This is a genomic window from Aeromonas sp. sif0611, from assembly GCF_019218845.1.
In the GTDB taxonomy this organism is placed as follows: Bacteria; Pseudomonadota; Gammaproteobacteria; order Enterobacterales; family Aeromonadaceae; genus Aeromonas; species Aeromonas media.
The window spans coordinates 228,019-284,535 of record NZ_JAHUWU010000004.1 but is presented as its reverse complement, the minus strand read 5'-3'; the positions used below and the strand labels follow the sequence as shown (position 1 = coordinate 284,535).

The 56,517-nt window shown below is 62.4% G+C and carries 55 protein-coding genes, 1 tRNA gene and 1 other RNA gene (1 of these 57 only partly in view); 27 read left to right on the top strand and 30 right to left on the bottom strand.

Features of this window, described 5'->3' with window-relative positions:
• Both KW824_RS12435 and KW824_RS12430 read right to left on the bottom strand, forming a co-directional pair.
• A protein-coding gene (locus KW824_RS12435) for a U32 family peptidase (protein WP_218409937.1) crosses the window boundary here: on the bottom strand, positions 1-493 show its 5' portion. 380 nt of this gene lie to the left of the window's left edge; 493 of the gene's 873 nt are visible here — the first part of the coding sequence; its start codon is at positions 491-493; its stop codon lies off the left edge, out of view.
• Positions 494-505: 12 nt separating this feature from the next.
• A complete protein-coding gene (locus tag KW824_RS12430; protein WP_218409936.1) occupies positions 506-1,501 on the bottom strand; it encodes a peptidase U32 family protein in 996 nt (331 codons plus the stop codon).
• Positions 1,502-1,691: 190 nt separating this feature from the next.
• Here KW824_RS12430 and KW824_RS12425 point away from each other — a divergent pair, with 190 nt between their 5' ends.
• Positions 1,692-2,207, top strand: a complete 516-nt coding sequence (locus tag KW824_RS12425) for an SCP2 sterol-binding domain-containing protein (RefSeq protein ID WP_218409935.1) — start codon at positions 1,692-1,694, stop codon at positions 2,205-2,207.
• Here KW824_RS12425 and KW824_RS12420 read toward each other — a convergent pair.
• Entirely contained in the window at positions 2,172-2,588 is a 417-nt protein-coding gene (locus tag KW824_RS12420) for a hypothetical protein (RefSeq protein WP_218409934.1), read from the bottom strand. The two genes, KW824_RS12425 and KW824_RS12420, sit on opposite strands and share 36 nt — an antisense overlap.
• Before the next feature lie 184 nt (positions 2,589-2,772).
• Between KW824_RS12420 and trmJ the strand changes: the two genes are divergently transcribed.
• From trmJ to KW824_RS12320, 20 genes are all read left to right on the top strand, one after another.
• Complete coding sequence (gene trmJ, locus KW824_RS12415; protein ID WP_161507094.1) at positions 2,773-3,507, top strand: tRNA (cytosine(32)/uridine(32)-2'-O)-methyltransferase TrmJ; 735 nt, start codon at positions 2,773-2,775, stop codon at positions 3,505-3,507.
• 93 nt (positions 3,508-3,600) lie between these two features.
• Complete coding sequence (gene iscR, locus KW824_RS12410) at positions 3,601-4,104, top strand: Fe-S cluster assembly transcriptional regulator IscR (RefSeq protein ID WP_025327241.1); 504 nt, start codon at positions 3,601-3,603, stop codon at positions 4,102-4,104.
• A gap of 52 nt (positions 4,105-4,156) precedes the next feature.
• On the top strand, positions 4,157-5,371 hold the full coding sequence (locus KW824_RS12405; protein ID WP_218409933.1) for an IscS subfamily cysteine desulfurase: 1,215 nt from the start codon (positions 4,157-4,159) through the stop codon (positions 5,369-5,371).
• A 54-nt stretch (positions 5,372-5,425) separates the two neighbouring features.
• The gene (iscU, locus tag KW824_RS12400; RefSeq protein WP_005299770.1) at positions 5,426-5,809 is read left to right on the top strand and encodes a Fe-S cluster assembly scaffold IscU; all 384 of its coding nucleotides are present in this window, start codon (positions 5,426-5,428) and stop codon (positions 5,807-5,809) included.
• 15 nt (positions 5,810-5,824) lie between these two features.
• Positions 5,825-6,148, top strand: a complete 324-nt coding sequence (gene iscA / locus KW824_RS12395; RefSeq protein ID WP_005324290.1) for an iron-sulfur cluster assembly protein IscA — start codon at positions 5,825-5,827, stop codon at positions 6,146-6,148.
• 86 nt (positions 6,149-6,234) lie between these two features.
• A complete protein-coding gene (gene hscB / locus KW824_RS12390; protein WP_043131709.1) occupies positions 6,235-6,753 on the top strand; it encodes a co-chaperone HscB in 519 nt (172 codons plus the stop codon).
• Positions 6,754-6,781: 28 nt separating this feature from the next.
• The gene (hscA, locus tag KW824_RS12385) at positions 6,782-8,638 is read left to right on the top strand and encodes a Fe-S protein assembly chaperone HscA (RefSeq protein ID WP_218409932.1); all 1,857 of its coding nucleotides are present in this window, start codon (positions 6,782-6,784) and stop codon (positions 8,636-8,638) included.
• A 1-nt stretch (position 8,639) separates the two neighbouring features.
• The gene (gene fdx, locus KW824_RS12380; RefSeq protein ID WP_005324284.1) at positions 8,640-8,978 is read left to right on the top strand and encodes an ISC system 2Fe-2S type ferredoxin; all 339 of its coding nucleotides are present in this window, start codon (positions 8,640-8,642) and stop codon (positions 8,976-8,978) included.
• Positions 8,979-9,137: 159 nt separating this feature from the next.
• Complete coding sequence (pepB, locus tag KW824_RS12375) at positions 9,138-10,442, top strand: aminopeptidase PepB (protein ID WP_218409931.1); 1,305 nt, start codon at positions 9,138-9,140, stop codon at positions 10,440-10,442.
• Between the two features lie 100 nt (positions 10,443-10,542).
• On the top strand, positions 10,543-11,835 hold the full coding sequence (gene pepB, locus KW824_RS12370; RefSeq protein ID WP_218409930.1) for an aminopeptidase PepB: 1,293 nt from the start codon (positions 10,543-10,545) through the stop codon (positions 11,833-11,835).
• 270 nt (positions 11,836-12,105) lie between these two features.
• Positions 12,106-12,534 (top strand): nucleoside-diphosphate kinase, encoded by a 429-nt coding sequence (gene ndk / locus KW824_RS12365; RefSeq protein ID WP_005324280.1) that lies wholly within the window; start codon positions 12,106-12,108, stop codon positions 12,532-12,534.
• A gap of 168 nt (positions 12,535-12,702) precedes the next feature.
• Positions 12,703-13,806, top strand: coding sequence for a bifunctional tRNA (adenosine(37)-C2)-methyltransferase TrmG/ribosomal RNA large subunit methyltransferase RlmN (locus KW824_RS12360; protein ID WP_041205947.1), 1,104 nt, complete (start codon positions 12,703-12,705; stop codon positions 13,804-13,806).
• 12 nt (positions 13,807-13,818) lie between these two features.
• Complete coding sequence (tapF, locus tag KW824_RS12355) at positions 13,819-14,610, top strand: PilW family type IVa pilus biogenesis/stability lipoprotein TapF (RefSeq protein WP_081805703.1); 792 nt, start codon at positions 13,819-13,821, stop codon at positions 14,608-14,610.
• Positions 14,600-15,529 (top strand): RodZ domain-containing protein, encoded by a 930-nt coding sequence (locus KW824_RS12350; RefSeq protein WP_161507099.1) that lies wholly within the window; start codon positions 14,600-14,602, stop codon positions 15,527-15,529. Before tapF ends, KW824_RS12350 begins: the two co-directional genes overlap by 11 nt.
• A gap of 10 nt (positions 15,530-15,539) precedes the next feature.
• A complete protein-coding gene (gene ispG / locus KW824_RS12345; RefSeq protein WP_042650459.1) occupies positions 15,540-16,655 on the top strand; it encodes a flavodoxin-dependent (E)-4-hydroxy-3-methylbut-2-enyl-diphosphate synthase in 1,116 nt (371 codons plus the stop codon).
• Between the two features lie 139 nt (positions 16,656-16,794).
• Complete coding sequence (hisS, locus tag KW824_RS12340) at positions 16,795-18,072, top strand: histidine--tRNA ligase (RefSeq protein WP_043131699.1); 1,278 nt, start codon at positions 16,795-16,797, stop codon at positions 18,070-18,072.
• A 3-nt stretch (positions 18,073-18,075) separates the two neighbouring features.
• Entirely contained in the window at positions 18,076-18,726 is a 651-nt protein-coding gene (locus KW824_RS12335) for a tetratricopeptide repeat protein (protein WP_161507100.1), read from the top strand.
• Complete coding sequence (gene bamB, locus KW824_RS12330) at positions 18,719-19,903, top strand: outer membrane protein assembly factor BamB (protein WP_041205940.1); 1,185 nt, start codon at positions 18,719-18,721, stop codon at positions 19,901-19,903. The genes KW824_RS12335 and bamB overlap by 8 nt, the downstream gene beginning before the upstream one ends.
• Positions 19,904-19,977: 74 nt before the next feature.
• Complete coding sequence (gene der / locus KW824_RS12325) at positions 19,978-21,474, top strand: ribosome biogenesis GTPase Der (RefSeq protein ID WP_041205938.1); 1,497 nt, start codon at positions 19,978-19,980, stop codon at positions 21,472-21,474.
• A gap of 86 nt (positions 21,475-21,560) precedes the next feature.
• Positions 21,561-21,791 carry a zinc ribbon domain-containing protein gene (locus KW824_RS12320; RefSeq protein WP_042650463.1) on the top strand — a complete coding sequence of 77 codons (231 nt, stop codon included), beginning with the start codon at positions 21,561-21,563 and terminating at the stop codon, positions 21,789-21,791.
• A gap of 342 nt (positions 21,792-22,133) precedes the next feature.
• Here KW824_RS12320 and mltF read toward each other — a convergent pair whose 3' ends face one another.
• On the bottom strand, positions 22,134-23,627 hold the full coding sequence (mltF, locus tag KW824_RS12315; RefSeq protein ID WP_161507101.1) for a membrane-bound lytic murein transglycosylase MltF: 1,494 nt from the start codon (positions 23,625-23,627) through the stop codon (positions 22,134-22,136).
• A gap of 149 nt (positions 23,628-23,776) precedes the next feature.
• Here mltF and purL point away from each other — a divergent pair, with 149 nt between their 5' ends.
• Entirely contained in the window at positions 23,777-27,670 is a 3,894-nt protein-coding gene (purL, locus tag KW824_RS12310) for a phosphoribosylformylglycinamidine synthase (protein ID WP_218409929.1), read from the top strand.
• Between the two features lie 259 nt (positions 27,671-27,929).
• Here the strand turns inward: purL and nuoN are convergent, their stop codons facing one another.
• The 21 genes from nuoN to mepA all read right to left on the bottom strand — a co-directional run bounded on the left by nuoN (position 27,930) and on the right by mepA (position 48,394).
• Complete coding sequence (nuoN, locus tag KW824_RS12305) at positions 27,930-29,393, bottom strand: NADH-quinone oxidoreductase subunit NuoN (protein WP_171273708.1); 1,464 nt, start codon at positions 29,391-29,393, stop codon at positions 27,930-27,932.
• 49 nt (positions 29,394-29,442) lie between these two features.
• Positions 29,443-30,960, bottom strand: coding sequence for an NADH-quinone oxidoreductase subunit M (gene nuoM, locus KW824_RS12300; protein WP_041205928.1), 1,518 nt, complete (start codon positions 30,958-30,960; stop codon positions 29,443-29,445).
• Positions 30,961-31,028: 68 nt separating this feature from the next.
• Entirely contained in the window at positions 31,029-32,876 is a 1,848-nt protein-coding gene (gene nuoL, locus KW824_RS12295) for an NADH-quinone oxidoreductase subunit L (protein WP_218409928.1), read from the bottom strand.
• A complete protein-coding gene (gene nuoK / locus KW824_RS12290) occupies positions 32,873-33,181 on the bottom strand; it encodes an NADH-quinone oxidoreductase subunit NuoK (RefSeq protein ID WP_005314891.1) in 309 nt (102 codons plus the stop codon). Before nuoK ends, nuoL begins: the two co-directional genes overlap by 4 nt.
• A 79-nt stretch (positions 33,182-33,260) precedes the next feature.
• The gene (gene nuoJ / locus KW824_RS12285) at positions 33,261-33,812 is read right to left on the bottom strand and encodes an NADH-quinone oxidoreductase subunit J (RefSeq protein ID WP_218409927.1); all 552 of its coding nucleotides are present in this window, start codon (positions 33,810-33,812) and stop codon (positions 33,261-33,263) included.
• 9 nt (positions 33,813-33,821) lie between these two features.
• Entirely contained in the window at positions 33,822-34,364 is a 543-nt protein-coding gene (gene nuoI / locus KW824_RS12280; RefSeq protein ID WP_025327221.1) for an NADH-quinone oxidoreductase subunit NuoI, read from the bottom strand.
• 7 nt (positions 34,365-34,371) lie between these two features.
• Entirely contained in the window at positions 34,372-35,340 is a 969-nt protein-coding gene (gene nuoH / locus KW824_RS12275; protein WP_025327220.1) for an NADH-quinone oxidoreductase subunit NuoH, read from the bottom strand.
• On the bottom strand, positions 35,337-38,066 hold the full coding sequence (gene nuoG / locus KW824_RS12270; protein ID WP_218409926.1) for an NADH-quinone oxidoreductase subunit NuoG: 2,730 nt from the start codon (positions 38,064-38,066) through the stop codon (positions 35,337-35,339). Before nuoG ends, nuoH begins: the two co-directional genes overlap by 4 nt.
• Before the next feature lie 58 nt (positions 38,067-38,124).
• Positions 38,125-39,510, bottom strand: coding sequence for an NADH-quinone oxidoreductase subunit NuoF (nuoF, locus tag KW824_RS12265; protein WP_218409925.1), 1,386 nt, complete (start codon positions 39,508-39,510; stop codon positions 38,125-38,127).
• Positions 39,507-40,046 carry an NADH-quinone oxidoreductase subunit NuoE gene (gene nuoE / locus KW824_RS12260; protein ID WP_042650471.1) on the bottom strand — a complete coding sequence of 180 codons (540 nt, stop codon included), beginning with the start codon at positions 40,044-40,046 and terminating at the stop codon, positions 39,507-39,509. Before nuoE ends, nuoF begins: the two co-directional genes overlap by 4 nt.
• Positions 40,047-40,118: 72 nt before the next feature.
• Positions 40,119-41,924, bottom strand: coding sequence for an NADH-quinone oxidoreductase subunit C/D (gene nuoC, locus KW824_RS12255; RefSeq protein ID WP_042650472.1), 1,806 nt, complete (start codon positions 41,922-41,924; stop codon positions 40,119-40,121).
• A gap of 2 nt (positions 41,925-41,926) precedes the next feature.
• Entirely contained in the window at positions 41,927-42,601 is a 675-nt protein-coding gene (locus KW824_RS12250) for an NADH-quinone oxidoreductase subunit B family protein (protein WP_005324228.1), read from the bottom strand.
• Between the two features lie 29 nt (positions 42,602-42,630).
• Positions 42,631-43,035: an NADH-quinone oxidoreductase subunit A gene (locus tag KW824_RS12245; RefSeq protein ID WP_025327214.1), complete on the bottom strand. Its 405-nt coding sequence runs from the start codon at positions 43,033-43,035 to the stop codon at positions 42,631-42,633.
• 258 nt (positions 43,036-43,293) lie between these two features.
• Complete coding sequence (locus tag KW824_RS12240; RefSeq protein ID WP_218410003.1) at positions 43,294-44,172, bottom strand: flagellar motor protein MotB; 879 nt, start codon at positions 44,170-44,172, stop codon at positions 43,294-43,296.
• Entirely contained in the window at positions 44,147-44,905 is a 759-nt protein-coding gene (locus KW824_RS12235; protein ID WP_041205919.1) for a flagellar motor protein, read from the bottom strand. Before KW824_RS12235 ends, KW824_RS12240 begins: the two co-directional genes overlap by 26 nt.
• A gap of 277 nt (positions 44,906-45,182) precedes the next feature.
• Positions 45,183-45,311: non-coding RNA, RtT sRNA (locus KW824_RS12230), on the bottom strand.
• Positions 45,312-45,366: 55 nt separating this feature from the next.
• Positions 45,367-45,454 (bottom strand) — tRNA-Ser (locus KW824_RS12225).
• Between the two features lie 177 nt (positions 45,455-45,631).
• On the bottom strand, positions 45,632-46,249 hold the full coding sequence (locus tag KW824_RS12220) for a TPM domain-containing protein (protein ID WP_041205604.1): 618 nt from the start codon (positions 46,247-46,249) through the stop codon (positions 45,632-45,634).
• 22 nt (positions 46,250-46,271) lie between these two features.
• A complete protein-coding gene (locus KW824_RS12215) occupies positions 46,272-47,006 on the bottom strand; it encodes a YgcG family protein (RefSeq protein WP_218409924.1) in 735 nt (244 codons plus the stop codon).
• The gene (locus KW824_RS12210; RefSeq protein ID WP_218409923.1) at positions 47,003-47,608 is read right to left on the bottom strand and encodes a LemA family protein; all 606 of its coding nucleotides are present in this window, start codon (positions 47,606-47,608) and stop codon (positions 47,003-47,005) included. The genes KW824_RS12215 and KW824_RS12210 overlap by 4 nt, the downstream gene beginning before the upstream one ends.
• A gap of 42 nt (positions 47,609-47,650) precedes the next feature.
• The gene (gene mepA, locus KW824_RS12205; protein WP_218409922.1) at positions 47,651-48,394 is read right to left on the bottom strand and encodes a penicillin-insensitive murein endopeptidase; all 744 of its coding nucleotides are present in this window, start codon (positions 48,392-48,394) and stop codon (positions 47,651-47,653) included.
• Positions 48,395-48,558: 164 nt separating this feature from the next.
• Here mepA and KW824_RS12200 point away from each other — a divergent pair, with 164 nt between their 5' ends.
• Together KW824_RS12200 and KW824_RS12195 are read left to right on the top strand one after the other, a co-directional pair.
• On the top strand, positions 48,559-49,101 hold the full coding sequence (locus KW824_RS12200; protein WP_042650280.1) for a hypothetical protein: 543 nt from the start codon (positions 48,559-48,561) through the stop codon (positions 49,099-49,101).
• Positions 49,102-49,312: 211 nt separating this feature from the next.
• Positions 49,313-49,591 (top strand): RNA-binding protein, encoded by a 279-nt coding sequence (locus KW824_RS12195; RefSeq protein ID WP_081805676.1) that lies wholly within the window; start codon positions 49,313-49,315, stop codon positions 49,589-49,591.
• A gap of 76 nt (positions 49,592-49,667) precedes the next feature.
• Here the strand turns inward: KW824_RS12195 and KW824_RS12190 are convergent, their stop codons facing one another.
• Complete coding sequence (locus KW824_RS12190) at positions 49,668-50,567, bottom strand: aldo/keto reductase family oxidoreductase (RefSeq protein WP_218409921.1); 900 nt, start codon at positions 50,565-50,567, stop codon at positions 49,668-49,670.
• Between the two features lie 170 nt (positions 50,568-50,737).
• Here KW824_RS12190 and KW824_RS12185 point away from each other — a divergent pair, with 170 nt between their 5' ends.
• From KW824_RS12185 to ltaE, 3 genes are all read left to right on the top strand, one after another.
• Complete coding sequence (locus tag KW824_RS12185) at positions 50,738-51,145, top strand: XRE family transcriptional regulator (RefSeq protein WP_111913373.1); 408 nt, start codon at positions 50,738-50,740, stop codon at positions 51,143-51,145.
• A 72-nt stretch (positions 51,146-51,217) separates the two neighbouring features.
• The gene (locus tag KW824_RS12180; protein ID WP_005327776.1) at positions 51,218-51,925 is read left to right on the top strand and encodes a hypothetical protein; all 708 of its coding nucleotides are present in this window, start codon (positions 51,218-51,220) and stop codon (positions 51,923-51,925) included.
• 86 nt (positions 51,926-52,011) lie between these two features.
• Complete coding sequence (ltaE, locus tag KW824_RS12175; RefSeq protein WP_218409920.1) at positions 52,012-53,028, top strand: low-specificity L-threonine aldolase; 1,017 nt, start codon at positions 52,012-52,014, stop codon at positions 53,026-53,028.
• Positions 53,029-53,094: 66 nt separating this feature from the next.
• Here ltaE and KW824_RS12170 read toward each other — a convergent pair whose 3' ends face one another.
• From KW824_RS12170 to KW824_RS12155, 4 genes are all read right to left on the bottom strand, one after another.
• A complete protein-coding gene (locus tag KW824_RS12170; RefSeq protein WP_042650276.1) occupies positions 53,095-53,526 on the bottom strand; it encodes a PAS domain-containing protein in 432 nt (143 codons plus the stop codon).
• Between the two features lie 106 nt (positions 53,527-53,632).
• The gene (locus tag KW824_RS12165) at positions 53,633-54,649 is read right to left on the bottom strand and encodes a response regulator (RefSeq protein ID WP_218409919.1); all 1,017 of its coding nucleotides are present in this window, start codon (positions 54,647-54,649) and stop codon (positions 53,633-53,635) included.
• A 46-nt stretch (positions 54,650-54,695) separates the two neighbouring features.
• Positions 54,696-55,640, bottom strand: coding sequence for a LysR family transcriptional regulator (locus tag KW824_RS12160; RefSeq protein WP_218409918.1), 945 nt, complete (start codon positions 55,638-55,640; stop codon positions 54,696-54,698).
• Between the two features lie 77 nt (positions 55,641-55,717).
• A complete protein-coding gene (locus tag KW824_RS12155; protein WP_041206904.1) occupies positions 55,718-56,419 on the bottom strand; it encodes a DUF2982 domain-containing protein in 702 nt (233 codons plus the stop codon).
• Positions 56,420-56,517 lie beyond the last annotated feature (98 nt).

Below are 56,517 nucleotides of genomic sequence, written 5' to 3'. Positions count from 1 at the left end.
ACACCTCCACCTCGAACTGCTGGCGGAGCGGGCCAAGATCCTCATTGAGTTGCACCAGCCAGTCTCGGGAGAGCTCTACCGGCATCACCCAGCGCTGCATCCCCTGTTTGAGCAGCATGCGCAGCACGTCTGCGTTGTAGGCATTGATGGCCGGGCCACACACGAAGGGCAGCCCCGCCTCACAGGCGAGCTGGACGGTGCCGAGATCGTTGGCCTCGACCATGAGATCGCCGTTGTCCACCAGCCGCTTCACTTCCTTGAGCTCCGACGGCGCCGAGATCAGCGCCAGAGTGGAGAGTACGGTCTGTTTACCCGTGCTCGCCACCTGGCGGGCCAGGGCAATCCAGTCATCTACTTTCAGTTCACGGCGTTTGCTGCACACCGTCTCACCCAGATAGATGATGTCTGCCTGGCTCTGCGCCGCCGCCTCATAAAAGGCCCGGGTGTCGGCCTTGGGCCAGTAGAAGAGCAGGGGCCCGAGAGAGAATTGCATGATGTGCTCCTTTTATTGCCACTGGCGATGATAGGCGCCGAGGGTGGTCTGACTTCCCTCGGAGACGCGGGCGAGCTGGGTATCCCACTCAGCTTTGACCTGATAGGCGTCGGGGTTGGCTTGATAGGCATCGATGGCGGCGCGCCAGACTCGGGTCACCTGCTCGACATAGGCAGGGCTGCGTTGGCGGCCCTCGATCTTGACCGACTGGATCCCGGTCTGGAACAGCTCGGGCAAGAGGCCAAGCGTGTTGAGACTGGTGGGCTCCTCCAGGGCGTGATAGGTCTGGCCGTCCACCTCGAAACGCCCCTTGCACAGGGTCGGGTAACCGGCGTTTTCCCCCGGGCCGTAGCGATCGATCAGCACCTCGTTGAGACGGGATTCGAGACCGCGGGGGGTCTCTTCCCAGCGCACGAACTTGGCGGGGGAGCAGGCGCCCACGGTATTGGGGCTTTCACCCGTCATGTAGGAGGAGAGATAGCAGCGCCCCTCCGCCATGATGCAGAGGCTGCCGAAGGCGAACACCTCGAGGCCGACATCGGTCTCGCGGGCCAGCTGCCTGACCTGGTGCATGGAGAGCACCCGTGGCAGCACCACCCGGCCGACGTTGAAGTGCTGCTGGTAGAAGCGGATGGCGGCGGCGTTGGTGGCGCTGGCCTGCACCGAGACATGGAGCTCCATGTCGGGATGATGGCGGCTGGCGTAATCCAGCACGGCGAGATCGGCGATGATCAGGGCATCGGCACCGAGCGCCACTCCCCTGTCCACGGCCTGCTTCCATCTGGCATCGGAGCCCGGGTGGGCGAAGGTGTTGATGGCGATGTGCAGCTTGCGGCCGTGCCGGTGCACATAGTCCACCGCCTTCTCCAGTTTGCTGTCCGTGAAGTTGAGCCCGGCGAAGTGGCGGGCGTTGGTGTCATCCTTGAAGCCGATATAGACGGCATCGGCCCCGTTATCCACGGCTGTCTTCAGTGCCGGCAGGCTACCTGCCGGGCAGAGTAATTCCATCGGGTACGCTCCGAGAGGGCAAAAATGCAAAAAGTGGCCCGATTGTATGCAGGCTTGACCCCCCGCTTTTTGACCTGAGGCAGCTTTGTGTGGCTTTACCCTTCTAGAGGTAAGTGGGCACAAGTTTGATTTTCAACAGGATCCTGATAATTGCACTGTGTTTGAATGCGCAAAAAACTGGGAGTTTATCGTGTTTCAACAACTGCAACGCCGCCTGGTCGAACAGGCTCCTCGTCTCTTGCGCCGTCCGCTCAAGCTGGTGCCCTTCACCCTGCAGCAAAACCTGATGGAAGCCTTGTTGGCACAGGCGTTCAAGGAGGCCATCCAGGACGGGGATTTCGCCTTCCTGGCCGGCAAGTGGCTCAAAGTTGAGGTGTCGGATCTCGAGCTCTGCTGGTTCGTCAGCGAGCGAGAGGGAAAACTGGTGGTGGCCCGTGACTGCGAGCGAGCCGATGTCTGCTTCAGCGGCAGCAGCCAGGATCTCATCCTGATTGCCGGTCGCAAGGAGGATCCGGACTCCCTCTTCTTCCAGCGCAGGCTGAAGATAGAAGGGGATACCGAGCTGGGCCTCGAGGTGAAGAACCTGATGGACAGCCTGGATTTCGATGGGCTGCCCGGGCTGATGAAATATCCCCTGATGGATCTGGCCACCCTGATAGCGCGGGTGCGATCAGCGCAGGATCCGCTGCCCGCGTCTATGGCCTGAGCCGCGTCTCAACTGCAGGGCCAGTCCCCGGGCATGATGGCGGTGACGCCGCCGGGCCCACAGGCAGCGACCAGCCCAGAGACAGGGGAGCAGGGCGAGCAGGGCCGTAGTGTCAGGCAGGCGCAGCAGCACCAGCCCGAGCGCCAGCCACAGGAAAGGCAGGGCCTCATAGTACCACTCCGGTTGCAGCCAGCGTTTGGCGGGATAGATGACCAGATCGGTGCGCCTGTAGTTGGAGCGCATCATCCAGAGGAGAGCACCCACCACAAACAGCAGGATCGCCGCGAGCCAGAGCAGCGGTGAGTGGGCAAAGAACCACAACACGGCGGAGAGCAGCAGGTAAAGCAACGGCAATTGTTCATAGATCCAGAGGGGAAGCATGAGAGGAGTGCTCCGGGTAATGCCGCTTGACCCTCTAAGGTTAGCTCTCCCTTTTCCCGCCTTCAGGCCGGTTGGTTATACAAGCGGTGTTTTTTGTTCTGAAATGCAGGGTCAGAAGCGGTGCCAAAATAGCGATTCGTTATGTTACTATTACGCGCCATTTTTGACTGAAGATTGACTGGGCATGTTGGATCAGATTCGTATCGTTTTGGTAAACACCTCTCACACCGGCAACATGGGCTCTGCGGCGAGAGCCATGAAGACCATGGGGCTGACTCAGCTGGTGTTGGTTGATCCGCAAGCCTTGCCCGATGACGATGCCATCGCCCTGGCGGCGGGAGCCAGCGATGTGCTGGTCAACGCCCGCATCGTGCCGACGCTCGATGAGGCCATCGCCGATTGTGGCTTGGTCATCGGCACCAGTGCCCGCTCTCGGACCCTGAGCTGGCCCATGCTGGATCCCCGCGAAGCGGGTGAGAAGCTGGTGACGGAGGGGGTGACGCATCCGGTCGCTCTGGTGTTTGGTCGTGAACGCACCGGCCTCACCAACGATGAGCTCCAAAAGTGTCACTACCATGTGGCCATCCCGGCCAACCCCGAATACAGCTCCCTCAATCTGGCCATGGCGGTGCAGACCCTCTGCTACGAGGTGCGGATGCGCTGGCTGGAGACTCAGGGAACTGCCACGGTGGAATCGGATGCGGAGCGGGTGGATTATCCCAGTGCCCAGCAGTTGGAAGGCTTCTATCTGCATCTGGAGCAGACCCTGCAGAAGACAGGCTTCATTGCCGATGATCACCCCGGTCATGTCATGAGCAAGCTGCGCCGTCTGTTCAACCGCGCCCGGCCGGAAGTAGTTGAATTGAATATCCTGCGAGGCATTCTCACCTCGGTGCAGAAGGTCCGGCCGCAGGATTAATCCCGACTGATTTACTCAAGCATATACTTGACTGTTTTAGTCGGGTATGTGACCATGTGCCCATATTGATTTGTTCGCAAGACGGTAAGGCATATGAGACTGACCTCAAAAGGACGTTACGCAGTGACAGCCATGCTCGACGTGGCGTTGCATGCAGAGCAGGGGCCCGTTCCTCTTGCTGATATTTCAGAGCGCCAGGGCATCTCCTTGTCCTATCTGGAACAACTGTTTGCCCGTCTGCGCAAGCATGGGCTGGTGAGCAGCGTGCGCGGCCCGGGCGGTGGTTATCGCCTCGGCCTGGCCCCTGGCGAGATCTCGGTAGGTCAGGTGATCACCGCGGTCGATGAATCGGTCGATGCGACCAAGTGCCTCGGCAAGGGTGGCTGCCACGGTGGTACCCAGTGTCTGACCCACTCCCTGTGGCGTGACTTGAGTGAGCGCATTTCCAGTTTCCTGGGGGACATCACCCTGGCGGAGCTGGTCGGTCAGGCCGATGTGCGCCGCATCGCCGGCAAGCAAGATGAACAAATGAAGACCGTGTTGTCCCTGGTTGACCGGGCCGAACGCGGTGATGTGAGCTTGAAAGTCCAACTATAAACGTGCTTTCCACGACGAGTCGCTGTGTGACCCCGTCGTAACGGAGAAAAACATGAAACTGCCTATTTACCTTGATTATTCGGCAACCTGTCCGGTGGACCCGCGTGTCGCAGAAAAAATGATGCAGTGCCTCACCATGGACGGCCTGTTTGGCAATCCTGCCTCCCGCTCTCACCGTTTCGGCTGGCAGGCCGAAGAGGCGGTGGACCTGGCCCGTAATCAAGTGGCAGAGCTGATTGGTGCAGATCCTCGCGAGATCGTCTTCACCTCCGGCGCGACCGAATCCAACAACCTGGCCATCAAGGGCATAGCCCACTTCTATGCTGGCAAGGGCAAGCACATCATCACCTCCAAGACTGAACACAAGGCGGTGCTCGACACTTGCCGCCAGCTGGAGCGTGAAGGCTATGAGGTGACCTACCTCGAACCAATGCCAAACGGCCTGTTCACCCTGGAGCAGATCGAAGGTGCCCTGCGCGATGACACCATCCTGGTCAGCATCATGCACGTCAACAACGAGATCGGCGTGGTGCAAGACATCAAAGCCATCGGCGAGCTGTGCCGCTCCCGCAAGATCCTGCTGCACGTGGACGCGGTCCAGAGCGTGGGCAAGATCCCGGTGGACGTGGAAGCGCTGAAAGTGGACTTGCTCTCCATGTCCGCCCACAAGGTATACGGCCCCAAGGGGATCGGTGCCCTGTACGTGCGTCGCAAGCCCCGCGTACGTCTGGAAGCCCAGATGCACGGTGGCGGTCATGAGCGCGGCATGCGCTCAGGCACCCTGCCGACTCACCAGATCGTCGGCATGGGTGAGGCTTTCCGCATCGCCAAGGAAGAGATGGCGAGCGAGAGCCAGCACATCATGGCCCTGCGCCAGCGTCTGTGGAATGGCATCAAGAACATCGAAGAAGTCTATATCAACGGCGATCTGGACCAACGTGTCCCGGGTAACCTGAACGTCAGCTTCGCCTATGTGGAAGGGGAATCCCTCATCATGGCGCTGAAGGATCTGGCTGTCTCTTCCGGTTCGGCCTGTACTTCGGCCAGCCTGGAGCCTTCCTACGTGCTGCGCGCCCTGGGCCTGAACGACGAGCTGGCACACAGCTCCATCCGCTTCAGCATCGGTCGCTTCACCACAGAGGAAGAAATCGACTACGCAATCAAGCTCATCTGCGACTCCATCGGTCGTCTGCGCGAGATGTCCCCCCTGTGGGAGATGTTCAAGGACGGCGTCGATCTGAACACGGTCGAATGGGCACATCACTGATCCTTGCCAACGTGGCAAGCATTTGGTGAACAACGGAATTAGCAGGAGTTAGATATGGCTTACAGTGAAAAAGTAATCGACCACTACGAGAATCCCCGCAACGTCGGTGGTTTTGACAAGAACGACCCCAGCATCGCGACCGGCATGGTTGGCGCACCGGCCTGTGGCGACGTGATGAAGCTGCAATTGAAGATCAGCGACGACGGCATCATCGAAGACGCCAAGTTCAAGACCTATGGCTGTGGCTCCGCCATCGCCTCCAGCTCCCTGGTGACCGAATGGGTCAAGGGCAAGACCCTGGACGAAGCCGCCGGCATCAAGAACACCGACATCGCCGAAGAGCTGGCCCTGCCGCCGGTGAAGATCCACTGCTCCATTCTGGCGGAGGATGCCATCAAGGCCGCCATCGCCGATTACAAGCAGAAGAAAGGTCTTTAAGGTCCGGAGAGCAGTATGGCCATTACCATGACAGATGCCGCAGCGGCAAGGGTTTCCTCTTTCATAACCAACCGGGGCAAGGGCATAGGCCTGCGCCTCGGCGTTAAGACCACCGGCTGTTCTGGCCTTGCCTATGTGCTCGAGTTTGTGGATGAGCTGGCCGCTGAGGATCAGGTGTTCGAGCAGAACGGTGTCAAGATCATCGTCGATGCCAAGAGCCTGATCCATCTGGATGGCACCGAGCTGGACTTCGTCAAGGAGGGCCTCAACGAGGGCTTCCAGTTCAACAACCCGAACGCCAAGGGCGAGTGCGGTTGTGGCGAGAGCTTCAGCGTCTAATCGATGAAGCCGGCAGCCTGCTGCCGGCTTTGCCGTTCAAGATGGATGGTGAGCAAGGCACTAGCCTTCGAGTCTGAGGACACAGAATGAATCATTTCGAGCTGTTCGGGCTGGCAGAGGGCTTCGAGCTCGATACCCGCCAGCTGGCAGACACCTACCGCCAGTTGCAAACCCGGTTTCACCCCGATCGTTTTGCCACCGCCCCCGAGCGGGAGCAGTTGGCCGCGGTGCAGCGTGCCGCCCAGATCAACGATGCCTTCACTACCCTCAAGTCCCCCCTGCGCAGAGCAGAATACCTGCTCTCCCTGCGCGGTACCGACATTCGAGGCGAGCAACAGACCCTGCAAGACACCTCTTTCCTGATGCAACAGCTGGAGTGGCGCGAGCGCCTGGCCGAGTTGAAAGGAGAAGCGGATCCTGAGGGGGCCATCGAAGATTTTCGTCGCGAGATCAGGCATGATCACCAGTCTCTGATGCAACGGCTGACCGATGCCCTCACCGCGGGTGAAGATCTGGCGGCGGCCGATTGCGTGCGCAAACTCAAGTTTGTCGACAAGCTCCTCGAGGAGCTGGAACGATTCGAAGACTCGCTGTTCGAGTCTTGACCCTCTAACGCTGGAATTGTGATTACCCATGGCATTACTGCAAATCGCCGAGCCCGGCCAGAGCGCCGCGCCTCATCAGCACAAACGTGCCGTAGGCATCGATCTCGGCACCACCAACTCCCTGGTTGCCGCCGTACGCAGCGGCCAGGCCGATACCCTGAGTGACGAACAGGGGCGCGATCTGCTGCCCTCTGTGGTGCACTATCAAGCTGGTCAGGCCGACGCCATCAGGGTGGGCTTTGACGCCAAGCGCGAAGCCGCCCTCGATCCCCACAACACCATCGTCTCGGTCAAACGGATGATGGGCAAGGCGCTGGCCGACATGGATACCCGTCAGCAGCCTTACGAGTTCGTGGTCGCCGACAACGGCATGCCCCAGATCCAGACCCGCCAGGGGCTGGTCAATCCGGTGCAGGTCTCGGCGGAGATCCTCAAAAAACTGGCCGAGCGCGGCGCCGCCTCCCTCGGCGGTGATCTCGACGGCGTGGTCATCACAGTGCCCGCCTATTTTGATGACGCCCAACGCCAGGGCACCAAGGATGCGGCCCGTCTGGCTGGTCTGCACGTGCTGCGCCTGCTCAACGAGCCCACCGCCGCCGCCATCGCCTACGGCCTCGACTCCGGTCAGGAAGGGGTGATTGCCGTCTATGACCTCGGTGGCGGTACCTTCGACATCTCCATCCTGCGTCTGCATCGCGGGGTGTTCGAGGTGATGGCTACCGGCGGCGACTCGGCGCTGGGTGGCGATGATTTCGATCATCTGCTGGCAGACTGGATCAAGGCGCAGGCCGGTTTGAGTGGCCAGCTCGATGCCCGCACCCAGCGGGAGTTGCTGGACGTGGCGGCGGCGGTCAAGCACGACCTGACGGATGCAGACCGCGTTGCCTGCTCCTTTGCCGGCTGGCAGGGGGAGGTTAGCCGCAGCCAGTTCGACGAGCTCATCCTGCCGCTGGTCAAGCGCACCCTGCTGGCCTGTCGCCGCGCCCTGCGCGATGCGGGGCTCGAGCAGGTGGAGGTGCTGGAAGTGGTGATGGTGGGCGGCTCCACCCGGGTGCCGCTGGTACGCGAGCTGGTGGGGGAATTCTTCCAGCGTACGCCGCTGACCAGCATAGATCCGGACAAGGTGGTGGCCATCGGGGCTGCCATCCAGGCCGACATCCTGGTGGGCAACAAGCCCGATGCCGAGATGCTGCTGCTGGACGTGATCCCGCTCTCTCTGGGTCTTGAGACCATGGGGGGGCTTGCCGAGAAGGTGATCCCGCGCAACACCACCATACCGGTGGCCCGTGCCCAGGAGTTCACCACCTTCAAGGATGGCCAGACTGCCATGGCCATTCACGTGGTGCAGGGAGAACGCGAGCTGGTGGCGGATTGTCGCTCCCTGGCCCGCTTCACCCTGACCGGTATTCCGCCCATGGCGGCCGGTGCCGCCCACATTCGCGTCACCTTCCAGGTGGATGCGGACGGACTGCTGTCGGTCAGCGCCATGGAAAAATCCTCCGGCGTGCAGGCGGAGATCCAGGTCAAGCCCTCCTATGGCTTGGCGGAAGAGGACATCCTCAGCATGCTGAGCGCCTCCATCGCCAATGCCCAGCAGGACATGGATGCCCGCATGCTGGCGGAGCAGCAGGTCGAAGCCGATCGAGTGGTGGAGAGCCTCAATGCGGCGCTGGCCGCCGATGGCGAGGCGCTGCTCAATGCCGCTGAGCGTCGCGATATCGATGCCGCGATCACTCATCTGCTGGCCATGCGTGCCACAGGCACAACCAATCAAATCAAAGATGCCATCGAGGCGGCGGATGCCGTCAGTGGCGAGTTTGCGGCCCGTCGCATGGATGCGTCCATTCGCAAGGTGCTGACCGGCCAAAACGTCAACAAGGTGTAATATGCCCAAACTGATCATTCTGCCTCACCCCGAACTCTGTCCGGACGGCGCAGCCCTCGAGGGCGCGACCGGTGAGACCATACTGGACATCGCCCTGCGCAACGGCATCGAGATCGAGCATGCCTGCGAGAAGTCTTGTGCCTGTACCACCTGCCACTGCGTGGTGCGGGAGGGGTTTGACTCCCTCGAGCCGAGCGATGAGCTGGAAGACGACATGCTGGACAAGGCATGGGGACTGGAGCCGGAATCCCGCCTGAGTTGCCAGGCCCGTCTGGCGGATGAGGATCTGGTGGTGGAGCTGCCCAAGTACACCATCAACCTCGCCTCCGAGCGTCACTGATTGACCCGCTAATTACACATGAGTGAATTGCGCGTGCAGCATCTCATGGTGCAGTAATGATATGGTGAAGGCCGTACCCCTCGGGGGAACGGCCTTTTTTGTCTCCGTTACCCCGCGTTGTTAATGAATCGTGCCAAGAAGAAAAGGAAGCAAGAGAAAATGGCTGACATGATGAAGGTACTGTTATCCGCCCAGGCTGCTGCCGCCCACTGGGGTGAAGGCGCCCTGCTCAGTTTCAACGGTGAGGAGACCCTGATCCACCTGGGTTCCACCGTCTTGCAGCAGGATATCCTGCGCACCGTTCAGCGTGCGGCTCGTCGACTCGAATCGAGCGGCATCAAGCGGGTGAGCCTGGTCGGTGAGGGTTGGGATCTGGAGCGCCGTTACGCCTTCGCCCAGGGCTTCTATGCCGCCAAGGGGCAGCGTGAACTGGACTTCGGCGAGCAGAGCGCAGCGGATGCCCTCGAGCTGGAGGCGCTGGTCAAGGCTACCCGCTGGGTGCGCGAGGTGACCAACGGTTGCCCGGAAGAGATCTACCCCATGAGCCTGGCGGAGTCCGCCCTGCTGCTGATCCGCGGCCTGGGTGGCGATCAGGTCACCGCCCGCATCACCGCAGGCGAAGCTCTGCGCGAGGCCGGCCATATCGGGATCTGGTCGGTGGGCCGCGGCAGCGAGCGCGAGCCCGTGCTGCTGGAGCTGGACTACAACCCGACCGGGGATCGCAACGCCCCCGTGGTGGCGGCTCTGGTGGGCAAGGGCATCACCTTCGACTCCGGTGGCTACTCCATGAAGTCCTCTGACAACATGCTGCCGATGAAGTCCGACATGGGTGGAGCCGCCATGGTGACCGGCGCCCTGGCGCTCGCCATCAGCCGCGGTCTGGACAAGCGGGTGAAGCTCATTCTCTGCTGCGCCGAGAACCTGGTCTCCGGCCACGCCTTCAAGCTCGGTGACATCCTCACCTACAAGAACGGCATCTCGGTGGAGATCCAGAACACTGACGCCGAAGGGCGCCTGGTGCTGGCCGATGGCCTGCTGGCAGCCTCCGACAGCGGCGCTGCCCACATTCTCGATGCCGCCACCTTGACCGGCGCCGCCAAGACCGCGCTGGGCCGCGACTACAACGCCGTGTTTGCCTTAGACGATCGGGAGCAACAGCGCGCCCTGGCCGCCGCGAAAGCCGAGCAGGAGAAGGCCTGGCCGCTGCCGCTGGAATCCTGGCATGCGGGTCAGCTCACCTCTGCCTTCGCCGAACTGGGTAACGTGGCCTCCGCCGAAGGCACCGCCGGAGCCAGCACGGCCGCCGCGTTTCTGTCGCGCTTCGTGCGTGACGAGGGCAAGGGTTGGGTGCATATGGATCTCGCCGCCTCCTATCAAAAGTCCGGCAACGAGCTGTGGGCGACCGGCGCCAAGGGGCACGGCCTGCGCACCATCGCGCGCTGGTTGCAGGAGGTTGCTGCATGAACATCTGCTTGAATCACGTGTGGCGCCGTGAAGTGCGCCAGATACCAGCAGGCCAGGCCTGCGCATCCATGATTGCCCGCTGGTTGCAGGAGGTGTGTGAATGAACGTCTGGCTGAGCCGTGAGTTTGCCGCCCCCGAGTGGGGCGAGGGGGCGCTGCTCTCCCATCGTGCCGATGGCATGGTGATCCACCTGGTGACGGCGTCCCCCTTGCTGGACATCCAGCAGGCGGCCCGCCGTCTCTGCGGTCAGGGGATCCAGAAGGTCGCCCTGTGCGGTCACTGGGAGCGCGAGCAGCAGTGGGCCTTCGCCCAGGGGCTGCAGACCCCGAAGGCCGAGGTGGAGCTGCAGTGGGCGACCTCGTCCGAAGAGGACAGGGAGGAGCTGGAGGCGCGCTGGCTGTGCGGGCGCTGGGTGCGTGAGATGACCAATGCCACCCCGGAGCAGTTGGGACCGCTGGAGCTGGCGGTGGAGGCGGCAGCCTTCATCACCGAGCTGGCACCGGACAAGATCAGCCATCGCATCCTCAAGGGCGAAGCCTTGCAGCAGGCGGGTTGGGTCGGTCTCTATCAGGTTGGCCGCGGCAGCGATCGCGAACCCGTGATGCTGGAGCTGGACTACAACCCCACCGGGGATCGCAACGCCCCCGTGGTGGCGGCCCTAGTGGGCAAGGGCATCACCTTCGACTCCGGCGGCTACTCCATGAAAACCTCCCAGGGCATGCTCACCATGAAGCATGACATGGGAGGGGCGGCCATCGTCACCGGCGCCCTGGCGCTGGCCATACTGCGCGGCCTCGACAAGCGGGTAAAGCTCATCCTCTGCTGTGCCGAGAACCTGGTCTCCGGCCACGCCTACAAGCTGGGTGACATCCTCACCTACAAGAACGGCACCACGGTGGAGATTGTGAATACCGACGCCGAGGGGCGCCTGGTGCTGGCCGACGGTCTGCAGCTCGCCGGTGAATCTGGCGCACCGCTCATCATTGACGCCGCGACCCTGACCGGAGCCGCCGTGATGGCGCTAGGGGGACGCTACAACGCCCTGTTCGGCCTGGACAAGGGATTGGTGAGCCGTGCTATGGCCTATTCGGATGTGGAGCAGGAGCCGGCCTGGCCGCTGCCGCTCGAGCCCTGGCACCGCCAGCAGTGCCCGTCCCACTATGCCGATACGGCCAACAGTCGTCCGGTGCCGGGCGGTGGCCCGGGCGGCGCCTCCAACGCGGCGGGTTTTCTCTCCCGTTTCGTCGGCAATGAAGGGCGGGGCTGGCTGCACGTGGATCTCGCCGCCTGTTTCAGCGAGAACGGTGACAACCTCTGGGCCCCCGGGGCCAACACCCTGGGGATGCGCACCATCGCCCATACCCTGCTGGCGGAGACGCGCCGAGGGGCATGACAAGGCGAAAGGGCACCTCGGGGTGCCCTTTTCAGTTGTGCTGGTTATATGAGCAATAGATAGGGTTTTAGCGGGTTAGCGTGACTATCGTGCACAAGCGCACATTTTTTCTCAGTGCCATGGCACAAGATGAGTCACCATGTTGTTTCAAGGAATTTTTTGTTTAATAAAAAGTTGCTATTTTGTGTGTTATTTCGGTTTTTGTTTACGTATAATCGCCGCCGAACATGGATTCCTACAATAAAACTCTGTAGTTAAGGAAAGAACTCAATGGCTATCGAACGTACCTTCTCTATCGTCAAGCCGGACGCGGTCAGCAAGAACCTGATCGGTGCCATCTACAGCCGCTTCGAGAGCGCCGGCCTGAAAGTGGTCGCCGCCAAGATGCTGCACCTGAGCAGCGAGCAGGCCGCCGGTTTCTACGCCGAACACCAGGGCAAGCCTTTCTATGATGGACTGGTTGCTTTCATGACCTCAGGCCCCGTCATGGTACAGGTGCTGGAAGGGGAAGACGCCATTCGCCGTCATCGCGAAATCATGGGCGCCACCAACCCGAAAGAGGCCCTGGCCGGCACCCTGCGCTCCTGCTATGCCGAGAGCATCGATCGCAACGCTGTGCACGGTTCCGATGCCCCGGCCTCTGCCGCTCGTGAAATCGCCTACTTCTTCTCCGACGCCGAGATCTGCCCACGCGGCTGATTTTCGTCAGAAGATCATCAAGGGAGCCTCGGCTCCCTTTTGTTTTTTGGTCATTCGGTCAATATCCTCTTATTCTCCAGGTGGAAAGGCAGACCCATTATTTGTACAATGCCGCCCCCTGACGTAGGTCAGCCGATAATTTATGAAGTGTGTGAGCTGAGGCCCTTGATGAGCGAAACAAAAACCAACCTGCTGGATCTCGATCGGGATGCCATGCGTGCCTTCTTCGTCGAGCTGGGCGAGAAGCCGTTCCGGGCAGATCAGATAATGAAGTGGATCTACCACTCCGGTTGTGATGACTTCGATCAGATGAGCAACGTCAACAAGGCGTTGCGTGAGCGTCTCAAGGCCATTGCCGAGATCCGAGCCCCCGAGATCAGCCGTGAACAACGCTCCGCAGATGGCACCATCAAGTGGGCCCTGCAGGTCGGGGATCAGGAAGTCGAGACCGTCTACATCCCGGAGGCGGATCGGGCGACCCTCTGCGTCTCCTCCCAGGTCGGCTGCGCCCTGGCGTGCACCTTCTGCTCCACCGCCCAGCAAGGTTTCAACCGCAACCTGAAGGTCTCCGAGATCATCGGCCAGGTCTGGCGTGCCGCCAAAGTGGTGGGCGGCAAGCGCCCCATCACCAACGTGGTTATGATGGGCATGGGCGAGCCGCTGCTGAATCTCGCCAACGTGGTGCCGGCCATGAGCCTGATGATGGATGACTTTGGTTTTGGTATCTCCAAGCGCCGCGTCACTCTCTCCACCTCCGGCGTGGTGCCGGCACTGGACATGCTGGGCGACCAGATCGACGTGGCCCTGGCCATCTCCCTGCATGCGCCGAATGACAAGCTGCGCTCCGAGATCATGCCGATCAACGACAAGTACAACATCGAGGCCTTCCTCGCGGGGGTGCGCCGCTATCTGGCCAAATCCAACGCCAATGGCGGCCGGGTGACGGTGGAATATGTGCTGCTCGATCATATCAATGACGACATGCAGCATGCCCACGAGCTGGCGCAGGTACTCAAAGATACCCCTTGCAAGGTCAACCTGATCCCGTTCAACCCCTTCCCGGGCAATCCGTTTGGCAAGCCGAGCAACAGTCGCATCGACCGCTTCTCCAAGGTGCTGATGGAATACGGTATGACCGTCATCGTCCGCAAGACCCGCGGGGATGACATCGATGCGGCCTGTGGCCAGCTGGTGGGGGAGGTGATCGACCGCACCAAGCGCACCATGAAAAATCGGATGCAACAGGATGGGATTTCCGTCAAAATGGTTTAACTCGCTAAGCCATTGTATAGACAGGAAATGGATATCCGTACATTGATCGTAGTGGCAGCGCTCTGCGCGCTGCCTGGCTGTGTCACCGAGACCACTTACGCTGGCCAGAATTCTACCCAGCGTGAAGTGGGTCCCGACTTCAAGGCGGCTGCCCAGACCCGCCTCGATCTGGGTATTCAATATCTGCGTCAGGGCAATGCCGAACAGGCCAAGTTCAACCTCGATCGGGCCCTCCAGTACGACCCCAGCAATCCTCAGGTGTATATCGGCTTCGCCTATTTCTACCAGCAGGTATCCGATTTCAAGGCGGCCGAAGAGAATTACAAGAAGGCACTTGCCATGGATCCGACCAACGCTGACGCGATGAACAACTACGGTGCCTTCCTGTGCAACCGTGGGCGCTTCGACGAGGCGGAGAAGGCATTCCTGCAGGCGGTCAGCCAGCCGGATTACATCAAGATCGCCGATACCTACGAGAATGCGGCGCTCTGCTCGATGCAAAATCACAGAAATGACAAGGCCAACGAGTACTATCGTCTGGCCTTGGGGTATAATCCCCGCAATCCAAGGTTATTGCTGGACATGGCCGAGCTTTCCATGAAAGATGGCAAGCTGCCTGATGTGCAGTCTTACCTCGTGCGTTTCGCCGACGTGGCAGACGAGAACGAGGAGAGCCTCTGGCTCCGGCTGAGGCTTGCCCAGGCCATGGACAAACCGGCATTACTTCACCAATTCGGGACTGAGCTGGTAAGGCAATATCCCACTTCGCAACAAGCCAAGCGTTACTTAGCCAATGACTACTGAACAGCCACACGATTTCCAAGACGACTCCCAGGCAGTTGGCCCAGGCCAGCTGCTGCGCAACGCCCGTGAACAGCTCGGCTGGACACGAGAGCAGGTTGCGTCCCGCATTCACCTTCGTCTGACCCTGATCGCCGCTATCGAATCGGATACCTACGACAAGCACACGTCCCATACCTTCATTCGGGGCTATCTGCGTACCTATGCCAAGCTGGTCGGCATTCCCGAGGAAACCATACTCGCGGCCTACGACAAGCTGGGGCTGACGCCGCCCGATAACATCGACATGCAGAGCTTCTCCCGCCGCTCCCGCCAGCAAGCCAACGACAGTCGGCTCAAGGTGGTGACCTGGCTGGTGATCCTGGTACTGATTGCGCTCTCCATCGCTTGGTGGTGGCAGAGTACAGCACGTCGCTCCGCCGGGGATGAAGCCCTTGCGGCGAGCGAGATGGGCACGGACCAGACCGCGTCGGTCGCCAACGTGACGCCTACGGTGGACGTGGCCGACCCCGTGTTGCCCGTGGCCTCCGATGCCGTGGCGACTGAGCCTGCGGTGAGTGACGCCGCCGCCACAGCACCGGATGTCGTTGCCGCGACCAGCGCCGCCCTGTCTACCGAGGCCTCGGCCGCAGAGGCGACCCTGGCGCCGGCAGAGACGATCGCCACCGAACCTGGCAAGGCGCCCCAGCTCAAGATGAGCTTCACCGCCGACTGCTGGCTGGATGTCAAGGATGCCAACGGCAAGACCCTGTTCAGTGGTCTGAAGAAGGCGAACGACGAGCTTGTGCTGGAAGGACCCGAGCCACTCAGATTCATCATTGGCGCGCCCATGGCGGTCAATCTCGAATACCAGGGCAAGTCCTTTGACATGAGCCGTTACAACAACGGCCGGACTGCTCGCTTCTCACTGCCGCAGGAGTAATCTGTCCGCCATGTCCGCTCACGAATCCCCCATTATTCGTCGTCAATCCAGGCAGATCATGGTCGGCAACGTGCCGGTTGGGGGCAATGCCCCCATCACGGTGCAAACCATGACCAACACCAAGACTACCGATGTTGCCGCCACCGTCGAGCAGATCCAGCGGATCGAGCGGGTCGGTGCTGACATAGTCCGGGTCTCGGTGCCCACCATGGAAGCGGCGGAAGCCTTCCGGCTCATCAAGCAGCAGACCCGCATTCCCATCGTCGCCGACATCCACTTCGACTACCGCATCGCCCTGAAAGTGGCCGAGTACGGTGCCGATTGCCTGCGCATCAATCCGGGCAACATCGGCAACGAAGAGCGGGTGCGCGCCGTGGTCGACTGTGCCCGTCATTACAACATTCCGATCCGCATCGGCGTCAACGGCGGCTCTCTGGAGCGTGACATCCAGGAAAAGTATGGTGAACCGACCCCGGAAGCCCTGCTCGAGTCGGCCATGCGCCACGTGGATTACCTGGATCGCCTCAACTTTGAGAACTTCAAGGTGAGCGTCAAGGCCTCCGACGTCTTCCTGGCGGTCGGTGCCTATCGCCTGCTGGCCAAGCAGATCGACCAGCCGCTGCACCTGGGGATCACCGAGGCGGGCGGATTCCGTGCTGGCGCGGTGAAATCCGCCATCGGGCTCGGCATGCTGCTGGCCGATGGTATAGGCGACACCATCCGCATCTCCCTGGCCGCCGATCCGGTGGAAGAGGTGAAGGTGGGCTTCGACATTCTCAAGTCCCTGCGCATCCGCTCCCGCGGCATCAACTTCATCGCCTGTCCCTCCTGCTCCCGTCAGGAGTTCGATGTGATAGGGACGGTGAACGCCCTGGAAGAGCGGCTCGAGGACATCATCACCCCGATGGACGTCTCCATCATCGGCTGCGTGGTCAACGGTCCGGGCGAGGCCCTGGTCTCGGATCTCGGCCTTGCCGGTGCTGCCAACAAGAGTGCCTTCTATGAAGGGGGCCAGCGGGTCGACAGGCTCGACAACAAGGATCTCATCCCCGTGCTGGAGCGCCGCATCCGCGCCCGGGCGGCCATGCTGGATCCCGCCAACCAGATCCAGGTGGACAAAGGTTGAACCATGAAGGGGCCACCTGGGGTGGCCCCGGCTTTAGGTTGTTGATTTTACATCCCGCATCCGGGCACCCTGATTTTACCTCGGGGCCGAAAATCCCTATAATGCGGCCAAATTTTACCTCTTTTTCTCGAGTATCAACGTGGCAAAACAGATCCAAGCTATTCGCGGTATGAATGATTGCCTGCCGGAGCAGAGCCCGGTATGGCAGAAAGTGGAACAGATCCTGCGCCAGGTCGTCGCCAGCTACGGCTACAGCGAAGTGCGCATGCCCATCGTCGAGCAGACCCATCTGTTCAAGCGTGCCATCGGTGAAGTGACCGACGTGGTCGAAAAAGAGATGTACACCTTTGAAGACCGTAACGGCGACAGCCTGAGCCTGCGCCCGGAAGGGACAGCCAGCTGCGTGCGTGCCGGTATCGAGCACGGCCTGCTCTACAACCAGGAACGCCGGATGTGGTACATGGGCCCCATGTTCCGTCACGAGCGTCCCCAGAAGGGCCGTTATCGCCAGTTCCACCAGTTCGGAGTCGAGCTGTTTGGTATCAACGGGCCGGACATCGATGCCGAGCTGATCATGCTGACGCACCGTCTGTGGCGCCTGTTCGGCATCAGCGATCATGTCACCCTGCAGCTCAACACGCTCGGTCAGAGTGAAGAGCGCGCCGCCTACCGCGATGCCCTGGTCGCCTACCTGGAGCAGTACAAGAGCGAGCTGGACGAAGAGAGCCAGCGCCGCATGTACAGCAACCCGCTGCGGGTGCTCGACTCCAAGGACGAAAAAGTGCAGGCCATCCTGGTGGGTGCGCCCCGTCTGTTCGATCACCTGGGCGAAGAGAGCCTGGCCCACTTCGAGGGGCTCAAGCGCTTGCTCGAGTCCGCCGGTATCCAATACGAGGTGAATGAGCGTCTGGTGCGCGGCCTCGACTACTACAACCTCACCGTGTTCGAGTGGGTGACCAACAGCTTGGGTGCCCAGGGCACCGTCTGTGCCGGTGGTCGTTACGACGGCCTGGTGGAGCAGCTCGGCGGTCAGGCGACCCCGGCCGTGGGCTTTGCCATGGGCATGGAGCGTCTGGTGCTGATGCTCGAAACTCTCGAACTCAACGCCGATATCCGCCCGGCGGTGGATGTCTATCTGGCCATGGTGGGCGAGGGGACGGAACAGGCTGGTTTCCAGCTTGCCGAGCGGCTGCGCGATGCCCTGCCGGACTTGCGTCTGATGAGCCACTGCGGTGGCGGCAACTTCAAGAAACAACTCAAGCGTGCCGACAAGAGCGGCGCGGCCATTGCCCTGATCCTCGGCGAGACCGAGGTGCAAAGCGGGGAGATCACCATCAAATATCTGCGTGGCCAGGCCGAGCAACAGACCGTCTCGGTCGATGCCGCCATCGCCCTGCTGGCAGCTAAAGGAGAGTAAGCTGTGGAAGTGTATACCACTGAAGAACAACAGGTTGAGGTCATCAAGAGCTGGTGGAAAGAGAACGGCACCTCGGTACTCGCGGGGACCGTGATCGGTCTGGTCGGCCTCTTTGGCTGGCGTTACTACAACGAGCTGCAGCAGACCAACCAGGAAGCCGCCTCCCAGGCTTACAACGTCATGACAGCCCAGCTCGCCAAGGGTGACGATGCTGCCCTTGAGCAGGCCAAGAGCTTCATCAGCGCCCATCAGGGCGACGCCTATGCGGAGCTGGCTGCCCTGCAACTGGCCGCGGCTGCGGTCAAGGCGGGCAAGCTGGATCTGGCTGCCGAGCAGCTGACCCAGGTGGCCGCGAACGGTGATGAGAGCATCAAGCCCATTGCCGCTCTGCGCCTGGCACGGGTGCTCAAGGATCAGGGCAAGGCTGACGAGGCTCTGGCCCAGCTTGGCAAGATCAACAACGATGCCTTCAAGGCCCAGGTAGCGGAAGTGCGTGGTGACGTGCTGCTGGGTCAGGGAAAACCCGAAGAGGCGCGCGATGCCTATCAGGTGGCGGCCGATGCCGGCGGCCTGCAGAGCAGCGCCGAGCTCAAGCTGAAGATGGACGATCTGGCGCTGCCAGCGATGACCGCGGGTGAGGCTCCGGATGCGTAATCTGTACAAGAAAATGGCGCTGGGGGTGGCAGTTTCCCTGGCCCTGCAGGGCTGCTCCCTGTTCAGTTCCGAGGAAGACCTGACCCCGATGGCGCCCCTGCCCGTGGTCGAGTCCGCCTTCACGGCCGACACGGCCTGGTCTTCCTCTGTCGGCGATGGCATCGGTGATTTCTACTCCCAGTTGCAACCCGTGGTGGAAGAGGATCACATCTATGCCGCCGCCCGTGATGGCGACGTGACCGCCTTCGATCGCAACAGTGGCGAGACCCTGTGGAGCGTGGATCTGGCGGACCTGCCCATCAACGCCGACAAACGCAGCGCCCGTCTCTCCGGCGGTCTGGTCTCCCGCTATGGCAAGTTGTTCCTCGGCTCCGAGAACGGGGTGGTCTACGCCCTGAACGAAGCGAACGGGGAAGTGCTGTGGCAGACCACTGTCCCCGGTGAAGTGGTGGCGAGCCCCGCCGTCGAAGATGGTCGCGTGGTGGTGCTGACCACCTCGGGTCGTCTGGTGGCGCTCGACACCGATGAGGGCAAGTTGCAGTGGACCCTGTCCGAAGAGCAGCCGCCCCTGACCCTGCGCAGTGCCGGGACCCCGGTCATCACCAACGGCGCCGTGCTTTATGGCCGTGCCGATGGCAAGGTGGGCATCGCCCTGCTGAGCAACGGCCAGCCGGTGCGCCAGTCCAAGGTGGCTGACCCGCGCGGCGCCACCGAGCTGGACCGCATGGTCGACGTGGACGCCAGCCCGCTGATTGCCGGTGATGAGCTCTACGCCATCGCCTACAATGGCCAGCTGATGGCCCGCAAGCTGATGACCGGTGACGAGGTGTGGAAGCGCAAGTATTCCGGCTACCGCGACATGGCGGTGACCGGCAATGCCATCGTGCTGACCGACAACCGCAGCCACCTGTTTGCGGTCGATCGTCGCAATGGACTCGAGCTGTGGTCCAACACCCAGCTGGAAAACCGCACCGTGACCGCCCCCGTCGTCCTGGGTGACTATGTGGTGGTCGGCGATGTGGAAGGCTACCTGTATTGGCTGGATCGTACCGACGGGTCCATCAAGGCCATGCAGCAGCTCGACAGCAGTGGTCTCTATGCCGCGCCCCTGGTGGACGGTGACACCCTGTATGTGCAGAGCCGTGGCGGCAAGTTGTACGCAATCAAGCGTCCCTGATCGCCCGTCAATCTGAATATCCGGCTCCTGGTCTTCGGACCCGGAGCCTTTGTCGTCTTGAGAATGAGGCTTTTATGACTCCTGTAGTAGCCCTGGTGGGCCGCCCCAACGTGGGGAAATCCACCCTGTTTAACCGCCTGACCCGTACCCGGGATGCCTTGGTTGCCGATTTCCCCGGCCTGACCCGGGATCGTAAATACGGCCAGGCGAAGTTGGGCGAGCTGGAATTTATCGTGGTCGATACCGGCGGTATCGATGGCACCGAGGAGGGGATCGAGCTGAAGATGGCCGAGCAGTCCCTGTTGGCCATCGAGGAAGCTGATGTGGTGCTGTTCATGGTGGATGCCCGTGCCGGTTTGACCGCAGCGGATCAGGCCATCGCCGAGCACCTGCGCAAGACCCACAAGAAGGTGTTCTTGGTCGCCAACAAGACCGATGGCATCGACGGTGACTCCGCGGTCTCCGAGTTCTACGGTCTGGCGCTGGGGGAGGTCTACCAGATCGCCGCCGCCCATGGCCGTGGCGTGTTGAGCCTGCTGGAGCTGGCGCTGGCTCCCCACCTTGAGACCCTGGTCGAGGCCGCCGAAGAAGAGACGCAGGAAGAGGAGGACTTCGACGAAGAAGCCCTGCTGCGCATGGTGGCCGCCGGTGATCTCGACACCCGGGAAGACACCAAGGAGACCCCGTTTGCCGACCTGCCCATCAAGTTCGCCATCGTCGGTCGCCCCAACGTCGGCAAGTCGACCCTGACCAACCGCATGCTGGGTGAAGACCGGGTCATCGTCTATGACATGCCGGGTACCACCCGCGACTCCGTCTACATCCCCATGGAGCGTGACGAACAGAAGTACGTGGTCATCGACACCGCCGGCGTGCGCCGTCGCGGCAAGGTGCACGAGACGGTGGAGAAGTTCTCCGTCATCAAGACGCTCAAGGCGATTGAAGATGCCAACGTCTGCCTGCTGGTGATCGACGCGCGCGAGACCATCACGGATCAGGACTTGAGCATCCTTGGCTTCGTCCTCCACAGCGGCCGCTCCGTGGTGCTGGTGGTGAACAAGTGGGACGGTCTGGATCAGAAGGTGAAAGAGGACGTCAAGAACGAGCTGGACCGTCGTCTGGGCTTCATCGATTTCGCCCGCGTCCACTTCATCTCCGCCCTGCACGGTAGCGGTGTCGGCCATCTGTTCGAGTCCATCAATGAGGCTTACCAGTCCGCCACCCGTCGTACCAGCACCGCCATGCTGACCCGCATCATGCAGATGGCGCAGGAAGACCACCAGCCGCCGATGGTGAATGGTCGCCGCGTCAAGCTCAAGTATGCCCACGCCGGTGGCTACAACCCGCCGCGCATCGTGATCCACGGCAACCAGCTGAACGACCTGCCGGACTCCTACAAGCGGTATCTCATCAACTACTTCCGCAAGTCCCTGAAGATCATGGGGACCCCGATCAGGGTCGAGTTCCAGGAATCGGTCAACCCGTTCGAGGGCAAGAAGAACACCCTGACTCTGAGCCAGGAGCGGCAACGGGATCGCCTGCTCAAGGCGAAGAACAAGAGCAAGAAATAAGCCCTGACGGCTGCCCCGGTGGCAGCCGTTTTTTTATCTGCAAGATGAGAGGTGAGCCCAGCGCTCATGCCTGAGAGGAGATGACCATGAGTCTCTTGACATGCCCGGCCTGCCACGCCGAGCTGGACAGCCGCAGTGCGGAGGCGAGCTGCGGCCAGTGCCATGCCAACTATCGGATCCGGGCGCTGTGCCCTACCTGCCAGCATGAGCTTGAACGGCTCAGGGCATGTGGCGCCGTGGATTACTTCTGCCACCACTGCAACAGCCTCATCTCCAAACGTACTGTCCAGTTTGAGCTGACGCCGGTCGAGGCATAAAAAGGCACTAAAAAACCCGGCCTTGGCCGGGTTTATGCTGTGTGCTCCGCAATCAGCAAGGTGTAGGAGCGGTTTCGGTGCCATATCTTGCGTTTCATGTCGGCCAGTTTCAGCTTGCGTCTGGGGCTCCAGGCGCATCTGGTCTTTCTGGTCAACGTGGCTCTTCTGCGTGTTCGCATCTGGTTTTCCTCCCTGGTCATCCCGGCGACGCTGACAGCCCTGACATAGGGGGCCATCGGTATCGCAAGTTGATGAATATATTGCAACAAGCCTCTCTCAGACAGGCTTGGGTCTGGGAGGATGGTAACAGAGAATTTCCCCAGACGACACACCCGGCAGGGCTCAGTGGGTGATGATCTGCTTGACCACTTCGGCGATGATGGCGGGGCGCTCTGCCGGGGCGGCCGGCTCGCTGCCGTCGTCCTCGTCCAGGGTTTCGCGGCGATGAGCCTTCTGTTGCTCGTTGTCGAGCCACAGCAGGCTCTGGTAGTACTGGCGCACGTTGTTGACATAGTTGCGCGCCTCGCCACCCCGGGCATAGCCATAGCGTACCTTGCGATGCCAGCGTGACTGCTGCAGCAGGGGCAGCACCTCTTTCACGTCCCCCCAGGCATCAGGGTTCTTGCCGAGCTCCTTGGTCAGGCGACGGGCATCCATCATGTGGCCATAGCCGATGTTGTAGGCGGTGAGGGCAAACCACACCTTCTCGTCGGCCGGTACCGAGTCGGGCACCTTCTCCATCATCTCCTGCAGGTAGCGGGCGCCCCCCTTGATGCTCTCCTCCGGGTGCAGCCTGTCATTCACCCCCATCGCCTTGGCGGTAGGGCCGGTGAGCATCATCATGCCGCGCACCCCGGTGTAGGAGCGTGCCTGAGGATCCCAGTGGGACTCCTGATAGCTGATGGCGGCCAGCAGGCGCCAGTCGATCTCCTTGGCGTGAGTCTGGAACAGATCCTGGTACTTGGGCAGCAGGCTCTTGGCCCGCTGCAGGAAGGTGCGGGTGTCGACGAAATCGAAGTTCTGCACGTGGCCAAAGTACTTCTCGTCGAGCTTGGCGATGGAGCCATCCATGAAGCGCTGACCGAAGAAGTCGATGATGCTGGCATAGAGGCTGTCATCGGGCAGCTTGGTCATGGCCCAGGCCACGGTCTGCTTGCTGGCGAGGGTCAGCCCCTCGGTGAGTTCGGGGTAGTAACGCTGGGTGCGGGCCAGTACGGTGTCCTGCACCACTGTGTAGTCGACCTCGCCGTCGGCGACCTGTTTGAGCAGCTCCTCCACGTCGGCATCGCGGTTGATGCGCCAGTTCAGATTGGGGTACTGGCTGGCCATCTCCTTCATCAGGTCCTCACCGGTGGAGCCGGCAGGCACCACTATGGTGCCCTTGATGTCGCCGAGATCCTTGGGCCTGGGGGAGCCGTTGCGATAGACCAGCTTGGGGGATACCTGGTAGAAGCCCGGGCCGAAGCGAAACAGCTTGCGTCGCTCCGGAGTCACGACGATGGCGGCGGCGGCGAGATCCAGCTTGCCCTTTTGCAGTTGCTCGACCAGCTCGGCGGTGGAGTAGGCCGGGACTATGGTCAGCTTGACCCCCAGCCAGTCGGCATAGTGCTGCGCCAGCTCGTAATCGAACCCCTGGGCGGTGTCGTCGCGCTGGTAATAGGAGGTGGGACCATAGAGGGTGCCAACACGGATCTCGCCCCGTTGGCGGATCTGCTCCAGCTGGCTGGAGGGGGAATAGAAGTCACAGCCGGCCAGGGCCAGCGTCAGCAACATCCCGATAAACAGTCGAAAAATGCAGCGCAAGTAGGTGAGTACCCTTGTTGAAAAAATCGGCATTTGTCAAAAAAGAGGCACCTTTATACCAGAGACGGTGGAGGGAGTCACATCGTGGGAGATGAGAAAAACGTTTGTTCGCGATGGGCCTGATCCCTATAATACGCGCGTCTCAAATCCCCCCACACTCTAAAACTTGGTGAGAAAGGTATATGGAAATCTTGCGTGGTGCCCCAGCACTGTCTGAGTTTCGTGTCCACAAGCTGCTGCAGAGCTGCGCACAGAGAGGAGTAGAGATAGCAGACGTCTATGCCGAATATGTGCACTTTGCCGAGCTTTCGAGCCCGCTGTCGCCCCCTGAGCGAGCGACCTTGGGCCAGCTTCTGCGCTACGGCCCGACCATTCCGGAACACACCCCCAGCGGTCAGCTGTTTCTCGTTACCCCCCGCCCCGGCACTATCTCCCCCTGGTCTTCCAAAGCAACCGACATCGCCCACAACTGCGGCCTGCACCAGGTCAAGCGGCTGGAGCGCGGCATTGCCTATTACGTGCAGGCCAAGGGTGAGCTGACCGCAGCCCAGCGTGGCGAGGTCGCGGCCCTGCTGCACGATCGCATGATGGAGACGGTGTTCGATGAGCCGAGCCAGGCCGCCGCCCTGTTTGCCCATCACGAACCGCGCCCCTTCACCCAGGTGGACGTGCTGGGTGGTGGCCGCGCCGCCCTGGCCTCGGCCAACGTCGAACTGGGCCTGGCCCTGGCCGACGACGAAATCGACTACCTGGTGGAGAACTTCACCCGCCTGGGTCGCAACCCCAACGACATCGAGCTCTACATGTTTGCCCAGGCGAACTCCGAGCACTGCCGTCACAAGATCTTCAACGCCGACTGGACCATAGACGGCGAGGCGCAGCCCAAGTCGCTGTTCAAGATGATCAAGAACACCTTCGAGCAGACGCCAGATCATGTCCTGTCTGCCTATAAAGACAACGCCGCCGTGATGGAGGGCAGCCAGGGTGGCCGTTTCTTCCCGAGCCCCGCCAGCGGTGAGTACCAGTATCACCAGGAGCGCGTCGACATCCTGATGAAGGTGGAGACCCACAACCACCCGACTGCCATCTCCCCCTTCCCGGGGGCGGCCACCGGCTCCGGCGGCGAGATCCGCGACGAGGGTGCGACAGGCCGTGGCGCCAAGCCCAAGGCGGGCCTGGTGGGCTTCTCCGTCTCCAACCTGCGCATCCCCGGTTTCGAGCAGCCCTGGGAGCAGGATTTCGGCAAGCCGAGCCGCATCGTCAGCGCCTTTGACATCATGCAGGAGGGGCCCCTTGGTGGCGCCGCGTTCAACAACGAGTTCGGCCGTCCCGCCATCCTCGGCTACTTCCGTACCTTCGAAGAGCAGGTGCCGAGCCACAACGGCGTCGAGGTGCGTGGCTACCACAAGCCCATCATGCTGGCGGGCGGCATCGGCAACATCCGCAGCGAACATGTCCAGAAGGGAGAGATCCCGGTAGGGGCCGCCCTCATCGTGCTGGGCGGTCCGGCCATGAACATCGGCCTGGGGGGCGGCGCAGCCTCCTCCATGGCCTCTGGTCAGTCTGCCGAAGACCTCGATTTCGCCTCGGTGCAGCGGGACAACCCCGAGATGGAGCGCCGTTGCCAGGAGGTGATCGATCGCTGCTGGCAGCTCGGCGATGACAATCCCATCGTCTTTATCCACGACGTGGGGGCCGGTGGCCTCTCCAACGCCATGCCGGAGCTGGTGAACGACGGCGATCGGGGCGGCCGCTTCGACCTGCGAGCCATCGCCAGCGACGAGCCGGGCATGAGCCCGCTGGAGATCTGGTGCAACGAGTCCCAGGAGCGCTACGTGCTGGCGGTCGCCCAGGACAAGCTGCCGCTGTTCAAGGCTCTGTGCGAGCGCGAGCGCGCTCCTTATGCCGTGATCGGCACCGCCACCGAAGAGAAGCATCTGACTCTCTCTGACAGCCACTTTGACAACCAGCCCATCGATTTGCCGCTGGACGTGCTGCTCGGCAAGGCGCCCAAGATGCACCGCGACGTGGTGACACTGCCCGCCCAGGGCAAGGCGCTGCAACTGGATGGCATCACCCTGAACGAGGCGGCCGAGCGGGTACTGCGCCTGCCGACCGTGGCGGAAAAGTCCTTCCTCATCACCATCGGCGATCGCAGCGTGACCGGTCTAGTCAACCGTGACCAGATGGTCGGTCCCTGGCAGATCCCGGTGGCCGATTGCGCCGTCACCGCAGCGACCTACGACAGCTATCACGGCGAAGCCATGTCCATGGGGGAGCGTACCCCGGTGGCACTGCTGTCTCATGCTGCATCGGCCCGTATGGCGGTGGCTGAGGCCCTGACCAACCTGGCACCGGCCCACATCGGTTCCCTCAAGCGGGTCAAGCTCTCCGCCAACTGGATGTCCGCTGCCGGTCACCCGGGGGAAGATGCCGGCCTCTACGAAGCCGTAAAAGCGGTGGGCGAGGAGCTCTGCCCGGCCCTTGGTATCACCATTCCGGTGGGCAAGGACTCCATGTCCATGAAAACCCGCTGGCAGCAGGACGGGGAGGAGCGCAGCGTCACCTCGCCGCTCTCCCTGCTCATCTCGGCGTTTGCCCGGGTCGAGGACGTGCGCAATACCGTCACCCCGCAACTGCGCACCGATCTTGGAGAAACCGATCTTATCCTGATTGACCTTGGCAACGGCAAGCAGCGTCTCGGCGCCTCCGCCCTGGCCCAGGTCTATCGCCAGCTTGGGCAGAGTGCCCCGGATCTGGACAACCCGGTCCAGCTCAAGGGCTTCTTCAACGCCATCCAGGCGCTGGTGGCAGATCGCAAGCTGATTGCCTACCACGACCGCTCCGACGGCGGCCTCTTCGTCACCCTGACCGAGATGGCCTTCGCCGGTCACTGCGGCCTCGACATCCAACTCGATCGTGTGGGCGGCGACCTGCTGCCGGCCCTGTTCAACGAGGAGCTGGGTGCCGTCATCCAGGTGCGCCGCGACGACAAGGAAGCCGTGCTGACCCTGTTGGCCGGGCACGGTCTGGCGGCCTGCTCCCACGTGCTGGGCACGGTACGTGAAGACGACCTCATCCTGTTCCAGCGCGCCGGCACCGAAGTGTACCGCGCCAGCCGCACCGCCCTGCGCACCCTCTGGGGCGAGACCAGCTGGCAGATGCAGCGCCTGCGGGACAACCCGGAGTGCGCGGATCAGGAACACGCCGCCCGTCAGGACGCCACCGATCCGGGTCTGCAGGCCAGGCTGACCTACAACCCGTCCGAGGACGTGGCCGCCCCCTATATCGCCCGTGGGGTCTCCCCCCGTCTGGCGGTACTGCGCGAGCAGGGGGTCAACTCCCACGTGGAGATGGCCGCGGCGTTCGATCGTGCCGGGTTCGCGGCGGTGGATGTGCATATGAGTGACATCCTGTCCGGTCGCATCAAGCTGGAAGAGTTCCAGACCCTGGTGGCCTGTGGCGGTTTCTCCTACGGCGACGTGCTGGGGGCGGGGGAAGGCTGGGCCAAGTCCATCCTGTTCAACGACAATGCCCGCGAGCAGTTCCAGCGCTTCTTCGAGCGTGGCGATACCTTGTCGCTGGGTGTGTGCAACGGTTGCCAGATGATGTCCAACCTGCGTGACCTCATCCCGGGGGCCGATCTCTGGCCGCGCTTCGTGCGCAACCGATCCGAGCGTTTCGAGGCCCGCTTCAGCCTGGTGGAAGTGCAGGACTCCCCGTCTGCCTTCTTCGCCGGCATGGCGGGCTCCGTGATGCCCATCGCCGTCTCCCACGGGGAAGGACGGGTGGAGGTGCGCGACGCCGCTCACCTTGCCGCGCTGCAACAGAGCGGCCTGGTGGGACTGCGCTTCGTGGACAACCACGGCAAGGTCACCGAGCAGTACCCGGCCAACCCGAACGGGGCTCCGGCGGGCATCACTGCGGTCACCACCACGGACGGCCGCGCCACCATCATGATGCCGCACCCGGAGCGGGTGTTCCGCACCGTGGCGAACTCCTGGCACCCGGACAACTGGGGCGAAGATGGCGCCTGGATGCGGATGTTCAGAAACGCTCGCGTGCGTCTGGGTTAATCTCGCGCTGACATGTTAGAAATCAAAAACCGGCCCCGTGGCCGGTTTTTTTATGGGCGCGTGAGACGCTCTGCGCCCCTTGGGGTGATGGCTGGTGAATGGTGACTGAGGGAGGGGAGAGCAAAGATGATCGTTGAGGTGAGAGGGCGAATGGGGGGAGGGCATTGGCACGGCGAGCTTGACCCCGGGGCCCGGCAGTTTGGGGAGATAAAAAAACCGGCCACGGGGGCCGGTTTTGTTGTGTGGGCTGTACTTGAGGCTAGCGCAGCACCACGTGCTGGAAGCCCTGCACCAGGCTGATGACCGGCTGGGGATAGATGCCGAGCGCCACCACCAGGATGGCGGAGAGCAGCACCACCAGCCCGCCGGAGGAGAAGGCCCAGTCGGCCCTGGCATCGCGCAGCTGCATGCCGGGTTCGCGAAGGTAGAGGGTGACCATGACGCGCAGGTAGTAGTAGAGACCCAGGGCACTGCCGAGCACGATGGCGCCGGAGAGCCACCACAGCTTGGCATCGACCGTCACCCCGATGAGGTAGAACTTGCCGATGAAGCCGAGCGTCATGGGAATGCCCGCCAAGGAGAGCATCATCACCGTCATGACGGCGGTCAGGTAAGGGCGCTTCCAGAACAGGCCACGATAGCTGTGCAGAGAGTCCGCATCCTTGCCACGATAGGGGCTCGACATCATGCTGATGACGCCGAAGGCCCCCAGGCTGGTGAAGAGGTACATCAGCAGGTAGACACCGGCCGCTTCCACCGGCATCTGGCCGAGGCGGCTCGCCACTATCACCGCTAGCAGATAGCCGAAGTGGGAGATGGAGGAGTAACCCATCATCCGCTTGATGTTGGTCTGGATCAGCGCCAGGAGGTTGCCGACCACGATGGAGATGACTGCCATGGCTGCCAGCAGCCAGTGGATCATGGGATCCGAGGTGGCCGGTACCGCCAGGTAGAAGCGCAGCAGCACGCAGAACACGGCTATCTTGCTCACGGTGGCGAGGAAGGTGGCCACAGGCGCCGGGGCGCCCTCATAGACATCCGGGGTCCAGAGGTGGAAGGGGGCGAGCGACAACTTGAAGGCAAAGCCCACCAGCATCAGGCCGAAGCCCCCCATCAGCAGCGGGTGGTGAGCCGGGCTCTGGGCCAGGGTCAGGCCGAGATCGCTGAAGCTCAGGCTGCCCGCCTGGGCATAGAGCAGCGCCATGCCAAACAGCAGGAAGGCGGTGGCGGCGGCGGAGAGCACCATGTACTTGATGCTGGCCTCCAGGGAGTGGCGCTCGCGGTAGGCATAGCCCACCAGACCGAACATGGGGAGGGTCAGCATCTCGATGCCGATGAACAGCGACGCGAGGTGACGGGAACCCGCCAGCACCAGGCCGCCTGCGGTGGCGATGAGCAGCAGCAGGTAGAACTCTTCCCGGTTGTCCGGGTAGCCCTTGAGCCAGGAGCGACCGAAGGTACAGGTGGCCAGGGCTCCGATGAGCACCAGCCCCATGTAGAAGACCGCGTAGCTGTCCACTTGCAGCAGGGGAGTGACCCCCTGATCTCCCTGGGCCATGACGATGGGCAGGGAGAAGAGCGCCAGGTTGAGACCTGTGATGGTCACCACGAAGGCGGTGTCATCGCAGCGCTTCCAGGCGATGGCGAGCATCAGGGCGACCATGGCCCCCGTGGTCAGCAACAGGGGCAGCAGGGCCAATAGTTGGGCGGCGGTAAACGTCATGACAAGGCTCCCGGTGTGGACAAGGAAAGGGAGAGAGAAGGAGAGGGCATCATTGCAGTGCTCCTGTGGCTGGCAGCGCGTACCAGTGCAGCACGCTCAGTAGGCTGCTGCTGGCGGTGTCGAGCACGGGTTGCGGGTAGAGACCGAGCAGCACCAGCAGGCCGGCTATGGTCAGCATCATGGCCAGCTCCCGTCTGTCCAGGCCCTTGAGGACGCTCTCGTCCTTGGGGGCACCGAAGCAGGCGCGCTGCAGCATGATGAGGGAGTAGACCGAGGCCAGCACCAGGCCGAAGGTGGCGATGATGGTGATGATGGGGGCTACCTGGAAGCTGCCGATGAGGATCAGGAACTCGCCGACGAAGTTGCCGGTACCCGGCATGCCAAGGGAGGCCACCGAGAAGAACAGCATGACGCCGGGCAGGTAGCGCAGCCGACCCCAGAGGCCGCCCATCAGGCGCAGATCCCGGGTGTGCAGCCGCTCGTAGAGTTGACCACACAGGATGAAGAGACCGGCGGCGGAGAGGCCGTGGGCGATCATCTGCACCACGGCCCCCTGCAGGGCCAGCTCACTGCCCGAATAGATGGCGATCATCACGAAGCCCATATGGGAGATGCTGGTGTAGGCCACCAGACGCTTGATGTCGGTCTGGGCGAAGGCCAGCAGGGCGCCGTAGACGATGCCGAACAGGCCAAGGAGCATGGCGTAGGGGGCGAACTCGGCGGAGGCTTCCGGAAAGAGCGGCAGGGTGAAGCGCAGCAGGCCGTAGGCGGCGGTCTTGAGCAGGATGCCCGCCAAGTCCACCGAGCCCGCGGTCGGCGCCTGGCTGTGGGCGTCAGGCAACCAGCCATGGAGCGGCACCAGCGGCATCTTGACCGCGAAGGCGATGAAGAAGCCCAGCATCAGCAGCCACTGTACGCCCTTGCTCATCGGAGTGTTGAGCAGGTCGAGGTAGTTGAAGGTGAAGACACCTGTGCTGGCGTGATGGGTCAGCACCAGGCCCAGGATGGCCACCAGCATGATGAGGCCGCTCGCCTGGGTGTAGATGAAGAACTTGGTGGCCGCGTTGATCCGGGATTTGCCGTCGGTGACCGAGTGGCCCCAGAGCGCGATCAGGAAGTACATGGGGACCAGCATCATCTCCCAGAAGAAGAAGAACAGGAACAGGTCCACCGCCATGAAGACGCCGAGCACGCCCCCCAGGATCCACAGCAGGTTGAGGTGGAAGAAGCCGATGCGCTGCACGATTTCCTTCCAGGAACAGAGGATGGCCAGCACGCCGATGAAGCTGGTGAGCATCACCATCAGGAGTGACAGGCCGTCTACCGCCAGGTGCAAGGAGATGCCGAAGCGGGGGATCCAGGGTTGCTGCCACTCGGCCGCCCAGACGGGGAGGCCGGGGCTCGCGAGGGAGAAGTCACCCCCCAGCCAGATGGCACCGGAGAGCACCAGACAGGCGCTCATGGAGAGCAGGGCTACCCAGCGAACGAATTGTCCGCCGAGCCGCTCCATCTGCCAGCAGAGCAAGCCGCCGATAAAAGGAATTAACAAGATCCAGAGTAAGGTCACGATATCAGCTCTCGTCTAGGTTCTAGTCGGGCAGGCCCCGGGCCTGCCACACATATTGGGCTCATGGATCAGCCGAGCAGCAGCAGGGCCAGGATCAGGGCGGCGCCCATCCCCATGGAGGCGGCGTACCAGCGCAGCTTGCCGGAGACGGTCCAGGCCAGCAGCTGGTGACCACCCTGGGCCAGCACGGCGGGCAGGTTCATCATCCGATCCAGCGGGTCCTTGCCGAGCAAGCGGGTTGTCAGCAGGTAGGGCTTGACCCAGAGCCAGTCATAGAGCCAGTCAAAGCCCCAGGCATTGAACCAGAGGGTGCTGAGGGCGCGGCCCGGCGCACTCTCGGCGATCTGCTTCGCCAGGCGGCGTTCGCCGAGGAACAGCACGGCGGCCAAAGCGATGCCGGCGATGGCGACGATACCGGAGGCTACTTCCAGGGCGTGGCGCCCCTCCTCGATATGATCCCCGGGGCCAGCCGGCAACACCCCGGCGAGCGGCGGCACTATCAATGCACCCACCCCGGTGGAGAGCACCAGCAGCACCAGCAGCGGCAGCTGGTGGGCCAGACCGTGGCCTTTGTGCGCCTGCGTCTGCACCTTGCCATGGAAGGCAATGAAGATGAGGCGGAAGGTGTAGAGGGAGGTCAGGAAGGCCCCACCCAGACCGGCCCACAGCAGGGCGCTCTGGCCACTGGCCTGCACCTGCCAGAGGATGGCGTCTTTACTGTAGAAGCCGGCGGTGACCAGCGGCAGCGCGGCCAGGGCCGAGCCTCCCACCAGGAAGCAGGCATAGACCAGCGGCAGACTCTTGCGCAGGCCCCCCATCTTGAAGATGTTCTGCTCGTGGTGGGTCGCGACTATCACGGCACCGGCGGAGAGGAACAGCAGCGCCTTGAAGAAGGCGTGGGTCATCAGGTGGAAGATGGCTCCTTCCCAGGCGCCGACCCCCAGGGCCAGGAACATGTAGCCAATCTGGCTCATGGTGGAGTAGGCCAAAATCCGCTTGATGTCGGTCTGGACCAGGGCGGCAAAGCCTGCCAGCACCAGCGTGATGGCACCGACCAGGGCCACCAGATGGAGGATCTCCGGGGCCAGCAGGAACAGACCATGGGTGCGGGCGATGAGGTAGACACCGGCGGTCACCATGGTGGCCGCGTGGATCAGCGCCGAGACCGGGGTCGGGCCCGCCATGGCGTCTGCCAGCCAGGTCTGCAGGGGCAGCTGGGCTGACTTGCCGACCGCGCCGCCGAGCAGCATCAGGCAGGCGAACGACAGGGCAGGGGAGCCCTCGGCAAACATCGCGGGGGCGCGCACCAGCAGCTCGTGGATGTTGAGGGTGCCGAGCTCGCGATAGAGCACGAAGAGCCCGATGGCGAGGAAGACGTCGCCGACCCGGGTCACCACGAAGGCCTTGAGGGCGGCGGCGCCGTTGGCGGGGTTGCGGTAGTAGAAGCCGATCAGCAGGTAGCTGCACAGCCCCACCCCTTCCCAGCCGAGGTAGACGAACAAGAGATCATCGGCCAGCACCAGGAACACCATGCTGGCGATGAAGAGGTTGGTGTAGGTGAAGAAGCGGGAATAGCCCTCTTCCCCGCGCATGTACCAGGAGGCGAACAGGTGGATGAAGAAACCCACCCCGGTCACCACCCCGAGCATGGTCAGCGACAGCCCATCCAGCGCCAGACGGAACGTGGGGGTGAAGCTGTCCACCGACATCCACTGCCACAGGGTCTGGGTATAGACGCCGCCTTCCGGCATGTTGCCGAAAAAGTCGATGCCAACCCAGAGCGTGGTCAGGGCCGACAGGCCTATGCTGCCGACACCGATGAGTGCCGCGCTACGCTCGCCGAAACGGCCGATGGAGAAGGCCAGCACCAGCCACCCCAGCAGGGGGAACAGGAAAGTCAGGTATAGGAGGCTCATCCGCGCATCTCGCTCACAGTGTCCACGTTCAGGGTGTGGTAACGACGATAGAGCAGCAGTAACAGGGCGAGGCCGATACTGGCCTCCGCTGCCGCCAGAGAAATCACCAGTATGTACATGATCTGGCCGTCGGCCTGGGCCCAGCGGCTGCCTGCCACTACGAACGCCAGTGCGGACGCATTCATCATGATCTCGATACTCATGAGGATAAACAGCAGGTTACGGCGGATCAGCAGACCGCACAAACCGATGCAGAACAGGATGGCCGCCAGCAGCAAGCCGTGTTCCATTGGGATTCCATTCATCGCCATTCTCCTTGAGCTTGCAGGACGGAAAGGGGGCAAGCCGCCAGCAGCAGGTCATGCATCACCATGGGGATACCACTCATTGCTGACCTCCTTCTTGGTTCTGACGGGGGGCGGTTTTGGGGACGGAAAGCACCTCCCCGCTCTTGTCTTCACGGCCAAGGTGATAGGCGGTGACCAGACCCGCCAGCAGCAGGATGGAGGCGAGCTCCACCGCCAGCACATAGGGGCCGAACAGGGCGATGCCGACCTCCTTGGCGCTGACGTCGGTCAGCCCCAACTCACCGCCGGTGACCCCGAGGATGCCATGGGCCAGAAAGCCAAGCAGAATGAGGGAGAGCAGGGCGGGTCCACCCCAGGTCATGGGGGTGAGCCAGTTGCGCTCCTGATCCTGGGCGGACCCCAGGTTCAGCATCATCACCACGAACACGAACAGCACCATGATGGCGCCGGCGTAGACGATCACCTGCAGGGCGCCTGCAAAGGAGGCCCCCAGGCAGAAGAAGATCATGGCCACGGCGATGAGGGAGATGATGAGATTGAGCAGCGCATGCATGGGGTTGCTGGTGCTGATGACCCGCAGCGTGCTGTAAACGGCGACCAGGGCCGCGGCATAAAATGCCAGTTCCATGATTGACTCCTAGGGCAGCAGGCTCTTGACATCGATGGGCTTGGCTTCGTTCTCGGCATCCCCTTTGGGCTTGCCGTCGATGGCCATCCCGCTCATGCGGTAGAAGTTGTAGTCCGGGTACTTGCCGGGGCCGCTGATCAGCAGATCTTCCTTCTCGTACACCAGATCCTGGCGGCGATACTCTCCCATCTCGAAATCCGGCGTCAGCTGGATGGCGGTGGTGGGGCAGGCCTCTTCACACAGGCCGCAGAAGATGCAGCGGGAGAAGTTGATGCGGAAGAACTCCGGGTACCAGCGACCGTCGTCCCGCTCCGCTTTTTGCAGCGAGATGCAGCCGACCGGGCAGGCCACGGCGCACAGGTTGCACGCCACGCAGCGCTCGTCACCGTCCGGATCCCGGGTCAGTACGATGCGGCCACGGAAACGGGGGGCGGCATAGACCTGCTGCTCCGGGTAGTTCAGGGTCTCGCGGGGGCGCCAGGCATGGGAGAAAACCATCCCCAGACTGCGCAGTTGGGTGCCAACACCCTTGATAATGCTCGTAATTTTCATTGGTGCCTCACTGCACGTTCATAAGCACGACGGCGCCGGTTACCAGCATGTTGAGCAAGGTAAGCGGTAAGCAGACTTTCCAGCCAAAGGACATCACCTGGTCAAAGCGCGGGCGGGGCAGGGAGGCCCGCAGCAGGATGAAGAACACCATGAAACAGGCGGTCTTCAGGGCAAACCAGATGAAGGGCGGCAGCCAGGGGCCGTGCCAGCCACCGAAGAAGAGGGTCACGATGAGGGAGGAGATCAGCACTATGCCGATGTACTCGCCCACGAAGAACAGACCCCATTTCATGCCCGCGTACTCGATGTGATAGCCGTCGGCGAGCTCCTGCTCGGCCTCCGGCTGGTCAAACGGGTGGCGGTGGGTGACGGCAACCCCGGCAAACAGGAAGGTGATGAAGCCTAGGAACTGGGGGATCACGTTCCACAATCCGGCTTGCGCTTCTACTATGTCCCGCAGGTTGAAGCTGCCGGTCTGGATGACGATGCCCATGAGCGACAGGCCGAGGAACACCTCGTAGGAGAGGGTCTGGGCCGAGGCGCGCAGGCTGCCGAGCAATGAGTACTTGTTGTTGCTCGACCAGCCGGCGAACAGCACGGCGTAGACCGCGAGCCCTGCGATGGCCAGGATGTAGAGCAGCCCCACGTTGAGATCCGCCACGCCCCAGGTGGGGGTGATGGGCACCACCGCAAACGCCAGAATAAAGGCGGTAAAGGCGATGATGGGGGCCAGCACGAAGATCCGGCGATCCGCGAACGGCGGTATCCAGTCCTCCTTGAAGAACATCTTGACCATGTCGGCCGCCAGTTGCAGCAGGCCGAAGGGGCCCACCCGGTTGGGGCCGTACCTGTCTTGCCAGAGCGCCAGCAGACGGCGCTCGATGAAGCTCATGAAGGCGCCTGCCCCCACGATCCCCACCAGCACGATCAAGGCTTTGCCTACCTCCAGCAACAGATCGATCAGCTCATTGCTCATGCGATGGCCTCCTGCAAGTCAGTCACATAGGCCTGGTGCAGCGCGGTCGGCAGACCATGGGCCCCCAGGGGCAGGCCGAGCAGGCCCGATGCCAGCCGTTCGCTGAGCCGCAGGGTCAGCCGCCAGTGGTGGCCACCCCAGGAGAAGGCCACCAGATGGCCGGCATGAAGGGCCAAGCGGGCGGCGTCGGCCGGGTTCAGCACCAGCTCGGGGTCCCCCATGCGGGCCTGGATGACGGGGCTGCGCGCGGAGAGCTCGTCGCCACCGAACAGCTGGTCATAACTGACCACCTGCAGGGCTGCCTCGGCCCTGAAGGGGGCGGGAATGGTGTCGAACCAGCCGAGGGACTCGCTGCCTGGCTCCAGCAGGCGACGACCGGGATCGCCGGCCCGCAGGTTGCCACCCACCTCGTCCTGGAACTTGTTCCAGGCGGAGGGGGAGTTCCAGCCCGGTGCCCAGGCGAACGGCACCTGTTGCAGGGGCTGGCGGGCACCGGCATAGCCTTCCATGGAGAAGTTGAAGGGGGAGTCGGGGTCTTGCGCCACACGGGGCTCGCTCACGTTCTGATCCGCCAGCATGGAGGTGCGGCCGCTGTAGCGGTGCGGCTCGCGGGCGAGCTTCATGCCACGGATGCGCAGACCCGCGTTGGGGGCGGCTTCGCGCATGGTGGCCAGTAGCGGAACCGAGGCGGCGCAGGCCGCACTCACCTCGTCGAAGGTGCTCCAGCGCGGGGCCTTTCTGTCCAGCGTGCCTTGCAGCGCGGCCAGCCAGCGCCAGCCCTCGCGTACCTGGATGTCGGCGTCGTAGAAGGCGGGGGCATAGACCTGGAAGAAGCGCTGGGCGCGGCCTTCCATGTTGATCAGGGTGCCATCGGCCTCCGCGAAGCTGGCGGCAGGCAGCACCAGGTGGGCCTGCTGGGCGGTGCGGGTGTCCTGATGATCCACCACCAGCAGATGCTGCAGGTGCTTGATGGCGGCATCGATCCGGTTGCGGGGGGCACGGCGGTAGAGATCGTTCTCCAGGGTGATCAGCGCAAGCCGATCGCTCCCTTCGATGCGCTCGAGGGCGGCTTCAAGCGGGGCGGCGTTGCCAGCCAGCATGGCCAGCCCCAGGCTGTTGGCTTCCTGGGCCACCAGCGCCAGTTCGACGGCCTGACCGCGACCCTTGAGGGCGTGGGCTATGTTGCTGGCTGCCTCGATCAGCGCCTGACTGCGGGCACCTGAGCCCGCGATGATGAGGGGCTTTTTGGCATTGCCGAGCAGCTCGGCCCAGCGGCTGGCTTGGGCCAGCTGATCGGCGTCCAGATCCTGCGGGGCAGGGGCCGAGCCGTCGAGCAGGTGGGCGATGGCAAAGCCGAGGCGGGCCTGATCGGCGTGGGGGGCGTGCAGTGTCTCGGCGGCCACGTCGTCGAGACGGGTCTGATCCAGGCTGGTGATGAGCAAGGGGTAGCGTTCATTCTGAGCGAGCGTCTGCACTGCGGCGACCTGCCACAGGTCCACTTTCAGCTTGCGGGCGATTTCGCGTCCCTTGCCCTTGACCGCCTGACGCAGGGCCAGGGCGATGCGGGCGGCGGTCTGGGTGACATCTTCACCCAGCACCAGCACGGCGTCTGCCTCTTCCATGTCCCTAAGGCTGGGGGTGCGTACCCCGCCCTGGTGCAGCACATGCAGCATCTTCTGCAGGCAGGCCCATTCGCTCTGCTCAACGCCTGCGTAGAAGTTGTCGGCGCCTACCAGCTCGCGCAGGGCGAAGTTGCTCTCAAGCGAGGCGCGCGGCGAGCCGATACCGATGATGCCGGAGGCGGTGCGCAGGGCATCGGCAGCGCGGTTGAGGGCGCCATCCACCGTGATGGCCAGCTTGTCATTGCCATCGCGCAGCAGCGGCTGGCGCGGGCGATCGGCCTGGTTGACATAGCCGTAACCGAAGCGGCCGCGATCACAGAGGAAATAGTGGTTCAGGGCGCCGTGGAAGCGGTTCTCGATGCGGCGCAGCTCGCCATAACGCTCCCCCGGGCTGATGTTGCAGCCGACCGAGCACTGCTGGCAGATGCTGGGTGCAAACTGCATGTCCCACTTGCGGTTGTAGCGCTCGGAGTGGGTCTTGTCGGTGAAGACGCCGGTGGGGCAGACCTCCACCAGGTTGCCGGAGAACTCGCTCTCCAGGGTGCCATCCTCGACCCGGCCGAAGTAGACGTTGTCGTGGGCGCCGTAGACCCCCAGATCCTCGCCGCCGGCGTAATCCTTGTAGTAGCGCACGCAGCGATAGCAGGCGATGCAGCGGTTCATCTCGTGGTTGATGAAGGGGCCAAGATCCTGATTCTGGTGGGTGCGCTTGGTGAAGCGGTAGCGGCGGCTGTTGTGGCCCGTCATCACCGTCATGTCCTGCAGGTGGCAGGCGCCGCCCTCTTCGCACACCGGGCAGTCGTGGGGGTGATTGGTCATCTGCCACTCCACCACCGTCTTGCGAAACTCCTTCGCCTCTTCGTCCTCGATGGAGATATAGGTGCCATCGGTGGAGGGGGTCATGCAGGACATGACCAGGCGGCCGCGCTTGTCGTCGGCATTCTGGTACTGTTTGACCGCGCACTGGCGGCAGGCGCCGACGCTGCCGAGCGCCGGGTGCCAGCAAAAATAGGGGACGTCCAGACCCAGCGACAGACAGGCTTGCAGCAGGTTGTCTGCCCCGTCTACCTCGAACTCTTTACCGTCTACATGAATGGTTGCCATACAACTTCCCTGAAACCTGTTTTGTGAAATCGGCTATTGCCCGATGCGTCCTGACGTATTACCAGCGCTCGCCCAGCAGATTGGGCTGGATACCCTTGAACAGCTTGTGATTGTCATGGGGGGCCTTGACCCCGGCCTCGAACTCGGACCGGAAGTACTTCATGGCACTGCCAAGGGGCTCGACGGCGCCGGGGGCATGGGCACAGAAGGTCTTGCCTGGCCCCAGGAAGCTGACCAGCTGCTCCAGGGTGGCGAGATCCTCGGGTTGGCCTTCGCCTCGCTCCAGGGCCCGCAGGATCTTGACGCTCCAGGGCAGGCCGTCGCGGCAGGGGGTGCACCAGCCGCAGGATTCGCGGGCGAAGAACTCTTCCATGTTGCGCAAGAGGCCTACCATGTTGATGCTGTCATCCACCGCCATGGCGAGCCCGGTGCCCATGCGGGTGCCGACCTTGCCGATGCCGCCTGCGTACATCTGGGCATCCAGGTGCTCGGGCAGCAGGAAGCCGGTACCGGCGCCCCCCGGTTGCCAGGCCTTGAGGCGATAGCCGGGTTTCATGCCGCCGGCGTACTCTTCGAACAGCTCGCGGGCTGTGATGCCGAACGGCAGCTCCCAGAGACCGGGGTTGTTGACCTTGCCGGAGAAGCCCATCAGCTTGGTGCCGTGATCTTCCGACCCCGGCAGCGCCAGCCCCTGATACCAGGGGACGCCGTTGCCGATGATGGCGGGCACGTTGCACAGGGTCTCGACGTTGTTGACGCAGGTGGGTTTGCCCCAGACACCGGAAACGGCGGGGAAGGGGGGTTTGGCCCGCGGGTTGGCGCGCCGCCCTTCCAGGGAGTTGATGAGCGCCGTCTCTTCGCCACAGATGTAGCGGCCGGCGCCGGTGTGGACGAACAGCTCGAAGTCAAAGCCCGAGCCCAGGATGTTCTTGCCCAGCAGACCGGCGGCCTTGGCCTCTTCCACCGCGCGGCGCAGGTGGATGGCGGCATCCACGTACTCGCCGCGCAGGAAGATGTAGCCGCGATAGGCTTTGAGGGCCCGGGCACTGATGATCATCCCCTCGATCAGCAGGTGGGGCAGTTGCTCCATCAGCAGCCGATCCTTGTAGGTGTTCGGCTCCATCTCGTCGGCGTTGCAGAGCAGGTAACGGATGTTCATGCTCTCGTCCTTGGGCATCAGGCCCCACTTCACCCCGGTGGAGAAGCCGGCGCCGCCGCGCCCCTTGAGGCCGGCGTCCTTGACGGTGCTGACGATATCATCCGGGCTCATCTGGCCCAGTGCCTTGCGGGCGGCCTCATAGCCCTGCTTGGCCTGATATTCCTCCAGCCACACCGGCTGGCCGTCGTCGCGCAGCCGCCAGGTGAGGGGATGGGTCTCGGGGGCGCGGGGGATGCGGTTGGCGGTGCCGAGGGAGGCGAGTGTCTTGCCTGGCTGGATGCTCATGGGTAAGCCTCCAGGGTTTTCAGCAACGTCACCGGATCGAGTCCGCCATAGGTATCGTCATCTATCATGATGGCCGGCCCCTTGTCGCAGTTGCCGAGGCAGCAGACCGGCAGCAGGGTGAAGCGGCCATCCGGGGAGGTCTGGCCGGGGGCCAGATTGACGACCTCTTTCAGACCGGCCAGCAGTTGCTCGTGGCCGTTGATGTAGCAGACCATGCTGTCGCAGACGCGGATGATGTGGCGACCCACCGGCTGGCGGAAGATCTGGCTGTAGAAGGTGGCGACCCCCTCCACATCGCTGGCGGGGATGCCGAGTTCGGCGCCGATGGCGTGAATGGCGCCGTCGGGCACCCAGCCGCGGGCCTGCTGCACTATCTTGAGCGCTTCTATGCTGGCGGCACGGGGATCTTCGTAGTGGTGTTTCTCATGTTCGATGGCATCGCGCTCAGCCTGGCTCAGGACGAAATCGCCCTGCTGACTGCTGCATGCCCCTTGCCCTTGGGGGGTCTGGTTATTGTGACACTGACATTGGCTCATGACTTGACCTTTTGTGGCTTTTCCCTTTACTGCGCGTCTTGCCCTTCGCCCCGTCGGCCGGGGCGAGAGGACTCAACGATCCACATCTGACATAACGAAATCGATACTGCCCAGGTAGACGATGAGGTCCGACACCATCTGGCCGCGGATCACCGAGGGGATCTGCTGCAAGTGGGCAAAGCTCGGGGTCCGGATCCGGGTCCGGTAGCTCATGGTGGAGCCGTCGCTGGTCAGGTAGTAGCTGTTGACGCCCTTGGTCGCCTCTATCATCTGGAAGGACTCGGCGGCCGGCATCACCGGGCCCCATGACACTTGCAGGAAGTGGGTGATCAGGGTCTCGATGTCCTGCAGGGTGCGCTCTTTGGGGGGCGGCGTGGTGAGCGGGTGATCCGCCTTGAAGGGCCCCGCTGGCATGTTCTTCATGCACTGCTCTATGATGCGCATGCTCTGGCGGATCTCCTCGATACGCACGGTGGCGCGGTCGTAGGCATCCCCATTGCTGCCCACCGGCACCTCGAACTCGAACTGATCGTAGCCGGAATAAGGGCGCCATTTGCGCACATCGAAGTTGAGGCCGGTGGCCCGCAGACCGCCCCCCGTGGTGCCCCAGGCGAGCGCCTGCGCCGTGTTGTAGGCGGCGACGCCGATGGTGCGACCGCGCAGTATGCTGTTGCGCATGGCGGCCTTTTCATACTCCATCAACCGCTTGGGCAGCCAGCTCAGCAGATTGTCCTGGATGAGACGGGCCCAGCCGGTGGGCAGATCGTGGGCCACACCGCCGATGCGGAACCAGGCCGGGTGCATGCGGGCGCCCGTGATGGCCTCGATGATGGTGTAGATCTTCTGCCGGTCGGTGAAGGTGAAGAAGACCGGGGTCATGGCACCCACGTCCTGGATGTAGGTGCCAAGGAACAGCAGGTGGCTCTGGATGCGGAACAGCTCCGCCATCATCACCCGGATCATGTCGACCCGGTTGGGTACCTTGATCCCCGCCAGCTTCTCGACCGCCAGCACATAGGGCAGGTTGTTCATCACCCCCCCCAGGTACTCGACCCGGTCGGTGTAGGGGATGTAGCTGTGCCAGGACTGGCGCTCGCCCATCTTCTCGGCACCGCGGTGGTGATAACCGATGTCGGGCACGCAGTCGCGGATCTCTTCCCCGTCGAGCTGCAACACCAGGCGGAAGGCACCGTGGGCTGAGGGGTGGTTGGGGCCGAGGTTAAGGAACATGTAGTCCTCGTTCTCGTTGCCACGGGCCATGCCCCACTCTTCGGGCTTGAACAGCAGGTTGTCCTGCTCCTGATCCTGCTTGACCGCATCGAGCATGAAGGGATCGAACTCGGTGGCGCGGGCCGGGTAGTCCTTGCGCAGCGGGTGTCCCTGCCAGCTCTTGGGCATCATGATGCGGGTGAGATGGGGGTGACCGTCGAAGGTGATGCCCATCAGATCCCAGACTTCCCGCTCGTACCAGTTGGCGTTGGGGAAGTGGCGGCTGATGGTGGGCAGGTGCAGATCGCTCTCCATCAGCGGCACCTTCAGCATCACATCGGCGTTACGGTCGATGGAGATGAGGTGATAGAAGACGGTGAAGTCGCTGTCCGGCAGGCCGTGACGATGGCTGCGCATCCGCTCGTCGGTGGCGCTGAGATCAAACAGCATCACGAAGGGGGAGGGGAGCTTTTGTAAAAAGCCCATCACGTCCAGCAGCAGATCGCGGGAGAGCCAGATCACCGGCACCCCGGTGCGGGTGCTCTGCACCGTGAAGCGCTCTGCACCGAAGTGGGCAAAGAGTTCGCCGACCACCTGGGCATCGGCGTGATCCGCCGTCTGCCCCTGCGCCATGGTGTAGTTGCTTGGGAATTCTCGAGTCAGTTTCATGGTCAGATCTCATCCGGCGTGCGCAGGTTGGTGACTTGGATGCGCTCTTCCCGCTTGCGATCCTTCTCCGCCTGCATCTGGGGACGGTAGACCCCCTGATCGCCCACCACCCAAGAGAGCGGGCGGCGCTCCTTGCCGATGGAGTCTTGCAGCAGCATCAGGGCCTGCAGGAAGGCTTCGGGACGGGGCGGGCAGCCCGGGATGTAGACGTCGACCGGCAGGAACTTGTCCACCCCCTGCACCACGGAATAGATGTCATACATGCCGCCTGAGTTGGCACAGGCCCCCATGGAGATGACCCACTTGGGTTCGAGCAGTTGTTCATAGAGGCGCTGGATGACCGGCGCCATCTTGATGAAGGGAGTCCCTGCGATCACCATGAAATCCGCCTGACGGGGCGAAGCCCGGATGACTTCGGCGCCGAAGCGGGCCACGTCATGGGGGGAGGTGAAGGCGGTACACATCTCCACATAGCAGCAGGAGATGCCGAAGTTGTAGGGCCAGAGGGAGTTCTTGCGGCCCCAGTTGACGGTGTCTTGCAGCACCTCTTCGAGGCGCCCGATCATGATGCCGCGGGTCGCCTGCTGCGCCAGCGGGTCATCGACGGTCTGGCGCTGTTCCTGGGGGTAGCGCTCAACGGGCGCATCCGGGTCAATCCGGGTCAGGGTGTACTTCATGGTGCAACCTCAAAGGGATAATCGGTAAATCAGTCTGGCTTCTTGTCAGTCAGGACGCGTTTCTTCGGGGCCCAGTCGAGAGCACCGATGCGCCACAGGTAGATGAGGCCTACCAGCAGCAGGGTGATGAAGATGGTGGCTTCGATGAAACCGACCCAGCCGCTTTCCCGAACGGAGACGGACCAGGCGAAGAGATAGAGCGCCTCGACGTCGAAGATGACGAAGAACATGGCGACCAGATAGAACTTGGCGGAGAAACGCAGACGGGCATTGCCGACGGAGTCGATGCCCGATTCGAAGGGCCTGTTTTTGGCACGGCCATAGGCTCGTCCCCCCAGCAAGGCGGCGACGCCTATCATGGTCAGACAGATGCAGATGGCCCCAATGACGTAGACAGCAAAGGCCCAATGCTGGACAGCAATATCAGCAAACATATAGGTTTTCCCTAACCGAATTAATCATGTGACTTAACAAGGATGCTACGTAGTATGCCACTTTCATACTGATTTACATGTCATTTCAAAGGATTAATTATTAATCAATGGGGGGAAAATCGCGTTTTGCTAGCGGGGTCAATTTTCTCATTTGAGAATCATTTTTAATTGCTTTTGCGCGGTGGGAGAAATGGCGAAATGGTGCAAAAAACAAACTAATCGACAAAACGAAAGACCCCGCATGGCGGGGTCTTTTCATCAGGGGGCGAGGAGGGGAAGGGCCTGCTCTGCCGCCTTGCCCTGGGAGAGCACTATCTCCACCCGGCGGTTGGCCTGGCGATGGGCCGGGGTGTCGTTGGCAAAGCGGGGCTGGGTGTCCGCCACGCCCTGGGCGATGATGCGACGTGAATCCAGCTTGGGGTTGGTGAGCAGGGTATGGACTATGGTGGCGGCTCGCAGCACCGACAGCTCCCAGTTGTTGCGATAGAGCTCCACCGGGGCCTGGGAGTTGTCGGTATGGCCAGTGACCACCACCATGCCCGGAATATCGGCCAGCACATCGGAGACCTTGTTGACCAGAGGGATGAACTGGGGCTGCAGGAAGGCCGAGTCGGCCGGGAACAGGGTTTTCTCGCCGATGCGGATCACCAGCTGGCTGCCGAGCTGTTCCACCTCGATCTCCTTGGATTCAATCTGGCTCTTGAGCTGCTGATCCAGTTTTTGCTTGGTGAGGGTGGCCCACTCCTGCTCCTTGGTCTTGTGGGGCCATGACTCGGTGGCGCTGGGTTTCTCCGAGGCGCCTATGGTCTCGTTGAAGGGATCGGCTGCGGCGGCCGGCGCCTGGGTGTCCAGCACTTCCTCCTTCTGGGAGGTGCCCGGCGTGGTCTTGGACTCCGGCTCCAGAATGCCGGTCCCCCCCTGCATCACGGGAGAACCGGCTGGCAGAGAGATGAGGCCTATCTTGCCAAGCGACTCGATAAAGCCCTGGATAAGCACCCGGGTCTCCGATTGCTTGGCCATGGCGAAGGAGTAGAGCACCACGAACAGGGCAAACAGCAGGGTCATGAAGTCGGCATAGGAGACCAGCCAGCGCTCATGGTTCTCCGGTGCCTCAGCCTTTTTCTTTTTCGCCACCATGGCCTCCGAGGTAGGGTTCAAGGGTCACTTGCAGTCGCTGCTGTGACTCGCCGTCCACTATGCAGAGGATGCCGGTCAGGGTCATCTCCTTGTAGTGGCGGATCTGGTGGGCGAAGCCCTTGTAGCGGTTGCCAAAGGGCAGGAAGATCAAGTTGGCGGCGCCGACCCCGTAGATGGTGGCGATGAAGGCCACCGCGATGGCACCACCGAGCTTGTCCGGTGCATCCAGCAGCCCCATGGCGTGAATGAGGCCGAACACGGCCCCGACTATCCCCATGGTCGGGCAGTAGCCCCCCATGGCCTCGTAGAATTTGACGGTCTGCTCGAGATCTTCCTGCTCGAATTCGATCTCGTTTTCCAGCACCTCGTGGATCTTGGTCTTCTCGTAGCCATCCACCATCATCTGCACCCCTTTTTGCAGGAAGGGATCCTTGATGTCATCGATCATCCCCTCCAGTGCCAGCATGCCGCTGCGCCGGGCGTTGCCTGCCAGGGTCTCCAGTAGCTGAGCCTGCTCCAGCATGTCGAGGCGCAGGGGAGAGATGAGCCACTTGAAACGCTTGAAGGTCTTGCCGACCACGGAGAAGGGGAACTGGGTCAGTGCGGCTCCCACGGTTCCCCCGATCACGATGAGAAAGGCGGGGAGATCGAGCAGGGCGCTGGGATGTCCCCCCTCGATGAGGTTGCCGCCCAGGATGGCAGCCAGGGCCAGCAGCAAACCGATAAGACTCATTTGTCCATATCCCTATGCGATGTGTGTGGCTAGTGTAGCTATTTAACTATCAGTTTTTCAAAACGAAATACAATCGGTGAGCAATATCCGAGAGGATACCGACATGGCTCCACCTTCCTGTGTCGGCCCGAGTCGCGGGATCATGAGGGCTGGCGGGCGCCAACATGGCAGCAACCGGGCAGTGTGGGGCTTTGATGAAGTGGAGAGAGATTGCGCCGACAGCTTGGTGATGAAAAGGAGTGACGAGCGAGGCGTGGTAGTGGAGGTCGGCTCTGCGTAGCGGTGAGGAAGGGATGATTTGCCACTGCGTGGCTCACCCCTTCGGGGCGGCCTCTGGCCGTTCATCGCGGTAAGCCGCTCTGCTCGAACCCGGCGAGGGTTCTCACCCTCCCTCTATGCGCATCAGGGAACACGGTAGCCCAGATGCAAAAAACCGACCCTGAGGTCGGTTTTTTATAATTTGGCGGTGAGGGAGGGATTCGAACCCTCGATACGTTGCCGTATACACACTTTCCAGGCGTGCTCCTTCAGCCACTCGGACACCTCACCAAATTTTCGATTGCTGCTTAACGTGTTCAATCACCACATAGTTCGCTGCGTTGTTGCGCTGGAACGGGGCGTAATTTAGGGGAAAGCTGACTCGGGGTCAAACACTTTTCCCCTTATTTTTCAGAATCTTTATCGAATGCCTATCCCTTGAACAGAATGCCGGTTTTTTAAGCCCGATCAAGGTTTGTCCAAAATGATCAGGCTGTCGGGCAACTCGTTTTGATCCCGGGTGGCCGGAAACGCATCGGTCAGGATGGCGCTGGTGCGATCCACGCACTCGAGGAAGCCTTGTTCCACCTCCTTGTTGCGTACCCGCACCACGAAGTCGTCGATGATCTGTTGCCACTGCGCGTTGTCTATGTGCTGGGCGATGCCGTCATCCACCAGGATCTCCACATAGTGCTCCGCCACCGAGACGAAGATCAGCACCCCGAGCCGGTCGCGGGTGCGGTGCAGCCCCTGCTCGACAAATTGCAGGCGGGCCATCAGTGCCGCCCTGTGTTGACGCACTTTTTTCGGGATCAGCCGCATCTTGATGGGGGTCCAGTGGAACAGCAGGCTCAGCAGCAACCAGACCGACCACTGCACCAGCAGGATCTCGTACCAGCCGAGCCAGAAGCCGAGCTGGAATACCAGCAAGGGGGTGAGCATGGCCAGCAGCGCAGCCCAGAGGGTCGGGATGTAACGATAGCCATCGCTGGCGGGGGCCAGCACGGTGACCAGTTCGGCGTCCGTGGCCTGCTCGGCCTGCCGTACCCTGGCCTGCAAGGTGTGATAGAACTGTTTCGAAATCATCTTGTAGTCTCTTGTTCCCTGATTACCAACCGCCGGAAGCACCGCCGCCACCAAAACTGCCACCGCCGCCACTGAAACCACCGCCGCCCCCAAAACCGCCGCCGGTGCGTCCGGCACCGAAACCGCCGACCAGATAGGCGGCGTTGCGCCGGCCGCGACCACCGCCGCCACCGCCTCCCCGCAGGTTATGCAGCACGATCATCACTATCACTACCAGGATGAAGAGCCAGGGGCCGCCTTGCTTCTCCTCCTTGCTGGCGTTGTCTACCGGTTGGTATTCACCGGCCAGGGCCTGCATGATGCCCTGACTGCCGGCGACCACGCCGGCCACCATGTCGCCGCGCTTGAAGGCGGGCAGGATCCGGGTCTGGATGATGTTGGCGGCGATGGCATCGGGCAGGGCCCCTTCCAGGGCATAACCCACTTCGATGCGCACCTTGCGCTCATCCTGGGCGATCAGCAGCAGCACGCCGTTGTTCTTCCCCTTCTGGCCTATGCCCCAGTGGCGACCGAGCTGATAGCCGTACTCCTCGATGGTGTTGCCATCCAGGGTGTCTATAGAAACCACCACCAGCTGGATGCCGCTGCGCTTCTCGAAGGCGGCCAGTTGCTGGGTCAGCTGGTGGGCCTGTTTGCGAGACATCAAGGCCGCCTCATCCACCACACGCCCACTTAACGGCGGAAAGGCGGGGGCGGCTTGCAGCGCTGTCGTCCAGAGCAGCAGCAAGGGGAGCAGCGCGCGCAACATCATCGTCATTGGAAGCTGACCTTGGGCGCCTCATCGGCACCGGGTTTGGCGCTGAACGTGGGTTTGGCTTCCAGATCCGAGTAGAGCAGTTTGGACCAGATGACCCCGGGGAAGGTGCGGATCTCGGTATTGAACTGGCGCACAGCCTCTATGTAGTCGCGTCGCGCCACCGCGATGCGATTCTCGGTGCCTTCCAGCTGTGCCTGCAGGGTCAGGAACTGCTGATCCGCTTTCAGATCCGGGTAGCGTTCGACCACCACCATCAGGCGGGAGAGGGCGCTGGAGAGCTGATCCTGGGCCGCTTCAAAGGCCTTGAGCTGGGCGGGATCGCTCACCTGCAGGCTGCCGACCCGGGCGCGGGCATCGGTGACAGCCTTGAGGGTCTCCTGCTCATGGCTGGCGTAGCCCTTGACGGTCGCCACCAGGTTGGGAATGAGATCGGCGCGGCGCTGATACTGGTTCTCGACCTGGCCCCAACTCGCCTTGACCTGCTCATCCAGGGTCGGGATGTTGTTCATGCCGCAGCCGGTCAGGCCGAGCAGCAGGGTCAGGGTCAACAGGCTCTGCGTGGTTTTGCGCCAGAGTGATGTGGCCATCTTGTTGTTCTCCATTGAAATTTCTGACGGATATCGGCTCACCATAGCAGCTTGTGGTCAGCCCTCACAACGCCTCGGTAGGGCGGGGGCTCGATAGCTCATGGAGACCTTGGGCAACTGGGGTTTGTCCTTGAGCCAGGAGGCCAGTTCGGCATCGCAACCGTTGCCGGGCGGGATGGGCGCCTGGGGCTGGCAATCCGGGCTGTTCACCGGGCAGCGCAACCTGACGTGGAAGTGGCTGAAGTGGCCGACCCAGGGGCGCAGCTTGGCGACCCAGGGTTCATCGGCCGCCCGTTTGCACACCTCGGCCTTGATGACAGGGTTGACGAAGATGCGCGCCACCTCGGGCTTGTCGGCGGCGAGGCGCAGCAGGGTGAGCTGCTGGGGGCCGAAACGGCCGGGCAGCATACGGTAGCTGGGCTCGTCGATCAGCGCCCACTCCTTGGGGGCATCCTGCTCCCACTGGCTGATGGGCCTGTCGGCCATCCGGAACCAGATGTCGGCATCGAGGCCGGTCTGGTGGCTGCGATGGCCAGAGGTGAAGGGGCCGCCCCGGGCCATGGCAAGATCGGCGATATAGAGATCCGGCATGCCGGCCAGCCTGGTCTGGTTGGCCAGGCCCTGCAGGTAGTGAATGAGATCGGGGTGACCGTAATAGCGCAGCCGCTTGCTGCGGATCACCTGATAGCCGGGCCCTGTCAGCGGCAGGGCCACGGCATTTTTCAGACAACCGGCCGCGTAGCCGCCGATGGCTTCTGCATAGAGGGCGCTGGTGGTGAGCAGCAGGGCAGTGGCAAGCATGGGACTCCTGAAGATGGCGGGCTCAGACAGCCCCAAGCATACCAAGAGTTGTGGCTGGCCGTCATCCGTGCCGCCGCGCCGGTTGCAACCCATGGGCGGGCTCGCGCACAATGCGGGCCAACGCCGATGCGGCAGGGCCGTTTCCATCATGTGAGGAGGATGAAATGAGAGTCAGTGAACTGGCATTGCAGGGGGGCGTGAACTGGCTGATGCCACCGGCGCGGCGCTTCTACGGGGTCATGATCTGCCTGTTGCTGGCGAGCCTGGGGACTGTGGTGGCCGCGCTCTTGCTGGGGTATCCCGAGATGGGGCTGCTGCCCTGGGTCGGTCTGGTGTTTGGCGGCATAGTGCTGGTGATGATGGTGTTGCCGCGCAACTGGCAGCGCTGGCGGTTGGCGGAGCTCGCCTGGGACGATCATCACCTCTATCTGCTCAACGGCGGCGAAGACCGGGCCCTGGCCCTGCCGAAGGCGGCGCTGGTGGGCATTGAGAGGGATCGCAAGGTGGGTCACGATGGTCAGTGGCTCGACTTCAGCCTGGATCTCGGGCTGGATGAAGAGACCCTGGCCGACGCCGCCGGCTTGCTGGGCCTGACCCGGGAAGGCACCCATGAGGTGGCCCCCGGGGTCTATCGCTTCGGTTTTAAACGGGCCTGGCACAGCCGCCAGGCCCTGAACAAGCTGTTGGCCGCGCTGCAGCCGGCTTGACTATTTTCTCGACAATTCACCGTAAAGCTCAGATACTCCCTCTGATTCGAATTGATCTTTCCTGCTCCGATAGTCCAAGAGATCAACGACTTGGGCTGTGAAGCAGGGAGTGCCACGGCATGATGCCATGGCTGGTCCGGCAGGGGGGTTGTGCCCTTACTCCAGGTCGGTGGATGCATAGATAAGGCACCTTGAATCGAGAGTAGATGGCATGAAGATTTACGTAGGTAATCTGTCGTACCGGATGACGGCCGACGAACTGACAAACGTGTTCAGCCAATTTGGGCAGGTAGACAAGGTCGATATCATCATCGATCGCGATACCGGTCAGTCCAAGGGGTTTGGCTTCATTGAAATGCCTGTCAACGGGGATGCCGAGAAGGCCATTGCCGAGTTGCATGGCACCGAAATAGGTGGTCGTACCATTACGGTCAACCAGGCCAAACCGAAGACAGATGCACCTCGTGGCCGCCCTCAGCGCCATCGTTGAATCGTCTCGATAACGAAAAACGGCATGGATCTCTCCATGCCGTTTTTGTTTGCCTCGCGATCAGGGGCAGGCGGGATCAGGGCACATCGTAACCCAGGGCGGCCTTGCGGATGCGGAACCACTGCTGGCGGCTGAGCTGGATGGATTCGGCCGCCACGGCGGCGGCGATCCGCTCCCGCTTGCCCGAGCCGATGAGCGGCAGCGGCTGGCTCGGCAGCATCATCACCCAGGCGTAGACCACCTGTTCCATGGTCTGGGCCCCCAGCTCCTGGCGGATCAGTTCGAGCTCGGCCCGCAGCGGGGCATAGGCGGGATCGTTGAACAACCGTCCGCCACCGAGGCAGGACCAGGCCATGGGCTTGATGCCCAGTTGCTGACACTGATCCAGGGCGCCATCCAGCGTCCCTTCCTGGTGCAGCGGCGAGATCTCCAGCTGGTTGGTGACCAGCGGGAAGGGCAGGCGGGATTGCAGCAGCGCGAACTGGTGGGGAGTGAAGTTGGAGACGCCGGCGTGCTTGATCTTGCCCGCCTGCTTGAGGCTGATGAAGGCCTCGGCCACCTCGTCGGCATTCATCAGAGGGTCGGGGCGGTGGATCAGCAGCAGATCCAGGTGATCGGTGCCGAGCTTTTGCAAGGAGGCCTCGGCGCTGGCGACGATGTGGCCCTTGCTGGTGTTGTAGTGATTGAGGGCGTGTTCCGGCTTGGCGGTGAGGGCGATGCCGCACTTGCTGACAATCTCCATCCGGCTGCGCAGGGAGGGCTCCAGACGCAGGGCCTGGCCGAAGGCCTCCTCGCACTGGTAACCGCCGTAGATATCGGCGTGATCTATGGTGGTGACCCCGAGATCCACGTGGTATTTCATCAGATCCAGCAGGGCGGCCGGGGAGAGTTGCCACTCCATCAGGCGCCAGTAGCCCATGATGAGGCGGGAGAAGGTGGGGCCTTGATGGTGCAGGGCAAGACGGGATACGGACATGGTGACTCCTCTATGGATAAATAGATGGATAAATAAAGGCAGAATGAATGCTGCCAGCATCTTGGTCTCTTCTGGCGGACAAGGCAATAATACCCCCTTTGCGAATTCGAACTATGGTTCTGACCACCCCACTGACCGTGGCCAGCATGCCAGTGAGAGGAGAGAGTGTGATGGAAGGATTTGCCGCCAGGCTGCAGAGCCTGATCGGGGAGGGCAGCGTCAGCGCCTTTGCCCGCAAAGTGGGGCTGAGTGAGGCTCTGATCCGCAAGTATCTGAAAGGGGCCGAGCCCGGCCTTGGCAAGGCGAACCAGATCGCCATGGGGGCCAACTGCTCCCTGGAATGGCTCGCCACCGGCTGCGGCTATCTCTACCGCCAGGCCGAGGTGGTGGACAGGGACGCGCTGGCGGCGGCGGGGGCGCTGGTGCAGGAGACGCTCCCCGGCCAGCCGCTGCCGGACGAGCAGCATCTGGTGACCCTGCTCGCCTACTATCAGTTTTTGCGCAGCCACAAGCAGGCGGACGGTTTTCTGGATCTGGCGCGTGCGAGGGAGTTCGGACGTCACCTGGCAGAGGCCTGAGGCCGCAGGCCAGCGGCAGCCTGCCATTCTTCTGATACCCTCTAAGCAAAGGACAAAACCAAGGACACACAGATGAGTTATCTGATCCTGGGCAGTGGTGGATTGGGAGGGGCCCTGGCCCATGAGCTCGCCAGCCGTGGCGAAGAGTGGTTGCTGGCGGGCAGACAACTGCCCAAAGGGCTGGATCCGGCCTGCTATTTCCCGTTGCAGGAGGTGGACCCGCTCTCCTTCGACGCCCTGTTCACCCTCTATGACACCGCCACCCTGCCGAATGTGGTGATCAACACCATAGGTCTGCTGCACGATCTCAGCCACATGCCGGAGCGACGAGTGGAGGAGGTAACCCCCCAGTGGCTTGGCGAAAGCCTGCAGGCCAATGCCTGGCCCCACCTGGCTCTTGGCGCTAGCCTGAGCCGGCTGATGACGTTCGAGAGTCGGCTGTGGCTTTGTACCCTCTCCGATCTGGCGGGTAGCCTGGGAGAGGCTCATAGGGAGCCTGCTCGCCGTTACAGCTATCGGATGAGCAAGGCAGCCCTCAACATGGGATCCCGGATCCTGGCCGCCGAGTGGGCCGAGCGATTCCCCGGTGCCGGGGTCATCACGGTTCATCCTGGACTCATGGACACTCCCATGCAGCAACCCTTCCGACAGGAGATTGACCCGGCCTTGTTGCAGGATCCCGCCCTGGTGGCACCGTTGTTGCTGGATCTCCTGGCCTCGCTGAACCAGGCGCACTCTGGCCGCTTCGTGGACTTGCGCGGCCAGCCGCTGCCCTGGTGAGCCGCAGGGCTCACATTCCCACCCCCCATCCCTTGCCAGCACAGTCCCGGCTGGTTAATGTCATCCTCCTGCATCAGGAGGATGACATGCGCTATATCGATTTACGAAGTGATACCGTGACCCAGCCCACGGAGGCCATGCGCCAGAGCATGCTGCACGCCGAGGTGGGCGATGATGTCTACGGGGAAGATCCCAGCATCAATGCCCTGGAGCGACGGGGTGCCGAGCTGCTGGGCAAGGAGGCGGCTCTGTTCGTGCCATCCGGCACCATGTCCAACCTGCTGGCGATGATGAGCCACTGCCAGCGTGGAGAAGGGGCCGTGCTGGGCTCGGCCTCTCACATCTATCGCTACGAGGCGCAAGGATCCGCCGTGCTGGGCTCTGTGGCCCTGCAGTCTGTTCCCATGCAGGCCGACGGTACCCTGGCGCTCAAGGATGTGCGGGCCGCCATCGCCCCCGATGACGCCCACTTCGTCCAGACCCGGCTGGTGTGCCTTGAGAACACCCACAATGGCAAGGGGCTGCCGCTGCCCTACCTGCGCGAGATGCGCGATTTTGTGGATGAGCACGGCTTGCTGCTGCACCTGGACGGCGCCCGTCTGTTCAATGCGGTGGTGGCGAGCGGCGAGCCGGTCGCGGCCATAGCGGATCCTTTCGACAGCATCTCCGTCTGCCTCTCCAAGGGGCTGGGTGCGCCGGTCGGTTCACTGCTGGTGGGTTCCCATGGCTTCATCGCGCGGGCCAGACGGCTGCGCAAGATGCTGGGGGGTGGCATGCGCCAGGCTGGGATCCTGGCCCAGGCCGCACTTTTTGCCCTGGATCAGCACGTCACCCGGCTGGCGGACGATCATCGCCGCGCTCGGCGTCTGGCAGAGGGGCTGGCTTCCTTGCCAGGCGTCGCGCTCAATATGGAAGAGGTGCAGACCAACATGGTGTTCCTGCGCCTGACCCAGGGGGATCCCGCCACCTTGCTCGGCTTCATGAAGGAGCGCGGCATCCTCTTCTCCGGCTATGGGGAGCTGAGGCTGGTGACCCATCTGCAGATCACCGATGACGACATCGACGAGGTGATCGATGCCTTCACCGAGTTCCTGAACGGCTGAGGGTGATCGGCAGCATGAAAAGAAGGGCGCCTGATGGCGCCCTTCTTGTGTCTCTGTGCCGAGGGCTCACCCCTGGCGCTGGCCCGTGATCAGCATGGCCTCGTCGGTGGCGTCGTAGATCATGATGGCCAGATGGGTGACCTCGCCGCCAAAATCGGCAAGGGGCACCAGGGTCAGGTTCTGGTACATGTGGGGGGCCGAGCCTGTAATGGGGCGATAGTTGGAGAAGCGCAGCAGATAGGGGCGCTGCTCCCAGGTGCTGAAGGCGCGGTTGTTGAGCTTGAACACCATGTTTGCCTTGCGCTCCAGCCAGGCGCGGTCCACGTCGGGGAAGAGGTCGAACAGCACCTGATCGCGCACCTCGCCGGCCAGTCGGCCGCTATGGCTCTCCATGAAGCCGTTCCATACCTGTACCCGGTAGCCCTTGTCGAGCACGACCAGCCCCACGTCCAGGTTCTGGACTATGTTCATCAGCCAATGAAATTCCCGGATTTCCATGGTCACTCCTGGTGCCTGAGTCTGTGTTGTTGATGCTGGCGATGGGATCACACCGCTAGCGCATATGCATGATCTGGTTATTGATGCTGGCGATGGGGTCACACCGCTAGAGCATATGCATGATCTTGTTGTTCATGGTGGCGATGGAGTCCTCGGTGAACAGCAGCAGCAGGTCACACTGCACCGCATAACCCTGCACCCGGTAGTTGATCTCGATGGCCAGGGTGCGGCGCCAGCGGCTCTGGTTGGTGCGAATGAGATCTCTAATGGGCCTGTGCTGACCGAGCACCACGGGGTGGCCCTGGCTGAAGGGGGTGTCGAGCTGGTTGGCGTAGCCGCGCAGGAAGGCCCCGATCAAGACGTTGGCGGTATCCATCAACAGCTCCAGCTCGGCGTTGTGATCCAGCACCCCCTGATGGTTCATCAGGCGTGCCAGATCCTGGAAGCTGGCATCGTGAAACAGCAGCAGCGCCTCGCCGGCGATACCGGCCCCGATGAAACCCTGGCAGACGGCGGAGAGGGTGTCCGACTCCGCGGCGGCCGAGAGGGCCATGTGCAGCTCGGAGACCTCCAGCACGTTGACGTTCGGAATGGGCAGCAGCACGAAGGCGTCCAGCAGGCGGGCCAGCAGATTGGCTCCCTGGCCCATGGCGACGTTGGCGAGCTCCTGATAGACATCCCGCAGCTCGGGGGTGAGCAGGACGGGGGACTCGATGAGCTGTCGTTCGGCAAGGGCAGGGGAGGTGGCCGCGTGCGGTGCCGGTTGCCACAAGCCGTGCCGCTGGAGCAGGGCAAGCAGGGTTTCTGGAGACGCCGGTTTCTTGATGAAATCGAGGGCCCCGAGCGCCATGACGCGGGCATGGGCTTCCGGCTGGATGTCGCCGGAGACCACGATCACCTTGCTGCGCAGCCCCTCGCGCTTGAGGGTCTCCAGCACGCCATAGCCGTCCATTTCCGGCATAGTCAGATCGAGAAAGATCAGATCGCCGTGGCCCATCAGGATCTGCTCGACCCCTTCCAGGCCGTCAGCGGCCTGGTGCAGGGTGACATTCCAGCCGGCAGGCAGGGCGCGCATCAACTGCTTGCGAGCGAACCCCGAGTCATCACATATCAATACATTCATAGTGTTAGCCGACCTGTGCAACGAGGATTGCGCTAAGTGTGGGCGATCAACCGTCAGATGTAACGGGCAGCGGCATGGCCGGCAAAAATTGATCGTCCCGTTGATGATGGCGATAGCGTACGGAATATTTCTCGACGAAATCGGCAAACATCTTAACACGCAACGGCGTGAACCGGGGCTGGCAATGGAGCATGTAGAAGGGGCGTTTGCCCGACTGCCAGTCCGGCAGCACGGCGACCAGTTGCTCGTCTTGCAGGAAGGGGTGCACATAGTGCAGAGGGGCATTGACGATGCCGAGGTGGCGCCGGGCGGCCCGCACGGCGGCCTGGGTCTGGTTGACGCTCAGGCGCGGTGTCCGCTTGATCTGCACCGTCTGCTGATCCCGCCCGCTCAGCTGCCAGTGCTGGTGGGGCCAGCAATAGATGAGATCGTGCTCTTCCAGTTGCGCCGGATGGGAGGGGATGCCCATCTTCTCCAGATAAAGAGGGGAGGCAAACAGGCCGTACTCGATGTGGCCGAGGCAGAGGGCATTGGGCAGGGTCTGGGAGAGCTCGCCGTTGAAGAACACCAGATCCCTGTCCTGATCACAGAGAGGGGCATGGTCATTGGTCTGGCTGATGTCGAACTGCACCCCGGGATAGCGCAGACCGAAGTCGGCCAGCATGTCGACCAGGATGGTGTTGGAGAGGGCGATGGGCGCGGCGAGGCGGATGAGGCCGCTGATGTCCGTCTCCTGACCCTGGATCTCGCCGGTTGCCTGCTCGATTTCGGCCAGCGGCGTGCACAGGCGCTCGTAATAGCGCAGCCCTTCGTCGGTGAGGCGCAGCTTGCGAGTGGATCGGTGCAGCAAGGCGCACCCGAGCTGTTCTTCCAGTTGGGAGATGCGTCGACTGATGGTGCCGGTCGGCATGCCCAGTGCGGCGGCGGCGTGGGAGAAACCGCCCTCTTGCACCACCTTGACGAACAGATAGAACTCTTCGATGTACTTCATAAGCGGCTTGGGGGGTGTTTGTAACAAGCCCGTGACCTTATGAAGAGTCGCCAGGCTTGGCAAGCGCAATCCGGCGTTTAATTGATCTGGATTAGATTCGACTCGCGTTGGTACTGATTGAGCAAACGGACGAAGTCGACAGGGGATCTGTCCAGGCTGTTGTCCGGTACCAGAAGGTCATAACCCAGCAGGTCACGCAGCCGGGTCATGCGGTTGCCCAGCATGGCGATCACCCCCTCGTATTGCTGGCCCGAGGAGGAGCGAAAGCGGCTCTCCTCCAGCAGCCCCTCTCCCAACAAGCCGGCGCCGCAGCCTCCGGTGAGGCAGTCCGGGCGCTCGCTGCTCATTGCCTGCAACAGCACGGCGCGCTGCTCGGTCAACAGGCGAACGGCAAGTCTGGGTGTGATCAGCGTCAAGAAATCGTCGTAATCCTTAATCTTCAAACCTATGTAGGGCAGGGGCACCAGATCCCACCCTAAATGGATACGTGGCTGGTCAATTCGCTGAATATTTCTCCATTTCAGGATCCAACCGCCGTACTTATGGTGATATTGCAGGCAATCCTGACACAGAGAGAGACTAAAATGAGGCTCAGACAGTTTCAGTGCCCCGACAAGAATTGTCATCAGGCCAGCCAACAGGAGGAAAATGACGGGCATTAACAGTTGTTCGCGAAGGAAAAAAAGTATAAAAATCATAGTAATGGTTATGACCATGCCCAACAATATCAGTGTGAGTCCATTTCTCCTGACCATGGGGATCACATGTAGCGTTTTCATATGATTTCGGCCTTTTTCGCTCGCCTGTTTCCAGATTATGGGCCGGAACGGATTTTGTACCAGCACGGACGCGTTGACCAAACGCGGATCCAGGCCGG

Excerpts from the sequence above, each read along its gene's own strand:
- hscA (WP_218409932.1), top strand. The coding sequence starts at position 6,782 with ATGGCATTACTGCAAATCGCCGAGCCCGGCCAGAGCGCCGCGCCTCAT.
- trmJ (WP_161507094.1), top strand. The coding sequence starts at position 2,773 with ATGTTGGATCAGATTCGTATCGTTTTGGTAAACACCTCTCACACCGGC.
- KW824_RS12360 (WP_041205947.1), top strand. The coding sequence starts at position 12,703 with ATGAGCGAAACAAAAACCAACCTGCTGGATCTCGATCGGGATGCCATG.
- KW824_RS12350 (WP_161507099.1), top strand. The coding sequence starts at position 14,600 with ATGACTACTGAACAGCCACACGATTTCCAAGACGACTCCCAGGCAGTT.
- nuoC (WP_042650472.1), bottom strand. The coding sequence starts at position 41,924 with ATGAAACTGACTCGAGAATTCCCAAGCAACTACACCATGGCGCAGGGG.
- KW824_RS12405 (WP_218409933.1), top strand. The coding sequence starts at position 4,157 with ATGAAACTGCCTATTTACCTTGATTATTCGGCAACCTGTCCGGTGGAC.
- purL (WP_218409929.1), top strand. The coding sequence starts at position 23,777 with ATGGAAATCTTGCGTGGTGCCCCAGCACTGTCTGAGTTTCGTGTCCAC.
- pepB (WP_218409931.1), top strand. The coding sequence starts at position 9,138 with ATGGCTGACATGATGAAGGTACTGTTATCCGCCCAGGCTGCTGCCGCC.
- KW824_RS12220 (WP_041205604.1), bottom strand. The coding sequence starts at position 46,249 with ATGATTTCGAAACAGTTCTATCACACCTTGCAGGCCAGGGTACGGCAG.
- der (WP_041205938.1), top strand. The coding sequence starts at position 19,978 with ATGACTCCTGTAGTAGCCCTGGTGGGCCGCCCCAACGTGGGGAAATCC.
- KW824_RS12180 (WP_005327776.1), top strand. The coding sequence starts at position 51,218 with ATGAGTTATCTGATCCTGGGCAGTGGTGGATTGGGAGGGGCCCTGGCC.
- KW824_RS12160 (WP_218409918.1), bottom strand. The coding sequence starts at position 55,640 with ATGAAGTACATCGAAGAGTTCTATCTGTTCGTCAAGGTGGTGCAAGAG.
- nuoF (WP_218409925.1), bottom strand. The coding sequence starts at position 39,510 with ATGAGCATCCAGCCAGGCAAGACACTCGCCTCCCTCGGCACCGCCAAC.
- iscR (WP_025327241.1), top strand. The coding sequence starts at position 3,601 with ATGAGACTGACCTCAAAAGGACGTTACGCAGTGACAGCCATGCTCGAC.
- KW824_RS12245 (WP_025327214.1), bottom strand. The coding sequence starts at position 43,035 with ATGTTTGCTGATATTGCTGTCCAGCATTGGGCCTTTGCTGTCTACGTC.
- KW824_RS12155 (WP_041206904.1), bottom strand. The coding sequence starts at position 56,419 with ATGAAAACGCTACATGTGATCCCCATGGTCAGGAGAAATGGACTCACA.
- KW824_RS12430 (WP_218409936.1), bottom strand. The coding sequence starts at position 1,501 with ATGGAATTACTCTGCCCGGCAGGTAGCCTGCCGGCACTGAAGACAGCC.
- KW824_RS12210 (WP_218409923.1), bottom strand. The coding sequence starts at position 47,608 with ATGGAGAACAACAAGATGGCCACATCACTCTGGCGCAAAACCACGCAG.
- KW824_RS12215 (WP_218409924.1), bottom strand. The coding sequence starts at position 47,006 with ATGACGATGATGTTGCGCGCGCTGCTCCCCTTGCTGCTGCTCTGGACG.
- KW824_RS12240 (WP_218410003.1), bottom strand. The coding sequence starts at position 44,172 with ATGGTGGCGAAAAAGAAAAAGGCTGAGGCACCGGAGAACCATGAGCGC.
- nuoN (WP_171273708.1), bottom strand. The coding sequence starts at position 29,393 with ATGACGTTTACCGCCGCCCAACTATTGGCCCTGCTGCCCCTGTTGCTG.
- hscB (WP_043131709.1), top strand. The coding sequence starts at position 6,235 with ATGAATCATTTCGAGCTGTTCGGGCTGGCAGAGGGCTTCGAGCTCGAT.
- KW824_RS12420 (WP_218409934.1), bottom strand. The coding sequence starts at position 2,588 with ATGCTTCCCCTCTGGATCTATGAACAATTGCCGTTGCTTTACCTGCTG.
- ndk (WP_005324280.1), top strand. The coding sequence starts at position 12,106 with ATGGCTATCGAACGTACCTTCTCTATCGTCAAGCCGGACGCGGTCAGC.
- ltaE (WP_218409920.1), top strand. The coding sequence starts at position 52,012 with ATGCGCTATATCGATTTACGAAGTGATACCGTGACCCAGCCCACGGAG.
- mltF (WP_161507101.1), bottom strand. The coding sequence starts at position 23,627 with ATGCCGATTTTTTCAACAAGGGTACTCACCTACTTGCGCTGCATTTTT.
- KW824_RS12170 (WP_042650276.1), bottom strand. The coding sequence starts at position 53,526 with ATGGAAATCCGGGAATTTCATTGGCTGATGAACATAGTCCAGAACCTG.
- nuoH (WP_025327220.1), bottom strand. The coding sequence starts at position 35,340 with ATGAGCAATGAGCTGATCGATCTGTTGCTGGAGGTAGGCAAAGCCTTG.
- nuoG (WP_218409926.1), bottom strand. The coding sequence starts at position 38,066 with ATGGCAACCATTCATGTAGACGGTAAAGAGTTCGAGGTAGACGGGGCA.
- pepB (WP_218409930.1), top strand. The coding sequence starts at position 10,543 with ATGAACGTCTGGCTGAGCCGTGAGTTTGCCGCCCCCGAGTGGGGCGAG.
- KW824_RS12195 (WP_081805676.1), top strand. The coding sequence starts at position 49,313 with ATGAAGATTTACGTAGGTAATCTGTCGTACCGGATGACGGCCGACGAA.
- bamB (WP_041205940.1), top strand. The coding sequence starts at position 18,719 with ATGCGTAATCTGTACAAGAAAATGGCGCTGGGGGTGGCAGTTTCCCTG.
- KW824_RS12235 (WP_041205919.1), bottom strand. The coding sequence starts at position 44,905 with ATGAGTCTTATCGGTTTGCTGCTGGCCCTGGCTGCCATCCTGGGCGGC.
- KW824_RS12200 (WP_042650280.1), top strand. The coding sequence starts at position 48,559 with ATGAGAGTCAGTGAACTGGCATTGCAGGGGGGCGTGAACTGGCTGATG.
- KW824_RS12165 (WP_218409919.1), bottom strand. The coding sequence starts at position 54,649 with ATGAATGTATTGATATGTGATGACTCGGGGTTCGCTCGCAAGCAGTTG.
- iscU (WP_005299770.1), top strand. The coding sequence starts at position 5,426 with ATGGCTTACAGTGAAAAAGTAATCGACCACTACGAGAATCCCCGCAAC.
- nuoI (WP_025327221.1), bottom strand. The coding sequence starts at position 34,364 with ATGAAAATTACGAGCATTATCAAGGGTGTTGGCACCCAACTGCGCAGT.
- mepA (WP_218409922.1), bottom strand. The coding sequence starts at position 48,394 with ATGCTTGCCACTGCCCTGCTGCTCACCACCAGCGCCCTCTATGCAGAA.
- KW824_RS12190 (WP_218409921.1), bottom strand. The coding sequence starts at position 50,567 with ATGTCCGTATCCCGTCTTGCCCTGCACCATCAAGGCCCCACCTTCTCC.
- nuoJ (WP_218409927.1), bottom strand. The coding sequence starts at position 33,812 with ATGGAACTGGCATTTTATGCCGCGGCCCTGGTCGCCGTTTACAGCACG.
- nuoL (WP_218409928.1), bottom strand. The coding sequence starts at position 32,876 with ATGAGCCTCCTATACCTGACTTTCCTGTTCCCCCTGCTGGGGTGGCTG.
- nuoK (WP_005314891.1), bottom strand. The coding sequence starts at position 33,181 with ATGAATGGAATCCCAATGGAACACGGCTTGCTGCTGGCGGCCATCCTG.
- iscA (WP_005324290.1), top strand. The coding sequence starts at position 5,825 with ATGGCCATTACCATGACAGATGCCGCAGCGGCAAGGGTTTCCTCTTTC.
- fdx (WP_005324284.1), top strand. The coding sequence starts at position 8,640 with ATGCCCAAACTGATCATTCTGCCTCACCCCGAACTCTGTCCGGACGGC.
- KW824_RS12320 (WP_042650463.1), top strand. The coding sequence starts at position 21,561 with ATGAGTCTCTTGACATGCCCGGCCTGCCACGCCGAGCTGGACAGCCGC.
- nuoE (WP_042650471.1), bottom strand. The coding sequence starts at position 40,046 with ATGAGCCAATGTCAGTGTCACAATAACCAGACCCCCCAAGGGCAAGGG.
- KW824_RS12250 (WP_005324228.1), bottom strand. The coding sequence starts at position 42,601 with ATGAAGTACACCCTGACCCGGATTGACCCGGATGCGCCCGTTGAGCGC.
- ispG (WP_042650459.1), top strand. The coding sequence starts at position 15,540 with ATGTCCGCTCACGAATCCCCCATTATTCGTCGTCAATCCAGGCAGATC.
- KW824_RS12185 (WP_111913373.1), top strand. The coding sequence starts at position 50,738 with ATGGAAGGATTTGCCGCCAGGCTGCAGAGCCTGATCGGGGAGGGCAGC.